The organism is Butyrivibrio sp. NC3005 (assembly GCF_000424545.1).
GTDB lineage: Bacteria > Bacillota > Clostridia > Lachnospirales > Lachnospiraceae > Butyrivibrio.
Window position 1 is genome coordinate 57,672 of sequence record NZ_AUKC01000012.1, and the last position, 51,560, is coordinate 109,231.

Consider the following 51,560-nt stretch of genomic DNA (forward strand, 5'->3'; position numbering starts at 1 on the left):
AGAAGTCATGGCATACATAGAAAAGGTTTTGAAAGCTGATATTGATATTCTTAAAAGCATCTCTTTAGGACAAGATAAAGAGAATGTAGAAGGCGTATCACTTCTTGCAAAGTGGCTTCCTTCTATAAATGCAAGTAGTAAGGAAACTGTTTCAAATGCAAAAAAGATTGCAAGAGCCATGAATATGACTGATGAAAAGTATCGAAAAACGCTCGTGGGGTTAAGAAAGCAGATAAGAATCATAGAGAATAATCTTAGAGAAAGAGATTACTCTTTTGACTATGAGAAGCAGCCTTCAAAGGCACTTTATAAATATAGAAAGGCTTTCATAAGAAATGATCAGAAAAGGTATGAAGCTTTTGTGCAGAAAGCGCAGGAGAATCCTTCTATTATGCACACAAAAGCACTAACTCCTTATGATGTAATCGCTCCTGTTATAAGAAGAAAGGAAATTTCTGAGAGCGAGAGACGTGCTATGAATGCTACATGGAATGCACTTGAAAACTATGCGGGTTCAGAGAATTCACTTGTAGTAGTTGACGGTTCAGGTTCTATGTACTGGAATAGTGATCCATGCCCTGCGGCAGTTGCCCAGTCACTTGGCATTTATTTTGCTCAGAAAAATACTGGTGCTTTTAGAAATCACTTCATAACATTCTCGTCAAATCCAAGACTTATTGAGATCAAGGGCAGAGATATAGTGGATAAGGTTCGATACTGCATGGGATTTAACGAGTGTAGCAATACAAATATTGAAAAGACTTTCAATCTGATATTGCATACTGCTGTAGCAAATAGACTGTCACAATCTGATATGCCTGAGAAACTCTACATAATTTCTGATATGGAGTTTGACTGCTGCGCACGTGATTCTGATGCTACAAACTTTGAAAATGCTAAAGCAAGATTTGCAGAATACGGCTTTAAACTTCCGCAGATTGTTTTCTGGAATGTTAATAGCTGTAATACACAACACCCTGTTAAGGTGAATGATAGGGGAGTAGCGCTTGTATCAGGCTGCAACCCTCAAGTTTTTTCAATGTTAAAAGAGGATAACTTAGAGCCATATAGGTTCATGATGAGTGTTCTTATGAACGAGCGCTATGAAAAAATAGCTGCATAAATTAATAAGAGTTCCGGGATATGAAGGTTGTTTATTAAAATGTAAGAGCCTTTTATGAGACTATATCTGGCAGAGTATGGGCTTGCAATAGACATTTTATAAAGCTGTGATACGTCAACGAAATAAAAACTAATAAGAGGGATAATTATGAATACTATAGAAATAAAAGGAAAAGTGAATACAGCTCTTTGCTACGCCAAGGTAGTAGAGGACGAGGCAATAGAGCAGATAAGAAGAATGTGTGACTACCCTATGACACAAGGTTCAAAGATAAGAATCATGCCTGATGTTCATGCTGGAAAGGGATGCACAATAGGAACTACAATGACGATTATAGACAAGGCAGTCCCAAATGTGGTAGGTGTTGATATTGGATGCGGAATGTATACTGTTAATCTTGGCAAGCAGAAGATAGATCTTGAAAAGCTTGATATGGCAGCTTTCACAATTCCATGCGGCCGCGAAGTATGGGAGGGAAGAATAGAAAAGTTTGATCTTACAGAACTTAAATGCTATCGTCAGCTTAATGACACTAAAAGACTGGAAAGATCTCTTGGCACTCTTGGAGGAGGCAATCACTTCATCGAAGTAGATAGAGCAGGTGATGGCACGCAGTACCTCATCATCCATTCAGGTTCTAGAAATCTTGGCAAGCAGGTGGCTGAAATCTACCAGTCCCTTGCTGTAGACCTAAATAAGGGAATCGGAGAGTATCTTGAAGCTAGAGATGAGCTTATAAAGACTTATAAGGAGCAGGGAAGACGTAAGGAAATTCAGGCCGCACTTAAGGAACTTTATAACAAGAAGTACCATGAGGAATCAACGACTATGCCTGAAGATCTTTGCTATTTGTCAGGAAAATATCTTGAGGACTATCTTCACGATGTTGAGATATGTCAGAGATTTGCCAAGCGAAACCGCGAGAAGATGTCAGAGATTCTTTTGACCAAAACAGGTCTTGCAGCTGGAGAGTCTTTTCACACGATTCATAACTACATTGATACTGAGGAAATGATTCTCAGAAAGGGTTCTATTGCTGCACATAAAGGTGAGAAAGTACTTATCCCTATCAATATGAGAGATGGATCTGTTCTTGCTATTGGCAAGGGCAATCCTGAGTGGAACTACTCAGCGCCCCACGGTGCAGGAAGACTAATGTCCAGAACTGCTGCCAAGACCAATCTTTCTATGGAAGAGTATAAGGAGGCTATGAAAGGAATCTACACATCATCTGTCTGTGAGGCTACAATTGACGAAGCGCCAATGGCATATAAGTCACTTGATGACATAATTGATGTAATCAAGGAGTCTGTGGACATCATAGATGTGATGAAGCCAATATATAATTTTAAAGCTTCTAACTGACTTTTTTGCATTTTATGTTAAAAAAATAGTAAAATTGTTAAAAAAGTAAATGGGAGGGAAGCACAATGTTCGAAGACTTGTTGAGTGCTTCAAATGATGAAGCTGGCTTTTGAATATGATAAATACAAAAACAGTTCGAAACAATGATTTCGGGCTGTTTTTTTAAGTATTGCACTTATAACAATAAATACAATTAGTGCTTTATAAGTTCGTCTCCATTGTACATAAGGACGAATTTGTCACTGTCCTCATCATAATCTTCACTTTTTTCAACAAGATTATCAGATACACTTCCACATGCGGTGAGATTTAATGCCAATGTGCTCTAAAGCATTAGTGTTAAAAACTTTTTTTCATAGTACTTTTTATAGTCCTTTCTAGTGTACAAATTATTTATTTTCACTAGCCCCTAGAATTGCATCATACTAGATTGAATAAGCACATACAAGATAGAGATTTAGAACGTCAGCCATGATAATTATTGATAAAAATGTAGAAATATTCAGTTTTTTTCACAAGCGTAAAAGTATATAATAGTGGTATGCCGATTCTTTGTGAGACATACAATGAACAGGGAAAAGTCTTTGCTTATGCAGTATTAAATGATAATAGTGAAGAAGACACCATTTTTGGAAATAGAAAACTGTATGACAATAATCACCTTGAGGGGGAAAAATAGTGCATGAATATTAATGAATTAAGAAACGACATTGCAAAAGAACAAAAGAAAGGACTACCTTTCATTATTGCATCAGTAATTATATGGACACTAATATTGATAGTGACGTGTCTTGAGCTGCCGATACAGACTAAAAATTTACTTGTGTTTTGCTGTTCATGTCCATTGATGCCGTTATCCATATTGATTAGTAAAATCATAAAGGTGGACTTGTTTTCTAAAAAGAATCCTCTGGGTAATTTGGGATTCCTATTTACCTTGAATCAGTTTCTCTATATTCTGATTGTCATGTGGGTATTCAATGCGGTACCTGAAAAAATGGTTATGGTATATGGCATGGTTTTTGGAGCACATCTATTACCGTATTCGTGGCTATACAGATCAATAGCATATAGAGTAGTTGCTATATTTCTTCCAATTATGGCTCTTGTAGTTGGACATATCCTTACATCAACAGTTTTGGCAGGAGCTTTCGTGCTGACTGAGGTGGTATTTTCAATAATACTTTTCTTTGAAGTAAAATCTATGAACACTGTTGAACAGAAATGTTCTATATGACTAAAATATTTCAACTATTGAGGAATGTATATGGCCAAACATAGATAAAGAGAAATGACAGTGCCTGACAATGCGGCAGTTGCAGCACTTGTCAGAAATAATTTAAAACAGTTTAATAAAGAATTGGAGCATTAGGAGTTGGGGGTAAAATGGAAAAAGAAGAAATCCGAGAATTCTATCAAAAGAATATGTATGGCATATGCGAGGAGGTAAATTTATGACGAATCAGAACGATGTTTACAAACTGGCTAATGGAGTGGAGATACCCTGTATCGGTTTTGGAATGTGGCAAACACCGGATGATGAAACTGGGGTAAATGCAGTAAAGAGTGCAATTCGGGCTGGATATACGCATATCGATACCGCACAGGCCTATGGGAATGAGGACTGCGTAAGAATTGCCATAGAAGAAACTGGGGTAGACAGAAAAGACTTGTTTATCACCACGAAACTTTGGAACAGCAATCACAGTTATGATCTGACAATGAGCTCTTTTGAAGAATCGCTTAAGAAACTTGGAACGGATTATGTTGATCTTTTTCTTATTCACTGGCCTAATCCTGCTGCTTTCAGGGATCACTGGCAGAAAGCAAATGCAGAAAGCTGGAAGGCTATGGAGGAACTTTACGAGGAAGGAAGAATTCGAGCAATAGGCATCAGCAATTTCAGGCCTCATCATATCGATGCACTTCTTGAGACTGCCAAGATAAAGCCAATGGTTAATCAGATAAGACTATGTCCTGGTGAGACTCAGGATGAAATTGTTGATTATAGTAGAGCACAGGGGATGATTCTTGAAGCATACTCTCCTCTTGGAACAGGCAAGATTTTTGATGTACCGCAAATGAAGGAACTTTCCCAAAAGTATGACAGAAGTATAGCTCAGATTTGCATACGCTGGAGTCTGCAGAGAGGCTATCTGCCATTGCCCAAGTCTGTTACACCGTCAAGAATAGAAGAGAACCTTAAAGTATTTGATTTTGAACTAGAAGAGTCTGATGTTCGGTTGATTGAAGGACTTACCGGTTGTGTGGGCTTATCAAGCAATCCAGATTCCGTGCCATTTTGATGAATTCTTTTGTTGCAGTAGTTAATGAGAATATCACAAGGAGGGTCCATTATGCTGGAAGTAGGAATAAAGGCACCTGATTTTAAACTGCCGGATCAGAACGGAACGATGCATTCATTATCAGAGTATGAGGGTCAGAAGGTTGTTTTATATTTTTATCCCAAAGACAATACTTCTGGTTGTACCAAACAGGCATGCAGCTTTGCTGATCTCTATCCTCAGTTCCGCGAAAAAAGTGCCGTTGTACTTGGTGTTAGCAAGGATTCCGTAGCATCTCACAAGAAGTTTGAGGAAAAGTACGGACTTCCATTTACTCTTTTGTCAGATACAGAGCTTGAAGTTATCAAAGCCTACGATGTCTGGAAAGAGAAGAAGAACTATGGCAAAGTGGCTATGGGCGTAGTGAGAACGACATATCTGATTGATGAAAAGGGCATTATCGTTAAGGCTATGGATAAAGTCAAAGCCGCAGAGAATCCGCAGGATATGTTGGAAATCCTTGGAGGTGACTGATGCTTTTTAAGAAAAAAGCTGAAAAGAAAACTTACGATAAAGAAAACAAGAAGCCTGTAATCAGGGCAAGCATATGTAACGGAGAACAGGTTGCGGGATTTATGAATGTTCATACAGGATCTTTTGAAGAAGTTATGCTTATCAGGGATTCTGAAGATCTGTTTCAGTTCATGAATGAGTACGGAATAAGTGGTGATATAGAGAAAATTTATTGATCAGGAGGTGCTTATGGCGGTATACAGATGTATGGCTTGTGGGTACATTTTTGATGAAGAGAAAGAGGGCAGAAGTATTAGAGACATAGATCAATGCCCAAGATGTAAACAACCGGATGACAGATTTGTATTGGTTGAAGGGAATGAAGATAAGGAAGAGAATAAGGCAAGAGATTAGATATGAAAGCGTGACAATAGAAGAAAATTGAAGAAGCTTTTAGAATGAGAGGCGTTATGAGTGTTAATTACTTATGACGCCTTTTTGCATAGGAAGATTTGAAAACATTTTTCAGGAAATGGCAGATGATTAGCTTGAAGCAGTTCTTTGTGTCAAAAGAAAAAGCACGAGAAAAGATTTTTGCAAGAAAAGTTAGCACCAACTAACAAAAGGTGGTATCATGAAGTATAGCAAATAGCAGACTTGCTGTATTTTAGTGGTAAGACATGATGGGAAATTTCTTCCATGAATGGTTATTACAATATCATGTGAACTAAAAGTAGTTAAAGGAGGTATTCCATGGCAACATTAAATGAAAGAAAAGTAGCAGTGGTAGGATGCGGATTTGTTGGCTCAGCATCAGCGTTTGCTCTTATGGAGAGCGGTCTTTTTTCTGAGATGGTGCTGATAGATGTGAATAAAGAAAAGGCAGAAGGAGAAGCTTTGGATATAAGTCACGGGCTTCCATTTGCAAAGCCAATGCAGATTTACGCAGGCGATTACAAAGACGCGGGAGATGCCGCAGTTGTAGTCGTTACAGCAGGAGCAGGGCAAAAGCCTGGCGAAACAAGACTTGATCTTGTAAAAAAGAATGTAAGCATCTTTAAATCCATAATTCCTGAGATTGCAAAGTATAATACAGAAGGAATACTTCTTATAGTAGCCAATCCTGTTGATATCCTTACTTATACTGCAGCAAAACTCAGTGGATTTCCTGAGAACAGGGTGTTTGGTTCAGGAACAGTACTTGATACTGCTAGATTCAAATATCTTCTTGGTGAGCACCTGAGTGTGGATAGTCGTTCAGTACATGCTTTCATTATAGGAGAACATGGCGATAGCGAGATTGCAGCTTGGAGCAGTGCAAATGTATCAGGTATTCCGATTCACGATTTTTGTGAGATGAGAGGGCATTTTGAGCACGAAAAGTCCATGAAAAAAATAGCAGAGAACGTGAAAAACAGCGCCTATAAGATAATTGAGAAAAAAGGTGCTACTTACTATGGCATTGCAATGAGTGTAAGGCGTATCTGCGAAGCTATAATCCGTGATGAGAAATCGATTCTTCCTATATCAAGTATTCAGCATGGAGAAAATGGAGTTGATGACATTGCCCTTAGTATGCCGGCTATTGTCGGAAGAAACGGTGTAGAAGGTTTGGTGCCAATCAGATTAAGTGATAATGAAAAAGAGCAGCTTAAAGCATCTGCAGATACATTAAAGAAAGTGTTAGAGGATGCACTGTAATGTTTTGAGAATCGTAAATGCAAATAGGTAGGATTATGCCCTGAAAGCATATTATAAAAATTGACTGCCAAAAGGAATAGGAATTTCAGGTTCTGCGATAGCATGGTAAAAATGCAGATCATAAAGATTACGTTCAGGTGAGGGAACGACCATGATGAAATACAAGGGAACATATCTAAGATTATTTTCATTTATGCTTAAGAAATACCTTAAAGAACAGTACGGCTTAGAAGTGACCAGAAAAGCTCTTAACGGTTCAAAGGCAGTTTATAGAACAATGCTTGAAAAGGTGGATGATATCGGATCTGATAATCCTATGGCTAAAAATATCTATATGTGCTTTGTATTTCTTGCAATATGGGATGCTGCCGATGGGGCTATCGATGTTGAAAGCTTTGGGACTGTAATAAAGAGATTCATGAAGAGTCCTATGGTCAGTAAAATCATGAGTGGATCAGACTTGAACAGACCAGAAGACATGCAGAAAGCAAAAGACAAATTCCATGCAATGCAGGCATGGGCAGATGCACATCCGCAGTATAAGGATAAGACTTGGGATTTTAATTTTGATGAGACTAAGCATAAAGATGGTAGTTATTATCATTTTACACGTTGCCCATTAGAGAAGTTTGCAAGAGAAAATGGTTATCTAGAAGTTCTACCTGTGTGTTGTGAAATAGATTATCTACTAACCGAAGCTTCACATGGCGTACTTCATAGAGATTATACATTAGCCACTGGTGGTGATATCTGCGACTACTGGATCGTGCCTGATAAGATCAAGGATCCTCAATAAAGCTTGCTAAAATGCATACAGCACCTGAAAAATGTGAAAAGATATGCTTGATTTTTAAAGTTGAGCAGAAAGGAACTGATGTCAAATATTATTATTATTGCAATACTTGTTATTGTTTTTATTGTTATGCTGAAAAGTTCAATAAGGCACTTTAAAGGAGAAGGCGGATGCTGCGGAGGAGGCGGCGGATCTGTTAAAGAGCCTGATAAAAAGCTTTCAGGAACAGTAATAAAAACAAAAGTGTTCAAGATCGATGGAATGCACTGTGAAAATTGCACAAACCGCATAAAACGTGGCATCAATAGAATTGACGGAGTATCTGCAAAACTAAATCTCAAAAAGAAGCAGGCTATTGTGCAGTATGAAAAAGAAGTTGAGGATGAAACTTTGATAAGAGTGATAGAAGAATTAGGCTATAAAGTTATTTCAGTACAGTGAAAAACAGAATTGAGAAAATTGGAGTGCTAAAAAACGTCATAGGCTAGAATGTAGAAATATGGCTATGATTGAAGTCCTGGAGGACTAGTGGAAATATGTTTTTTCGAGTAAAACCTCTAGATATTAATTTAGCCCTCAGTACAAACTTTATTGTCATTCTTAAAGAATATCGGGAGAAATACGGATTTGCCTAGGAAATATGGAATGTTTATTACGAAAGGAACAAAGATGTGAATATAAGAATAGCTTTTTTACAAATCTTTCCAGGAGATAATCTTGATGAAAACATAGAGTTAGGCAAGAACGCTTGCATAGAGGCAAAAGAAAAAGGTGCTGATATAGCTCTTTTCCCAGAGATGTGGAGTGAAGGGTATTATCTTCCACAGGATGCTGATAGGATAAATTACCTTGCCATTGATAAGGATAGCGCATTTATAGAGGATTTTAGGAAGCTTGCAGCTAAGCTTCAGATGGCAATAGGCATAACTTTTCTTGAAAAGCACGAACCAAAGCCTCTGAATTCGGTTATCTTTTTTGACAGAGAAGGGGAAGAGATACTTCATTATTCGAAGGTGCATACCTGTGCATTTGATCTTGAAAAGGTGCTTTCTAGTGGAGAAGATTTTTATACGGCAGATCTTGATTTTGGAAGAGGGACAGTTAAGATTGGTTCCATGATTTGTTTTGACAGAGAGTTCCCGGAGAGTGCGAGAATACTGATGCTCAAGGGAGCTGAATTGATTCTGGCTCCGAATGCCTGTCCTATGGAGATTAACAGGTTATCAGCTATAAGAACAAGAGCATATGAAAATATGGTGGCTGTTGCAACATGCAATTATCCTGAGGGTCATCCTGATTGCAACGGACACTCGACTCTTTTTGACGGAGTACCGTGGGGACGTGATATGTGCGTGTTTGAAGCTCCCGGAGAAGCAGGTGTTTATGTTGCAGATCTTGACCTTGAAAGTCTCAGGAAGCACAGAAGTGGTGATATCATGGGCGATAAGTACAGACATCCTGAGAAATATGACATTTTGGCAGATGAAAATGTTCGAGGCATTATTAAAGGAAAATTTGTACATTGGTAAAACAAACTTCAGGAACCAAGGAACTGCCATTTATACGAAAAATGCGAATTTGTAAGATTCGGCGGCGAAGAGAGCAAACTAAGCTTTCTCCGCCTTTTTTATAATTATCTTTTGATTACATGCTCCCCCCGCTAGAAGTATCATAGCTACTCCAACAACCGTGAAGCACTTTTTTGTGTTGACCGCTCTTAGTCCCAGTGCTACAATCATTCAGTAAACTAAAATGCTTAACGGCTCGCTATCGAGCAGAAAAGGAGGACAATTATGACATCAAACATGAATACTAATTACGAAGCTGTATATACTAGAGGCATGGTTGTCCGTAGTCTAATAGGCTGACAGTTCTGCCGGCTTTTCCACGTACAGGATATAGAACTATCTGACTCAGACTAATCTTAAGTTGACCAAATATGACGGTCAGAATACTAAGACAACTAATATGACCTCTAATGCTAATCAGAGGTGTTTTTGGCGTGTCCGAAACACTCATGGAGGTTTTATTTTGATACAAATAAATGGAAAATACGCAAATGCTAGGATTATGTGCATAGGAGAGACACCTGGCGAAAACATTGAACAGTACGCACTTTCGCAGATTCAGATGATTGCTGATCAAGAAGCATCCAAAGGCAGCACCATCTGCGTCATGCCAGATGTACACCCTGGCAAAGTAGGCCCCATAGGACTTACAATGACCATCAAAGATGCAGTGAACCCATCCCTTGTCGGCATAGACATCGGCTGCGGCATGACTATGACCAAGCTCGGCAGGATCAAGAAGGAATACCAGAAACTGGACACAGTCATCAAAAACAAAGTCCCCGCAGGCTTCAAGATAAGGGACAACGCCCATGACATGGCTACCAAGTTCGATTTTGAAAAGCTCATCTGTGCAAAGCATGTGAGAAAAGAAAAAGCGCTCCTTAGTCTTGGAACGCTTGGTGGAGGCAATCACTTCATTGAAATCGATGAAGATGAAAACGGCGACAGCTACCTCATCGTCCACTCTGGAAGCAGGCATTTGGGCAAGGAAGTAGCTGAACATTATTCAAAGATTGCCCATCAGCATCTAAAAGACATTGGCAAAGATATGTCCATAGAACTTGCCTTCCTTACAGGCGACAGTTTAGAAGCATACCTTCACGACGTACAGCTTGCTTCGGAATATGCAGATTTAAATCGTCGTATCATGATAAAAGAAATATGCAAAGCCATGAAATGGAAGCCAATAGAAGAAAAGAGCTGCATCCATAATTATATTGATCTTAGCGATGGTACTGCGATTCTTAGAAAGGGCGCCATATCAGCCAAAGAAAACGAAGACGTCATCATCCCCATCAACATGAAAGATGGCGTCATTCTTGGCAAGGGAAAAGGCAATAAAGACTGGAACTACTCAGCCCCTCACGGAGCCGGTAGGATTTCTTCAAGAAAAGAAGTGCTTGAATCCCATACGGTGTCAGAGTTTAAAAGCGCGATGAAAGGAATTTACTCCACTTGCATTAGTAAAGATACCCTTGACGAAGCTCCTTTTGCCTACAGAAAACTTGACTATATTAAAGAGGCTGTAAAAGATTCTGTTGATATCACGCAGGTCCTTGCTCCTGTCTATAACTACAAAGGAGGTTTTATTAAGTAATTTGAAATATTGACATTGGTGATTAAAAGTGTTTAAATATACTCATGGAGGACATTATCATGAACACTTCTAATATCACTAACTACAAACCAAAAGATTTTGCTGAATTGTTAGGTGTCTCTGTCAAAACTTTACAACGTTGGGATAGAGAGGGGACTCTAAAAGCAAGTCGAACTCCAACTGATAGACGTTATTACACTTATGACCAATATCTTCAATTCAAAGGTATAAACACAGAAAATGATAATCGTCAGATTGTTATTTATGCCAGAGTGTCTACAAGAAATCAAAAAGATGACTTACATAATCAGGTATCTTTTCTACGGCAGTTTTGTAATGCTAGAGGTATTATTGTAGACCAATGTATTGAAGATTATGGAAGTGGTCTAAATTACAACCGTAAAAAGTGGAATGAACTATTAGATGAAGTCATGGAACAAAAAATCAAAACTATCATAGTAACACATAAAGACAGATTTATCCGTTTTGGCTATGATTGGTTTGAAAAATTCTGTATGAAGTTCAATACGACCATAGTGGTAGTAAACAATGAAGATCTATCACCACAAGATGAACTTGTGCAGGATATTGTTTCGATTCTTCATGTATTCTCCTGTAGGTTATATGGGCTTCGTAAGTATAAGAAACAAATAAAGGAGGATGAGGAAATTGCTAAAGAGCTTCAAGACGGAAATAAATCCGACAGACGAGCAGAAAATCAAGATTAACAAAACTATTGGTACTTGTAGATATGTCTACAACTTCTATCTTTGTCATAACAAAAGCTTACATGACAAGGGTGAGAAGTTTATAACAGGCAAGAGTTTTAGTGTATGGCTTAATAATGAATATATTCCTAATAACCCTGACAAAGTATGGATTAAGGAAGCATATTCAAAAGCCGTAAAGAAATCTATTGAAGATGGATACACTGCATTTACAAGATTTTTCAAACATCAAAGTGCTTTTCCAAGTTTCAAAAAGAAAGGCAAGTCAGATGTAAAAATGTATTTTGTAAAGAACAATCCAAAGGATTGTCGCTGCGAAAGACATAGACTAAACATACCGACTTTAGGTTGGGTGCGTCTTAAAGAAAAAGGTTATATACCTACAACTAAAGACGGATGGAAAATCAAAAGCGGTACAGTATCTATCAAAGCAGACAGATACTACGTATCAGTCCTTGTTGAAATTCCTAATGTTAAGATTGCCAATAATAGCAAAAGCGGTATAGGAATTGACTTAGGCTTGAAAGACTTGGCAATTGTTTCAAATGGGAAAACATATAAGAATATCAATAAGTCAGCAAGATTAAGAAAAATTGAAAAACAACTGCGTAGAGAACAAAGGAGTCTATCACGCAAGTATGAAAATTTTAAGAAGGGAGAGTCCACTCAGAAAAATATACAAAAACAAAAGCTTAAAGTACAGAAGCTTCATCATAAGATAGACAATATCCGTACTAATTACATCAATAAGACAATAGCTGAGATAGTGAAAACCAAACCGTCTTATATAACTATTGAGGACTTGAATGTGTCGGGAATGATGAAGAACAGGCATCTTTCAAAAGCTGTTGCATCGCAGAAGTTTTATGAATTTAGAACTAAGTTAAAGACTAAATGTGATGATAATGGTATTGAACTTAGGATTGTAGACAGATGGTATCCATCATCAAAAATATGCCATTGCTGCGGTAATATAAAGAAAGATTTAAAACTTTCAGATAGAATTTATCGATGTGACTGCGGTTATGTTGAAGATAGAGATTTTAATGCAAGCCTAAATCTTAGAGATGCCAAAACTTACGAAATTGCATAACTAAAGCAAACGTAAGTATGTACTGTGGGCTATCGCAGGAATTTACGACTGTGGAGTGTACAAGAACTTGTGAGTAGCGTATTGCTTGCAATCGCCAAAGCATACACGTTGAAGCAGTAAGAAGTATCCGTGAGGACTTCAATTTCTCGATGTGTTTGAGTATATTTAAACACATTTTGAGTGGCAGGGAATGAGAGATGATAATGCAGATAAGTTCAGGTATAGGACCCGTCGAATGCAGAGTGGCTGTAGGCGGCATATATAGAGCCTTGAAAAAAGAATATCCTGATATAGAGCAGATTACATGTAATAAAGGAGAAGTACCAGACTCATACTCGTCGATTATTTTTTCATCTGACAATAATCTGTCTCATTTACAGGGAACAATGGAGTGGATCTGCAAGAGCAAATACAGACCCGGTCACAAGAGAAAAAACTGGTATGTAGACGTTAGCATCATTCCGGAAACAGATGAAGTTGACGAAACAGTCAGCCCCGATAATATTACTATCGAAAGCTATCGTAGCGGCGGCCCTGGTGGCCAGTATGTCAACAAAACTGAATCAGGCGTAAGAATAACTCACTTTCCTACTGGTATAACCGTTACATCCACCAGGGAACGAAGCCAGTTCATGAACAAGCAGGATGCAATCAAAAAACTCTCTGCAATCTTGAAAAGTGTTAATATAGCTAGTAAAGATAAGCAGAAGAATGCAGCCTGGAGTAAGCATGCACAGATTCAGAGAGGTAATCCTGTAAGGGTTTATGAGGGGGAGAAGTTTGCTGTAAAAAAGAGAATAGTGGTGGATAAGTAACAGAAGTAGGTTATAAAGATATTGCTTTTTGATATTTTTTATACAAATAATAGAGTGATAAGGAATGATACAGAATAGATGCATAGAATAATTAATGACATCCAGATAATAATTGAAAACGTCATAAAAGAAAAACTTCCGGAAGTTTCATCTGATGCTCTAGAAGAAAATGGCAAAGTCTACTATATGAATGGTAAGAACGGTACGGAATTCGACTGGTTTGTAAATAATCATCTGCCGACTTTCATGGTGTTCTATAACGATGAGAAGAACTTCATGATGATGAAGACAGCGGCTGGCAGTTCTTTGCAGGGGATGAGGACGATGAATATATCAATAATGTAGAGAATGTCGAGCTATGCAAGGTCTATTCAATCGCGGGGATAGATCCTACTGTCATAAATCATATTGACAGTCCTGTTGGCACTAGGCTTATTCGCAAGTCATCCGAAGAGTTTGAAGATGATAAAAATCAGCCGGCATTTATGGAAAGATGGAAAAGTGTTTGAGATTTAAAAAGGGGACGGACAAAAAGTATGGACTATAATTTTATATTTCCGAAGGATCTGTATTCTGAAGTTCGCATTGAAGAGCGTTACAGGATATGGCTTACAATCCGGAACGGGAAGATTGAAAATGACGGTGAGTACACCGAAGTCGGGGCCATGGTGCGTGTGTTTGACGGGAACATGTGGTATACGGCAACAACTAACACACTTGAGGATATCCAAAGTCAGCTGGATTCACTTACTAAGATCGCTACGCCTGATCCGGACATTTACGAAAATGAAGTAGTGAAAGCGTTTGAAGTTAACCAAGATGTAATCATGAACTTCGATAAGGAATCGGATATTCGCAATGTACCCAGAAGCAGGTGGAAGGAAATCCTTGACGATTACGTGGAAAAATGCTCAGATCCCGAGGATAAGGATATCACTTTCAGGGAATGCTATATCGGCGGTGAACATGAAAAAAAGCATCTGATAACCAGCAAGGGGACGGATGTCGCGTGGGATATGCAGAGCTGCTACTTCGGCTTTAATTACGGTTTTACTGTGGATGGTGTAACTTCCTACGGAAATTATTATGCCGTGAAGATGACGCTGCCGGAACTTATTGGTCTTGAGGAAAAAGTGCTGGAGAAAAAGGAGCTGTATCTGGACTATGCTAAGAATGCAAAGGACATTGACCCTGGTGAGTATGAGTGCGTGCTTGCTCCCATGGTAACGGCGATGTTTACTCACGAGAGCTTCGGACATAAGAGCGAGGCGGATTTTATGCTGACAGATAAGGCTCTGGCTAAAGAGTGGGTAATCGGAAAGAAGGTGGGCTCCGAAAAGATTTCCATCTGTGATGATGGTCAGCTCTTAAATCATGGTTATGCGCCTTATGACGACGAGGGCACGAAGGCATGCAAGACTTATCTCATGAAGGACGGTGTGCTCATAGGAAGACTGCATGATTCTAAGTCTGCCGTTACAATGGGTGAGCAGAAGACCGGAAATTCCAGGGCACAGGATTACCACAAACAGCCCATTGTTCGTATGACAAATACATATATGGAACCGGGAACGGATAAGTTTGAGGATATGATTGCAGGCATAAAAGACGGAATCTATGTGAGGGATGTATCCAACGGTACGGGTAACTCTACTTTTGTCATTAACCCTACACTTTGTTTCCGTATCAGGGACGGAAAAGTATGTGAGCCTGTCCGCGTGCACATGCTGACGGGCAACGTGTTCCGTACTCTTTTTGATGTGGATGCCGTTGGTGATGATTATGAACTGTTTGACACCTACAGTTGCGGTAAGAACGGTCAGGGCATACGCGTGTCTGCAGGCGGGCCCAGCATTCGCGTTAAAAAACTATCCATAAGCTGAAGATTGAGGTTAACATATGCACAGAGCAAAAGACACATGGTCGCAAAATAAGAGCACGTTTGAATTTGATGAAGGAAAACTCGTTTCATTCGGAAGAGAGAGTAATTTCGAATCCTCTCATAAAATCTACAGAGACGGAATCACAGGTATTTACTATCACATAGGCAAGGTAAGTGACGAAGAAGGTTATGCTAAGGCCAGGAAGAATCTCGAGCGTGAACGTCCTTATCCATTCGAATTGGAGACCGGAACAAGAGCACGGGACAAGAGAGAACGTGTATTAACGGACAGGGAGCTTCAGAGCAAAGCGGAGAACTGCATTAAGTACTTAAATGAGACCTATCCGAAATTCCGCTGCAAGATCAGGTTCACGGGGACCGAGTATGACAGGAGGACCGTTAATGATCTCGGAATGGATTATCGTTCACAGGATTATGCGGTTGGTATAAGCGGCTCTTTTAAGCATTGCGACAGCAAGAACATAGATGACGGATATTTTGAATTTAATATGCGTGATTTTGATGAGAATGTATTCCGCCAGGTAGCGGATGATTACTTTGGTCAGTACGAGGTTATGAATAAGATTCCTGAGGAAGTTATCCTGGATGTGACCTATTACGGGCTTGTCAGTTTCTTCTCGCAACACTTAAACGGCGAGGAACTGGCCAGGGGAACTTCCCTTCTTACCGGAAAAATCGGAGAGAAGCTTTTTTCCGATGACTTTACACTGATCCATGATGCTACGGATGAGGAAGCCTGGTTCAATACTTTCTGGGATGGTGACGGATGCGTATTTGAAAATGACAAACTGGTACTTGTTGAGAACGGCGTTCTGAAGACCGGGTATGCCGACAAAAAGACTGCGAGGGAATATAACATCCCCCACACCGGACCTGCTTATGATAGTTTTTCTGATATTCCGGGAGCGGGAGGACTGAACTTAAGGATCGCGAGGAGCGGGAAGACCGTTAAAGAACTCCTTGATGGGCGCCTGTGCGTGGTGCCGGTGGACTTTACTTCCAGCGGTTTTAATGAAAAGGGGGAGTACACCATGCTGATTCAGAACTCTCTTCTTTTCAACGGCGAGAAAGTCTTGGGCCGTTTACCTGAATTCAAGATTGCCTCAACAGTCTTTGACATGTTCGGCAAGGACTTTATCGGTGTAAGCTCCGACCGCCCGATATACTATGACAAGCAGTTGCTGGTGAGAGTGAACATAGTGTGATGCGGGTCCTAGAATGGATCAATGGGTGATGATGGACAAGAGATAAATAGAATGATAAATCGAGATTTGTAGAGGTAAATTATATTTCAGTAAAATGCACTATGAGGCGTTTGATAATTAAGGAAGCTAGAAATAATATGAGTTTTTGTATAAAAAAGAATTACCGGAAAAACGAGGCTCTCAGAGCATCATTCAATAGATTAGCTGAAAAGACCTTTGGACTTAACTTTGAGAACTGGTATCAGAATGGGTTTTGGCAGGATAACTACAATCCTTATTCGATCGTGATAGATGGAGAGGTTGTGTCTAATGTTTCGGTCAACTCCTGCAACATGAATTATAAAGGCGAAATTGTAAAGTTGATCCAGCTCGGAACAATTATGACAGACATTGACCACAGAGGAAAAGGATATTCCAGAACTTTGATGGAAGAGATTATGAAAGATTACGAGGGTAAGGTTGATGGTATTTATCTCTTCGCAAATGACTCTGTGCTTGAGTTTTATCCGAAATTTGGATTTAAAGAAGCAAAGGAATATCAGTATACAAAAGAGTTGTCAACATCTAACGAATGCAAAGCTGAGATGGTTCCTCTGAAGGATAAAAGTGATTTTGACAGGATTGTCGAGGTATTGGATAAAACTAGTCAGAATGCTCAGTTGTATATGGTTGATAATACTGGATTATATATGTTTTATTTGTCGCAGTTTATGACGGAGAATTTATTCTATATTGCTGATTGTAACTGCTACGCTATTGCGGAAATAGAGGATGATACATTAATTCTTCATGCCATTATAGGAGATGGTGCTGTGGATGATGTTATCGCAGCTTTTGGCTCCAAAGTGAAGAAAGTGGTTCTTTGTTTTACACCAAAAGATACACATGGATTTGAGAAAAGCGAACTTCATGAGGAAGATACTACTTTCTTTGTAAAAGGTAAATTTTTCGAAGATAGTAGCAACGAAGAATACATGATGCAGACAATTACACATGCATAATGTTATATTCCAGTTTTATTTACTATAGGAGTTTGGAGAGAATAATTACATGATTCGATTTCTTGTTTTTAGTGATTTACACTATGATGAAGTAACCGATGGAGACAATCGAATAGAGGAAATATTAGCAGATGCTCAAAAGCGAGACTTGGATTTTATTGTTTCATTGGGAGACTTATGCACTCCAATAAAAGAAAATCAGAGAGTATTGGAGCGATTTAAGTCTTTGGGAATACCTTTTTATAATGTCATAGGAAATCATGAAACCGACAAGTGTATACTTAGTGAAATATTAGACTTTTATGCGATTAATAATCCGTACTATTCTGTAATATGTAACGGATATAAACTGATATTTTTGAATACATGCTATTTAGGCAAAGATGGGAAAGAAGAAATATTTTATAACAAAAATTTTAAATGTGAAGGCACCGTATACCCTATTATTCCGTCGGAAGAAATACGATGGTTACAAGAGGAACTAAAAGATGGTATGAAGAGTATCATCTTTTCGCATCATAGCTTTATAAATGATTTTACTAAAAGAGGAATTTATAATCGCGAAGAGATTCGTAAGAAATTTGTTAAAAAGCAGGTGCTACTTTGTTTGAACGGTCATGACCACGGAGATGATTATTCTATTGTAGATGGAATACCATACATGACGATTAATTCAGCAAATTATGCATGGTTAGGAACTCAGATTGCAAGTTCAAGAGAATTGCAGGAAAGGTATTCTTATTTGAACGGCATACTTCAATATAAACAGGCAATGAGTGCATACATAGAAATTAGTGACAACGAGATAACTGTATGTGGCATGGATGGTGATTATTTATCAGTAACACCAGATGATATTGGATTACCAAACTATAGATGGAATGGAGTATCAATCAGACCACAAATAAGTTCGCTTTTTGTTAAATTGTAAAATCGGAAAATAATCATACAAATTCAAGTTGTAAAGGAGGCTCCCATGCCACACGTAGAGATAAACTGCTTTCCTGGTAGGAGTGATGAACAGAAGAAAGCCTGTGCCGAGAAAATAGCTGATGTAATAGCTGAAACTCTTGGCTGCAAGACATCAAGCGTTTCGGTAGCCATTAAAGAAATAGCTGAAGAGGACTGGAAAGAATTAGTCTGGGATAAAAAGATTGCACCTGAGAAAGAAAAACTGTATAAAGAACCCGGATACTCTTACAAATAATTCAAGTGAAGGTTGGAAAGTCGGGTTCATGATAAGAGAAGAACTTCATGATGATGATTCCTTGGCTCATGGCCTATATGCACAAGGGGAACTTCTATATGATGTGACACAGATTGATAATGATTTTTGGAAGAATCATCAAGATTGGCATGAATATTTCATAACAAGAATAAAAGAAGCTTTTAATATGCTTGAAAATGATTCGCATGCAATAGAAATCAGACAAGAGTATATAGATGCGTATCAAAGATTTTTGAAATAACTCTTCTGCAAATAAACAAATTTGGGGTTGAAAGTGCAAAATATAAATAAATTTGAGATTATAAAGAAATATATCGATGAATACGATTATTGGGAGCTGCTTGCCTGTCATGCACCAAATGACGAATTTGATAGTTACTCGAAACAACTGTCTGAAATGATTACAGAGAAGGATTCGGTTGAAGATATTGCCAAAATGATAGCAACTATCATGGACAAATCGTTTGGAGAAGAAATAAACCCAAAGAAGTTTATTACTACTGCGGGTAAAATAAAAAAAGCATCATATGCGCAGGAGTAAAAACGTTTTAATTCCGGTTTGTTTAAAAAATCAGGTTTTGGAACAGGCGAAAATATTAGTTTTAAATCTATACTAAAAGTATTATTTAAGAGTGACTATAAAATAACCAGCATAAAAAGATACGATTCCGGCTTGATCAAGGCTCTGACATCTTCCTTAAGATGGGGAGACGATTTTTCTTTGTTATGCAAAAAAGAAGAGCAGATCCCAGCATGAATTATGCAGATAAAGAATAGATATATCAATAGGAAGGATACTATGGGAAAAGTAATATTGCTTTGTGGAAAAATATGCAGTGGTAAGAGCTATTATTCAAGAAAATTAAGAGATGAATTAAATGCTGTAATTATATCTCCTGATGAAGCAACCTATGATTTGCTAGATAATGAGCAAGGGGAATTCTATGATATTTTTTCAAAAAGGTTAATTAAGTATTTAACCAAAAAAGTTGGAGAAATTGCACAAGCACGAGCTAACGTAGTTTTTGAAAGAGGCTTATGGTCAAAAACAGAAAGACAAGAAGTCAGAGATTATTATAAAAAATTAGGGATTGATTGTGAGATTCATTATGTATGTGTTGATGATGCAACCTGGAAGCTAAATATTTCTGAAAGAAATAAAAGAGTTCAAGAAGGAAATGGAGGATCGGATTTTTACTTAGATGAAGGTCTTATGGGAAAGCTAGAATCTCTTTGGGAAGAACCAGGCGAAGAAGAATATGATGTCTTATATAAGGTAGATAGAAACTAAACATTAAGATAAAATCAAGTTGAACAAAATCGCTGCGCCACAGCCCTGGCAGGCCATCGCGCAGCGATTTTGTTCAATCGGAGTTTATGGAGAAAATATGGAACAGAAAATGATAATAGTGGATTCGCTGGATAATCTGCCGGAAAATTCTTATAAAACAATCACCATGGATTTTGAAAAAAGCTATGCTGTAAAATGGTATGCAATTCTTGTATACGCAGATGAAGAGCTTATTGGATTTATGCATGTCTTCAGACATCCCGAAAATGCCGGATCGTGGTATTTTAGCGATGTACATACTAAGGCAGAATACAGAAAAAGACAAATTGCAACAAGAATGTATGGAACAGCCTTTGAGCTCGTGAAACAGTATGACAAAGCATATTGTGTAATGGCATCTATACATCCTGAGAATATAGCCTCACTTAAATTGCATGAAAAATTTGGTTTTGTCGATTCACACCAGAAATCAGAATTCGGAGACTTTATTTTTGACCCGAAAGAAACAATGTATTTCTGTTACTTTGTATCGATTTTACCATCAAAAAATAATGAGATGTGTAAAACCCAGCTCTACCCATTATGGAAAATGTATTCACAGGAATACCAGAAGAACGTGAGTTATGAATCAGCAGAACAAGCTGTAAATGAAATGCTGGCACAGACAGAGAAAGAAGAAAGCCTTCAGTTTGACCGCATATGGGCAGGAGATAAACTGATTGGTTTTATCTGCCATTCCTGTGATAAAGATAATGCGGGAAAAGGAATCTTTCAAAAAGATAAAGTTAGGGACTGTTATATTTTGCCGGCCTGGAGAAAAAACTGGAGCAATTTGACAATTGTGTAAAAACACCATAGAAAATAATTCTGTTTTTCAAAATATCACCAACTTCAAGTTTGTCGGCCATGGAGACTATATGAATTATATAAATTTGTTTAATAATATACATCCTGAATTTTTTGATTCCCCAGGGATTAAAGGGATGCCAAAAGATTGGGTGTTTTCGGAATTGATAATGAATCTGCGCAATGATTCGCCGTGCGAAGTAGTGCCGCATTGCCCCGAGAGTATTACTTTTGGAGAATATAAAGGTGATATCAGCAAACTTAAGCAGGCTGTACATGAAGTTGACGCGGACTGGGTGCAGTATTTTGGGGAATGGAGCAGAGTTTTTTGTGCCTTTTATCAGGATGAGATAGCTGCATTCTGTATATTAAGTGATTTTGGAACACATGAAAATCTTAAAGTTGGTGGACCAGGGTGCGTAGGAACCATTCCAAAGTATCGCAAGAAGGGTATTGGACTCGAGATGGTCAGAAGAGCTACTAATATACTAAAAAAAGAAAAATATGACATTTCGTGGATACATTATACCCATATTGAAAACTGGTATAAAAAACTGGGATACGAAACAGTTCTAAAATGGAATGCTGACGGAATAGTAAATTAAAATTATGAGTAATGGTAAAAACGGGAAGTTTAGTCCTTCTAAGAAAACGCTTGATGCTGTGACTGATTCTATGGGCGGAAAATTTGCATAATGAAATATATTATTTGGAGAGTTTAAATGAAATTACTGGAGTTTTATACATTAGAATCAATAGATTTTCCAAAATTGATGGATGTTTATCGTGAAAGCAATGAGGATAATGTATCATTTTTTTATCCTGAAGAGACTGATCTGGATAAGGGACGTCGTCTTGTGGAGCAGAAGTTTTATGATTATTTGAAGACTGATTTTTACAATAAGCAAGGTAACCGATATTATGCTCTTGAAGATAACGGAGAATGGCTTTCTGCTATTCGACTTTTCCCGGTAGAAGGTAAAGACAATACTTTTTTCGCAGAGGCTCTTGAAACTGCACCGGCTCATAGAAGAAAAGGTTATGCAAGAAAACTAATGGAGCTATTATTTGAAAAACTCAGAAAAGAAGGCTCTTTTGAGATAACAGATACGGTAAATAAAAGCAACGAAGTCTCTTTGCAGTTCCATTTAAACTGTGGATTTGAGAAATATAAAGATCCTGCATGTTGTATTTTAAATGGTAAAGTAGATGAAAAAGCTTATACTATGCGTTATGTGGAGAGCATAATTAAAGATAAAAACAGTCAGGAGCTTTATGGGGAGGTAATATAAAATGTGCCCTTTATCTTGAAGATGGAGTAATACATTACGACAAGATTGCAGCTGAAGAATATCAGCCCAAAGGCGAAGACAGCGATGAACTTGTTTTTTCTTATACCGATAACACTGGCGCTACTATTATTAAAGAGCAATTTGAAAATGCTGAAGATGAATTATATAAAAGCTATGACCAACAAGAGGTTTCTTTTGGAGTTATTTATAACGAAAGTGATAATGTATTTCAGGACTTATCAGATGATATTATGGCGCAGATGCTAATGAAATCTTATGAAACTTTTTCTGGGCAAATTAGCTATGATGAATTTAATGAAATTGAGGAAAAAATCAGAACATCATAATCTGTAGTAGTGATTCATGTCGCAGATTAGATTCCAGGATAACTTAGAAAGAAAAATCGCAATTTGTTTAAGAAATTATATTCTAGGTGAATCGATGATATGCTTAGGGAACAAAGAACGGATGGGTAATGATAAAATGACAAGATGCAAAATAAAAGCAGTTATAGGCGCTAGTATTCACAATAATTGAAATGGAATTTTATAATCAATTTGGTCCATTTGCTTTCATGTTAAAGGATCTTGATGGTAATGAAATTCCGGAGCTATTTATTTGTAGAGCCACAGAAGAATTCGATAGTGGAGTGATATACCAGATTTTTACATGGCATGATGGAAAAACCATCGAACTTTTAGGCAGTTTAGGTTATAGAAACGGGATATGCACTATTTGTCAGGATAATTTATTGAAGGTAGAGAGTTCTGGGACAGCTACTGATTATGGCAATACCATTTACTACCTGCCTGCGAATAGCACAGAGCTTAAGGTAGTTGAGCAGTTTTTTGCTATACAAAATAAAGAAGATTCAACAAAATCAGATTTCTTTTGGCTTTCATCGGATGGGGAAAAGACTCCCATTACCGAAGATAAATATTTAGAATATGAACAAAACTATGTAGAACAGGCTGATCTTAGATATATTGAGGGAACGCAAGACAATATAGCTCATATGGAATAGTCGATAATACGAAGTTAATCGCACAAATTCAAGTTTAATCATTCCAAGAAAACGCTTGATACTGTTATTGATTCTATGGACGGAAAATTTGCATAGTACGTGTAAGCGAACAAAAATTTAATAATTCTTAATCGAGGAGCATCCTTATGAAAAAGATAATCGGCAGGATCATAATCGTCATACCGGCACTGGCGCTTCAGGTATTCTGGTTCTATCTGACACTGGGTTTGTTGAACAAAGTTACAAAGGGCCACTTTGGAGAGATTATCAATGGTATCTTCACCGTGCTTGCGGTTTTCTTTGTGGCGAGGCTGATTGCACGGAGAGATGAGAGTTCATATAAACTGTTGTGGGTGCTCGTAATAGTTGCGCTTCCGGTTCTTGGAGCAATGCTGTACTTCACACTGGGGAATAAAACCACAGGCAGGGCCCTTAGGAGAAATCTTCAAAAAACTGCTTCGGAGCTTAAAGGATTATATGATGGTGAACAGCTGCGAAACACTGGGAATTTAGATGAAATCGAAAAGGAAGACGTAAGGCTTTCGCAGACGCTGTCGTTTATCACTGAATCTACAGGCTTTCCTGTTCTGCAGAATGATTCATCGAAGTTCTATCCCTTTGGTGAATATATGTTTGCTGACATGTGCGAGGATCTGAAGAAAGCTGAGAACTTCATCTTCATAGAATACTTCATCATTCAGAACGGTAAGTTTTGGGGTACGATCACTGAGATTCTTGCTGAAAGAGTACAGGAAGGTGTTGATGTAAGGGTTATGTATGATGACCTGGGAAGTATCGCTACCTACTCGGTAAAAGACATAAAGGAGTTATCTAAATTAGGCATTAAATGTGTTCCTTTTAACCCGTTCTTCCTGATCAAATCCCAGCTTAATAACAGGGATCACAGGAAAATAATGGTAATTGATGGAAAGGTTGCCTACAGTGGTGGAGTGAATCTTGCGGATGAGTACATCAATGAGAAGCAGGTGTTGGGAAGGTGGAAGGACATAGGATTCCGTGTGACTGGAAAAGTGGTGGCTTGTTACACCTATATGTTTACTGAGTTCTGGAATGCATTTGCTCGCGATAAGATTTCTGACGAGGAGCTTAAGAAGGTGGCAGCTCTTGATGTTCCATTATGCCGGGACAATGGGTACATTCTTCCGTACTATGATTCACCGATGCGAGATGAGCATACCAGCAACATTCTTTTTACAGAAGTACTTTCGACGGCAAAGGACTATGTCTGGTTCTATACTCCTTACCTCATGCTTGGCGATGCGCTCTTTGATGCCTTTATCAGAGCGGCTCGTAGAGGTCTTGATGTGCGGATCATCATGCCGGGTATTCCTGATAAGAAGCTGGTCTACAGGTTATCTAGGAGTTACTATGAGGATCTGCTTAAAGCTGGCGTAAAGATTTATGAGTACACTCCCGGATTCGTTCATGCCAAAGCCTTTGTTTCAGATGATAAGCTTGCTGGAATTGGAACGGTGAACCTTGATTACAGAAGTCTTTTCCTCCACTTCGAATGCAGCTCTGTCTTCTACAAGGCCGATATAGTAAAAGAGCTGAAGACTGACTATCTCAATACGTTAGAAGAATGCAGGGAAAGGAGTCTTGAGGATATCAACAGAAAACTGGTACACAATCTCATTGATAACTTCCTGCGAGTTTTAGCACCATTGATGTGAAGAGTTATATCAGCATATTAGAAGTTAATCACACAAATTCAAATTTCAAAAATATACGCTTTTGAAAGAAGGAGGAATTTATAGTCAATGAGAACACTTTTTTTGACATCAAACGGTTTGAACGAAAATACCAGCGATGTATTTTGGAAATGCATAAATAAAGATCACAGGAAGGATATTTAGAGTTGTATGTTGGAATTTATGAAGATTACGGATTTCCCAAAAGACAACATTGGAGGTCAAAAATGATAGACGGACACATTCATATAGAGTACGGTGATTACACACTTGAATGGATACAGAAGTTTGTTGATAAAGCTGTAGAAATGGAGCTTGATGAGATAAGGCTTCTCGAACATAACTACATGTTTAAGGAGTTTGCACCCATGTATGATACTGTGTGCGCTAGTAGTGATTTTGTTAATGACTGGTTTCAAAGAAAAGCTGGCAAAAAGAATTACAGTGAGTATCTGGAACTTATTGAGAAAGTAAGAGAAAGAGAGTATCCTGTAAAAATCAAATTTGGACTTGAAGTATGCTTTTTCAAGGATTCTGTGGATCTGGTTACAGAACTTACCAAGGATAAAGGCTTTGACTTTTTACTAGGCAGCATCCATTTTGTCGATAACTTCGCCTTTGACCACACAGCACAGTTATGGGAAGGAATCGATGTAGATAAGACCTATAAAACCTTCTTTGAAGACTCAATAGAACTTGCGAGGAGCAAAGTTTTCGATGGCCTTGGCCATCCCGATTCAATAAAACTATTCGGTCATAGACCATCCTATGACCTGACAGATTATTATGAAAGGCTCGCATTAGCCCTTTCAGACAGCAACATGTACGCTGACCAGAATAGCGGAACTCAGAGAAGATGCCCGGATACATCACCCCTTGGCATGGATAAAGAACTTATAAAAGCGCTTAAAAGACATAATGTAAAAATTATTACATCTTCAGATGCACATCACCCTGAGGACGTAGGTTACAAGATCAGAGAATTAGAGGAAAAGTATATCGTGTACCAAGGAGGATTTTTGAGGAACTATGGCATCAAGTATAATGCATCTTGCGGTAACTAATGAACTTATAAAGAAGTACACTTTTAAGGATATAAATCGCCTTAAGTTTGGAGCAGTCCTTCCCGATGCCGGTCAGAAGCAGGCCGGACACATCAAGACAGGACTTTGGGGTTATAACAAAAAAGGTTATTACTTTGAGTTTTTCAGATTTAAATTTGGAGATCTTAGGAAGGAAGATGACCTGTATCTTGGTTATTATCTTCATCTTGTGCAGGATGCCTGTTACAGACATTTTGTCTATGATATTCATCACTGGAATTCACATACACCTGGAAATGTTGAAAAGCTTCACAATGACTATTCGATCATCAATAGTTACGTTGCTGATAAATACAAACTTCATAATGACCTTGAGGTTCCATCTGAATTCGAGAAAGAGCCAATTAATGAAATCTGCTTTTACGACGTAAACTGGTTCATGGAATCCCTTGATAAATATTTCATAGTCTAAGCTAAATGGTGTAGAGATAACCCAGGATATGATAAATTGCGTAGGCTGCAGGCTTACAGGAGTGAAGACGCCTTTTTGCCAGTTTTTGTGTAAGATCAGGCAATGTGCATTGGGCAGGAAGGTTGTTACTTGCGGAGACTGCACTGAAATGACATCATGTTCCAAGCTTTCTGAAATAATCAGTAATAATCCTGATGCCAAGCGCAGACTTGAGGGTAAATAAAGCTCAGGACTTTGATATAATGTGTTGTAGTAAAAGATATTCACGCTATGACAGGGGGATTTATGGAAAACAAGGACATTATTGAGGATTCTGAATTGTGTACCTTGCCGAATGGTGAATTTTGATTTGTGGGAGAGAATATTAGTGGATAAGTAACACGATGTAAGGATGGGGACATGGGGGTACACTTTAAAATGCTTTATTGAAAAAATAGGAATGTAAAAATATTTAATAAAACAAAAAGCTATCGCGTTGATTGATATGACATTAATTCAAGCGATAGCTTTTTTGTTCGACAAAATGGTAAAAACAAGAAAACTAATGATTTGTCAAATTTGTACGATAAAATATTAAGATAAGATTAATTAACAAAATTTTTACCTTGCCTAAAAACATTGTTTTGTTATATAGTATCAAGTGCTACATTTTAGAAGGCGAGCTTATTAAAATGTAGCATGAAATTAAATAAAGCGGAGGGTGTCTGCAGGCGAAGAAAGTCGCTGTGCAGGTGAAAAGGGAAGCGGGTGTGAATCCCGCACGATCTCGTCACCGTATTTCGAGAGTTTTTATCGATAACCACTGGAGAAGTCCGGGAAGGGGATAGAAGCGCTGCAAGTATTTGCAAAATCGATAAGTCGGGAAACCTGCCAGTCGCTGTACATGGGAGACCAGGCCACGAGGAATTGGCTGTACGAATGACTTATGTAAGAGATTTAATAATCTTTTACTTTATTTTCGTATGTTTAATTCTTTTTATTCTTTATAATCCCAGTACAGGACGACTAAACTTGCATATCTAACCTTACGCTAATCTAGGAGGTTTTATGAAAAGAAAATTCTTGGCACTAACTATTACAACAGCATTGTCATTTGGAATGCTTTTTGGATGCAGCTCTAAGGCAGATGATGCTGACAATCAAAGTAGTAAGGAAAATTCTGTATCAAACTTGTCTGATTCATCAGAGTCATCAAATGCTGAGGCGCAAAGCAGTAAGGAAGAGGAGACAAATGTTTCCAGAGACGTTTTAGCAGATGGACAGTATCAGGCTACATTTACAACAGATGGAAAAATGTTCCATATAAATGAAGCTTATGACAATAAGGGAACACTTACTGTTAAAGATGGAGAGATGACAATTCATATTACACTTCCATCCAAAAATATCGTGAATCTTTTCCCAGGAACAGCTGCCGATGCTCAAAAAGAAGGCGCTAAACTTCTTGAACCTACAATAGATAAAGTAGAATATGAAGATGGAACAAGTGATGAAGTTTATGGATTTGATGTTCCTGTTCCGGCAATAGATGAGGAATTCGACCTGGCTCTTATAGGTACCAAGAAAAAATGGTATGACCACAAGGTAAAAGTATCTGATGTACAAGCTTTATCATCAGAGGATGATCAAGCTGCAGCAGATAAAGTGGCCGCGCTTATTGATTCTATTTATGTTCAGAAATGGACAAAAGAAACAGATGATCTTTGCAAGCAGGCAAAAGAAGCTTGGGATAATCTGACAGATGCTCAGAAAGAGCTTGTTAGCGGCGAAAATGCTGATCCTGATTATTTTGGCAGAGATACAGGAGATGCGTCTAAAGATGATGCACTTAACGAAGACAATATTGGAGAAAAAGAGCTCCTTGTTGTAAGTTTTGGAACATCATTTAATGATAGTAGAGCAGAGGATATCGGAGGAATCGAGAAAGCGCTTGCAAAAGCATATCCAGACTGGTCTGTAAGAAGAGCATTTACAGCCCAGATTATTATCAATCACATTTTGGCAAGAGATGGCGAGAAGATTGACAATGTAGATCAGGCTCTTGAGAGAGCAGTTTCAAATGGTGTTAAAGAACTTGTTATCCAGCCTACACTTCTTATGCATGGTGCAGAGTATGACGAATTAAAGGAAAGTGTTGATAAATATAAAGATAAGTTCAAAAGTGTAGTTATTGCAGAACCTTTAATGGGTGAAGTTGGAGCAGATGCAAAAGTTATAAATGATGATAAAAAAGCTGTAACTACTGCTATAACAAGCGAGGCAGTAAAGGCAGCTGGTTTTAAGGATATTCAGGCTGCAAAAGAAGATGGAACAGCATTTGTATTCATGGGACATGGAACATCACACACTGCGAAAGTTACATATTCTCAGGTTCAGACTCAGGTAAATAAACTTGGATATGAGAATGTATTCATCGGAACAGTTGAAGGTGAGCCAGAAGAAACGTCACTTGAATCAATTATTGAAAAGGTTAAAAAAGCAGGATATAAAAAAGTTATTTTAAGACCTCTTATGGTTGTAGCAGGAGACCATGCCAATAACGATATGGCAGGAGACGATGAAGATTCCTGGAAGAGCGGATTTGAAGCAGATGGCTCTTTTGAAAGTGTTGAATGTCAGATTTCAGGTCTTGGAAGAATAGAAGATGTTCAGAAGATTTATGTGGAGCATACAGGAAGTGTTATCAAATAAAAAGATCACAATAGGATTTTTTATATTAATAGCAGCATTATCAATTTTTATTAATGGATGCGGGGATAGTTCTGAAAGGGAATATCCCGCATCTGTAACTCTTTTTGGAGGAAGCGGCAGGGCATATATTGAAAGTCCTTGCAAGATTATTGAAAAAGATGGCCTTGTATGGGCAGACATAGTATGGAGCAGCAAATACTATGACTACATGGTTGTAGATGGAGAAAGATACGAAGTCATCAAAGGTGAGGGAAATTCTGAGTTTATTATACCTGTAGAGCTTGGAAAAGAAATCTCTTTTCAGGCAGATACAACAGCAATGGGAACTCCGCATTTAATCGATTATACAGCTGTTTTTACCAAAATAGATAAAGACAGTATCGGTAGTGAAGAAAAAAATACTGAACGTGCCAGCAAAACGATTACTTATTCAAAAAGTGTCAGCTTAGATAAAGTCGATATTGAGGGACTAAAATATATAAGCACAGACCAAAATGAATATGCTACTTGTTTTCGTATCTATAGATATTCTGACGATTGTGTGCTGATTGCAGTTAGAGATGGAAGAAAGTATTTATTATTACCCAAAGATTGTAAAGAGTCTTTTTCTGTTCCCGAAAAAGTAAGCGTTCTAAAAGTTCCTATTACTAATATATATTTGGGGGCCTCAGCTGTGATGAGTCAGTTTGATTCGATAGGAGCTATAGATAGTATAAAATTTGTAGCTACCAAGAAAGATGACTGGTACATAGATTCAGTGCTGCATGCAATGGATAACGATTTGATAAAATATGGTGGGAAATATAGTGCTCCAGATTATGAAACATTAGTAGCATCAAAGGTTGATGCAGCTATTGAGAATACCATGATTCTTCATAGTCCCAAAGTTACCGAAAAACTGGAAAAACTTGGAATACCGGTATTTATTGATTGGTCAAGTTATGAAGATTCAGTTTTAGGAAGGCTTGAATGGATTAAAGTGTATGGAATCCTTACAGGTCGTGAAGATAGTGCTGATAAAGCTTTTGCAGAACAGATAACTCAAATAAAAGATCTGGATATACAGGATATAGAATCCAAAAGTGTAGTCGTTTTTTCACTAAATTCGAATCATCAGATTGTTACGAAAAAGAAAAATGATTATCTTGTAAAAATGATAGAGTGTGCTGGAGGTAAATATCTTTTACCAAAAGAAACTAAAGAAGATTCAAGATCCCAGATGACTATAAGTATTGAAGCTTTTTATTCTTATGCAAAAGATGCAGATATAATAATCTACAACGGCGTTATTGAAGATGCACCGGATACGCTTGAAGAGCTAAAAAATATGGATATTACATTTAAAAATCTTAAAGCAGTCAAAAATGGTAATGTCTGGTGTGTTGACAAAGCATTGTACCAATATACAAGTAAGACTGGTACCATCACCAGCAATATTTATGATGTATTAAAGAACGGAAAAGAAAAAACACAGTTTTTGTACAAATTAAGCAATTGATAGGAGCAATAAAGTGGAAGTAAAGCATATCCTGCCTTCTGACATAGAGAAGGAGAGTTTCAATATAATAAGGCGTGAACTTTCTGAGAATGGAAAAGTTATAGCTGATGAAATAGAACCAACAGTAGTACGTGTTATTCATACAACAGCTGATTTTGAATATGCGGATACGCTTGTTTTTTCTGAAAACGTTATCGAAAAAGCAATTAGGGCTATACAAAGCGGAGCACATATTGTAACTGATACCAACATGGCGTTATCAGGAATAAATAAGAAGATACTTGAAAGATTTGGCGGAGAAGCTCATTGTTTTATGGCAGACGAAGATGTAGCTAAAACTGCGGTACAGAAAAAAGTAACTAGGGCAATTGTGAGCATGGACAAGGCAATAAAACTGGATGTACCACTTATTTTTGCAATAGGGAATGCTCCAACGGCGCTTATAAGATTAAGGGAGCTGATTGATGAAGGTCTTGTTAGACCTGAACTTATAATAGGTGTTCCGGTTGGATTTGTTAATGTGGTTGAAGCTAAGAAAAAAATAATGGAATGTGATGTTCCTTACATTGTTAATAGAGGAAGAAAAGGCGGAAGTACAGTGGCAGCGGCTATTTGTAATTCACTTTTATACAGGATTTAAGATTCTCATTTAAAAGTTAAATAAGGTTAATAAGATATGAATGAGATTTATATAGAAAAGGGCGGAAAGAAACTAAGGTGCGGATATACAACAGGAAGCTGTGCCCAGGCAGCGGCAAAGGCTTCTCTTTTGATGCTTCTAGATAACATATTAGTGGATAGTGTAAGCATTCTTACTCCTAAGAATATTCTATATCATGCAGAAATAGCAGATGTAACCATAGAAAAAAGAAATGATACCGGACTAAAGCGTTTCGTTTCATGTGCTGTTATAAAGGATGGAGGAGATGATCCTGATGCCACAAATGGTATGAAAATCTATGCAAAAGTCGGGATTATTGGTGAAAGCGAAAATGGAAATTTGGTAATAATCGATGGCGGAGAAGGAATAGGAAGAGTAGCCAAAAAAGGACTCGATCAGCCTGTTGGAAATGCTGCTATAAATTCAGTACCCAGGAAAATGATAACTGGGGAATTAACCAAAGTTCTTGAAGATCACAATATTTCAAATGCTATTGTTAAAGTAATTATTAGTGCTCCTCTTGGAGAAGAAATTGCAAAGAAAACGTTTAATCCAAGACTTGGAATAGTGGGGGGAATATCAATTATAGGAACTACCGGAATAGTAGAGCCTATGAGTGATGAAGCACTTATTGCCACGATTAAAACTCAGGTCAAAATGCTTAGGGCAAGAGATTTAAAAACTCTAGTTGCAGCTCCTGGTAATTATGGAATTAAGTTTCTCTATGATAAATATGGAATTATTGAAGACGATGTAGTCATGACATCCAACTTTATCTATGATGCAGTAAGAATTTGCGTGGATAAAGGTGTAGAAAATCTAATATTTGCAGGACATCTTGGCAAACTTGTCAAAGTTGCTGGAGGAATAAAAAATACCCATTCATGCTATGGAGATCATAGAATGGAAATTCTTACTGATATTTCGAGTTCATTTTGTGAAGGCGAAAGTTTTAACAACTTAAAGCAAAAGCTTTTAAACTGTGTAATGACTGATGAAGCAGTAAAACATATAAATGAGGCTGGAATTGGTGACAAAGTATGCGAAAAGCTTGTGATGCTTATAAAAAAGAATATTGAAGAGTGGTCGGAATACAAGATTAAGGCAGAGGTTATTGTGTTTCTAAATGATTATACTATTCTTGCATCTACTGCTAATACTGAAAAAATGATTAATGAATTGAAAGGAAAGTTATAATGGTTCATTTTGTGGGAGCTGGTCCTGGAGCAACAGATCTTATTACTATTAGAGGAAAAAAACTTATTGAGAATGCAGATATTATTATATATGCTGGTTCTTTAGTTAATCCAGGGCTTCTTGATTATTCAAAAGAAAACTGTAAAGTATATGACAGCGCAAAACTTACTCTGCAAGAAGTGATAGAAATAGTTAAAAAAAATAAAGACAAGGATATTGTAAGGCTTCATACAGGAGATCCCAGTATTTATGGTGCTATCAGAGAACAGATGGATGAGCTTGACAGACTTGGAATAAGCTATGATAGTACACCTGGAGTAAGCTCGTTTTGTGCAGCAGCAGCTTCTCTTAATTTAGAGTACACTCTTCCCGGAGTAAGTCAGAGTGTCATTATAACAAGGATGGATGGAAGAACATCTGTTCCCCAAAAAGAGTCTATTGAAGAATTATCAAGTCATGGTGCGACGATGGTGTTTTTCTTATCTGCCTGGGATATTGATACGCTGTCAAAAAGGCTTATTGCATCTGGAATGAATAAAGATACACCGTGCGCAGTATGTTATAAAGTAAGTTGGGATGATGAGAAGAAGTTCACAGGAAAGCTTTGTGATATTGCGGATAAAGCCAAGGAAGAAGGGATTAATAAAACAGCTCTCATCATAGTGGGAGATGTTGTAGAACATTCTGAATATAATAAGTCAAAGCTTTATGATCCTTTTTTTACAACAGAATATAGAAAAGGTAAGTGTGATTAAAGATAAGGAAGTTCTTTGATAATCAGAATTAAAAAGGGTTGATAGTGATGACAGATAATAGAAAAATAAGATGTATAGTGATCTTTATATCGCTTTCTATACTTGTAGCAGCAGGATTTGCAGCACAAATTTGTATAGGAAGCGTCAATATAAAACTCTTTGATGTTTTTAAGGCCATTACCATGCAAAAATCTGAAGATAGCTTTAGTTCCATTATTATGGATATTAGATTGCCAAGAGCTATTATGACTTTGGTCTTAGGAGGCGGGCTTGCAGTTTCAGGATTTCTTCTTCAGACATATTTCTCTAATCCGATTGCAGGACCATACATTCTTGGAATATCTTCAGGAGCTAAGATGGTGGTTGCGGTTGTTCTTATACTGTTTTCAGTTAAAAGTGGCAGAATATCATCTTTAGTTCTGGTTTTGGCAGCATTTTCAGGAGCTGTTATAACGACTTTGTTCATAATCCTTATAGCAAGATATGTTAGGAATATAGCTATACTTCTGGCAGCAGGAGTAATGGTTGGATATATATGCAGTGCCGTTACCGATTTTTTGATTGCGTTTGCAGATGATTCAGATATAGTGAATCTTCACGGTTGGTCTCAGGGGAGTTTTTCAGGAAGTGATATGACTGGATGTTTGTACGCGTTATTTATAGTAGGGATATCTTTTTTTCTTGTGATGATGTTATGCAAACCGTTAGATGCACTAAGGCTTGGTGAGGAGTATGCAAGAAGTGTTGGTATAAGCGTTAAGAAATGCAGGATTATGATTATTGTCTTATCAAGCATATTGTCAGCGTGTGTAACTGCATTTGCAGGACCTGTATCGTTTATAGGAATAGCAGTACCATTTCTCATGAGGGAGCTTTTAAAATCGTCTAAGCCGGTAGTGCTTGTTCCTGCATGCTTTCTGTCTGGGGCTGTTTTTTGTATGTTTAGTGATTTACTTGCAAGATGTATTTTTTCTCCAACAGAACTTAATATTTCTGCAGTTACATCGCTTTTTGGAGCACCAATAGTAATATATATGATAGTTAGGAGAAGTTTTCATGATAGAGCTTTCTAAAGTTGATGCTGGTTACGGACGAGATATTGTTGTAAAAAACGTCAGTATTTCAATACAAAAAGGTGAGATTATTTCGCTTATTGGTCCAAATGGTGGTGGTAAATCAACTCTTTTAAAAAGCATTAATAAGCAAATATCACTACTTGGCGGAAATATTTTTATAGATGGCAAAGACAGCGAGAGTTTTTCAGCAAAAGAACTTTCCAAAAAGATGTCAATAGTAACCACAAAGAGAATCGAACCTCAGCTTATGACTTGCATGGATGTTGTGTTATCAGGCAGACTTCCATATGCTGATGGACTTGGACTTGTGAAAGATTCAGACATCAAAGAAGCCAGAAAATCTATGGATATCATGAATATCGAGAATTTATCCAATATTTTGTTTGTAAATTTAAGTGATGGCCAGAAGCAAAGAGCATTAATAGCAAGAGCTATTTGTCAAAATCCGGAGTTTCTCGTAATGGATGAGCCTACTTCGTATATGGATATAAGACATAGGTTACAATTAATGGATGTTGTAAAAAAGCTATCATCTGCGGGCATTACGATTATTATGTCTATTCATGAACTTGAACTTGCTCTTGAAGTATCAGATAAACTGATTCTTGTATTTGATGACGGGCATATTGATTATATGACTCCTAAAACTGTTGTAGAAAGTAAAATACTTAAAACTCTTTTTAATCTTGATGATACTATGTACAGCAAAGTTATAATGACACTTGGAGGTGAGTCTAAGTATATAGATGATAAAGATAAAAATCTTAAGGAAAAAGAATCAAAAATACGATATTCCAGTTTTTTTGTTAATACGAAATGCGAATATTTTCCTTGTCACAAAATGCCTGTAGAGAAATTTAATTGTATGTTTTGCTATTGTCCTTTGTATGATGTGGATGACTGCGGTGGAGATTATTATATAAATGCAAAGGGAATAAAAGACTGCATAAATTGTACTTATATCCATGATAGAGACAATTACCCTCAGATTATTAAGAAAATCAAGAAAAAGATGGGATATTGATATATGTATAAATATATATGCTTTACAAGTCGCGGAAAAGATTTGGCGATTAGTATAAAAAAATCTTTAATGGATGAAGAAAACAATATATGTGAATGTATGCAGGGAGGAAACAATAAAAAAAGTCTTAGTGAGTGGACTTTGGAAAATTTCAAAACCGGCAACGTCCTTGTATTTATCGGAGCAATCGGAATTGCTGTAAGAGCTATAGCACCTTTTGTAAAAGATAAAACAACAGATCCTGCTGTAATTGTAATAGATGAAAGAGGAAGCTTTGTCATCCCGCTTTTGTCAGGTCATATAGGTGGCGCGGTTGACTGTGCGAAAAAAATAGCCAGCAGTATTAATGCTATTCCTGTTATTACAACTGCAACAGATATTAATAATCTTTTTTCTGTAGATGTTTATGCCAAAAAGAATAATCTTGTGATAAACGATATGAAAAAAGCCAAGGAGTATTCAGCTTCCTTGCTTAGACAAAACTATGCTGGAAAAGAAGTTTCTAACGACAAAGATTTTGAAATATCCTATAAGAATTATGATGGAGAAAAGCTGTGGCTTATTCCAAGATGTATTGTTATTGGAATGGGATGCAGGAAAGGAAAGAACGCATCTGATTTGTACAAATTTGCAGTTAAGTCATTGGAAGAAGAGAAAATAAGTCCAAAGGCAGTACTGGCTATAGTTTCAATAGATGTAAAAAAGAATGAACCTGGGTTAATCGAGCTTGCTGGACTTTTTAATTCTTCATTTAAAACTTTTTCCTGCGGCGAGCTTTCTGCTGTAGAGGGCGATTTTTCAGGATCTTCATTTGTACAAGGAGTAGTTGGAATTGATAACGTATGTGAAAGGTCTGTCATGGCGTATGGCTGCAGCAAACTTTTGATACGAAAGAAATCGTTTGATGGAATGACGTTTGCAGCTGGAATAATAGAAGATTATAAGGAAAAAGCGCATGGATAATAATACATTAATAAAAAAACTTTTTGTTGTAGGAATCGGACCTGGAAATATAGAAGATATGACTATTCGCGCACATAGGATATTATCAGAGTGCGATGTAATAGCTGGTTATACAGTATATTGTGATTTAGTAAGACCATTTTTTGCAGATAAGGAGTATCTAAGTACTCCGATGATGGGCGAAGAAAAAAGAGTAAGACTTGCCTTTGAAGCAGCAGAAAAAGGAAAGAAAGTAGCTCTTATATGCAGCGGAGATGCAGGAGTTTACGGACTTGCGGGACTTGCTGTACTTGCAAGAGAAGAATTTAAAGATGTGGAGATTGAAGTTATCCCAGGAGTTACAGCGGCTCTTTCTGGAGGAGCACTTCTTGGAGCGCCTCTTATTCATGATTTTTGTCTTATAAGTTTAAGTGATAGGTTAACACCTTGGGAAGTGATAGAAAAAAGGCTGCACAATGCAGCTTTAGCTGACATGGTTATAGTTTTATACAATCCCGAGAGTAAGAGTCGTGTAGGTTATCTGAAAAGAGCTTGCAATATTCTTATGGAAATTTACCCGCCAGATAGAGTATGCGCAGAAGTAAATAACATAGGAAGAGAAAAACAAGAAAGACATATCATGACATTGGAACAGTTAAAAGAATTTAAGGCTGATATGTTTTCAACAGTATTTATTGGCAATTCCTGTTCGCATCAGTGTATGGAGTTCATGGTAACACCCAGAGGATATAAGAGTGAAAAGTAAAATACTAATTTTTGGAGGAACTACGGAAGGCAGAGTTTTGGCAAGTAAGCTCACAAATCTTGGAATAGAGCACGTAGTAAGCGTAGCAACTGAATATGGAAGTCGTATAGAGGAAAACAGTGGAGAGAATAATCTTTTCGTTGGAAGAAAAAAATCTGAAGAAATAGAGGAAATTCTAAAAAATGAAGAATTTCTTACGGTAGTGGATGCAACTCACCCTTTTGCTACAGATGTAACAAGAACGATAAAAAAAGCGTGTAGTAAAACTGGAATAAGATATATTCGTTTATCTAGAAATACAAAGACTTTTCTAGATAAAGCAAGGAAATTATCCGGTCTTGAAGATAATCTTATATTTGTCACATCTATTGAAGAAGCTGTAAATAGCCTTGAAAAAGAAGTTGGAAATATCCTTCTTATGACAGGCAGCAAAGACATTTTGACAATATCGAATGGAATATCTGATAAGCAAAGAATATATGCGCGTGTTCTTCCGAATTCTGAAAGTCTTTCTAAATGTGAAGAAGCCGGAGTTTTCGGAAAACATATAATTGCTATGCAGGGGCCTTTTTCAAAGCAGATGAATGAAGCCCTTATAAGAGAAATAAATGCAAAGGTAATACTTACTAAAGAAAGCGGCAAAGCAGGCGGATTTAGTGAGAAGATAGAGGCGGCAAGAGAACTTGGTATTAAAGTAGTAGTTATAAGAAATCCGGAGGTCTTGTCAGGAGAAGAAGGTTATGATCTTGATGAAACAGTAGAAATTTTGAAAAATCTTTATGGTAGAAATCAAAAGAGTATTGTTCTTGCAGGAATTGGACCTGGAAATAGAAAGTATTATACAAATGAATTAATAGAAGAGCTACAAAAAGCTGATATTATCTTTGGTGCAAAGTCTGTTATAGAAAGATTGGAATATCCAAAGTTTAGTAATAGTAAAGAAGGTGCGGCAAAGATTGTAAAAACGTATGATGCTTATGAGATACTTTCTTATTTGGAAAATCATACAAAATATGTTAACCCTGTAATTGTATATTCAGGTGATATATCTTTGTGTAGCGGAGCAAAAAAAGCATTGGAAGCCTTTACGAATGCTGAATATGAAGTGAAAAAAGTATCGGGAATATCATCTCTTTGTTTATTTGCAGGAAAACTTGGAATTGCACTTGAAGATTCAACTGTTGTTAGCTCTCATGGAAGAAAATGTAATGTGGAAGGTTATGTTAGAAAAGAACGTAAGTTGTTTGTTCTGCCTTCTGATATTGGAGAAGCCAGAGAAATATATAAAACATTAGAAAAAATATATGGCAAAGGATATGATAATAAAGGAATAAATAAAATATCTTTCATTGCAGGAATAAATCTTGGAAGTGAAAGTGAAGTAATTAGACAAATAGGCTGCATTGAAGATTTTGAAAATCTTACAGGAAAGATAATTCTTTTTATTAATAATGACGAGGCATTTAAGAAAAGCATTATACCAAGTATTGCTGATGATAATATTATCAGGGGACAAGTTCCTATGACTAAAGAAGAAATAAGAGCCTTGTCTATAGCGAAGCTTCATTTGACTAAAAATGCAACATTATATGATATAGGAGCAGGTACAGGATCAATTTCAATAGAAGCCTCTCTTCTTAGTCCTTCTATTGAGGTTTATGCAATTGAGAAAAAAAGAGAAGCAGTCAAACTTCTTGAAGAAAACAGACAAAAGTTTGCTGTTTCCAATATGCACATCGTGGAGAAAGCGGCACCTAAAGCCTTTGAAAATCTTCCTGTTCCAACTCATGCATTTATAGGTGGAAGCAGTGGATGCCTTGAAGAAATCATAGAAACACTTATTGCTTTAAATAAAGAAATAAGAATCGTAGTAAACTGCGTTACACTTGAGACATTGACAAAAGTTCTGAATATGGCAGATAATAACACAATTCAAATTTTGGAAATTGTACAAGTGAACGTTTGCAGATATAAAAAGGTTGGAAAGTATCACATGGCTGATGCAGTAAATCCTGTATATATTATCGTGATAAAAGGATAGGTAAAAATCTATAGGTTATTGTTTTTAAAGAAAAAATTATTGGTGATGAATTTGAATATAGAGAATAGATTCCCGCGCCTTCTTATCGGAGCGCCTGGAAGTGGAAGTGGGAAAACGTTGATAACCTGCGCTCTTTTGCGAATACTGTCTAAAAAAGGATATAATCCTTCCGGATTTAAGTGTGGCCCTGATTTTATAGATCCAATGTTCCATAGAAAAGTTTTAGGAATTCCATCTAGAAACCTCGATGTTTTTTTGCAGGGAATTGATGGGATAAACAAAATTTTTTATGAGTCCCAAAATAATGGTGCAGATATTGGAATTATAGAAGGAGTGATGGGCTTTTTCGATGGAATGGGCGTATTATCAATGGACGGATCATCTTATGATATATGCGTTAAGACTGGTACTAGTGCAATTCTTGTAGTTAATTGTAAAGGCATGAGCAGGTCGATAATTCCTATGATTAAGGGTTATCTTGATTATGGCAAAGAGAAAGTTATTAAAGGAATTATTCTTAATAACTGCTCATCATCCATTGCTTCCATCATTAGCAAAGAGGTCGAGGAGGAATTGAGTATTCCGGTTATTGCGTATCTTTCTAATATGAAAAAACAACTTTTTTCGTCCAGACATCTTGGACTTGTAATGCCAGATGAAGTTCCTGAGATAATGGAGATAATTGATGAAGTAGCAGCAGAACTTGAGAAATCTTTGAATATTTCTAAGCTTATTGATATAGCTAATGAGTCCGGAATTTTGACGTCAAGTTGTACCGGTATAAGCCATTTATTAGTAACAAATACTTCTACTTATAAGGAAGAAAAGGTCGTTGTCTCTGAGTTAGAAACAAGAGATAAGAAATCTTTAGTTAAAATCGGAGTGGCGTTAGATGAGGCTTTTTGCTTTTATTACGAAGACAATCTTGAATTATTGAAAAAAATGGGAGCAGAGCTTGCGTTTTTTTCACCGCTTCATGATAGAAAACTTCCTGATGTAGATGGAATTATAATAGGAGGTGGTTATCCGGAATTGTATGCTGAAAAATTATCCCAAAATGAAAGTATGAAAGCTTCTATAAAAAAAGCAGCCGATAATAAAATGCCTATACTTGCGGAGTGTGGCGGTTTTTTGTATCTTAATAAATCGCTTCATGGAATAGATAAAAAAATCTATCCAATGGTTGGTTTTTTTGATGCAGATGGTTTTTATACAGGTAAGCTTAATCATTTTGGATATATAAATGTATGCTGTGAGAATGAAAATCCATATTTAAAAAAAGGTGAGGTAATAAAAGGTCACGAGTTTCACTATTATGACACAACGGATAATGGAAACATATGTCGTATGAAGAAGCCGACAGGAAAAAGATCATGGACTGGTATTTGTTGTAAGAATAATGTATTTGCCGGTTTTGCACATCTGTATTATCCTTCATGTACCAATTTTATAATTAATTTTTTTAAACTTTTGACTTCTTCCTGATGAAAAATAAAAATAGAATAGATAAATCTTATTAAATTGAATATACAAAATGCTTGCAAATGTAGAAAAATGGCGATATAATCATATTTGTTTGTGACAATTGCAGGCGTGCTGGAATGGCGCAGTTGGTAGCGCAACTGATTCGTAATCAGTAGGTCGAGGGTTCGAGTCCCTTTTCCAGCTTTATATTCTTTGTTTTACCGTTTCGTTTTGAAACGGTTTTTTTTATAGCTAATATTGGAATGCAAATTTATATTCGCATATAAATTCATGACGGTTCGAGTTTTTGCATAATTTAATTTTATAAATATACATTTTATGTTGAAAATAGTGTATAAATATGCTAATCTATGTTCAATAATCAAGCACTCACATTTTAATTATTTACAAGCTTTTTGTTAGAATTACTTATAGCTGAAAAAAGCTGGAAAGGAACGCATATGGCACAACTTTGGGGCGGAAGATTTGAAGGAGAGATTAATCAGCTTGCATGGGATTTTAATGCATCGATTACATTTGATAAGCGTTTGTTAGATGTAGATATTAAGGGTAGCAAGGCTCACGCTACAATGCTTGCCCATCAGAATATTATTTCAGAAGAAGAGAAAGATAAAATTATTGCAGGTCTTGATACTATTTTGGGACAGGTAAAAAGTGGTAAGCTTGCAATTACTACAAGTTATGAAGATGTTCACAGTTTTGTGGAAGCAAATCTTATTAAGCTAATTGGAGACGCCGGCAAGAAGCTTCATACAGGAAGATCCAGAAATGATCAGGTTGCACTTGATGTTCGGCTTTTTACACGTGAAGCTGTAAAGAATACTCAGGAAGGTTTGTGTCATCTTATAAATGTACTTATAACTATGCAAAAAGAAAACCTTGATACATACATGCCTGGTTTTACTCATCTTCAGAAAGCTCAGCCTATCACACTTGCCCACCATCTTGGTGCTTATGTTGAGATGTTCAAAAGAGATGCTCTTAGAATGAGTGATATATATAAGAGAATGAACTATTGTCCGCTAGGTGCAGGAGCTCTTGCTGGTACTACCTATCCTCTTAACAGAGATGAAGTTGCAGATATTCTTGGATTTACAGCACCTACTCTTAACAGCATGGATTCTGTTTCTGATAGAGATTATGTAATTGAATATCTTTCTGCGCTTAGTATTATGCAGATGCATTTGTCTCGTTTTTCAGAAGAAATTATTATCTGGAATTCTAATGAATATCAGTTTGTGATAATAGATGATGCATATTCAACAGGTAGCAGCATCATGCCTCAGAAGAAGAATCCTGATATTGCAGAACTTGTAAGAGGTAAGACTGGAAGAATTTATGGTGATTTATTTGGACTATTGACGACAATGAAAGGTATTCCTCTTGCTTATAATAAAGATATGCAGGAAGATAAAGAGGGTTTATTTGATGCAGTAGATACATCACTTAACTGTCTTACACTTTTTACCGATATGATAAGAACAATGAAGTTCAATAAGGATATTATGAAAAAAAGTGCCATGAAAGGATTTACAAATGCGACAGATGCAGCAGATTATCTTGTTGGAAAAGGTGTGCCGTTTAGAGATGCACATGGAATAATTGGAAGAATAGTGCTTTATTGTATTGAAAAAGGTGTTTCAATTGACGAACTTACTCTTTCTGAATTGAAGGAATTTGACTTGCACTTTGAAGAAGACATTTTTGATGCAGTAAGTCTTGAAACCTGTGTGGGAAAAAGGCTTACAAAAGGTGCTCCTGGCAAGGCTGTAATGACTAAAGTTATCGAGGAAAATGAACAATTTCTGGCAAAATATGTCGAATTGGAGAACTTAGACAAAAATATTTTAAATTTAGGCTAAAAATAGTCAAAAGTTCTATTTTCAATATCGTGATAAGCTAATACAATATAACTATTCAAGGCTTTAATTTGGTAAAGCGAATAAAAGCAATTGTCTTTGTGGGAAAGACATAATAAAAATATTTTTTGTAGAGGAGCAGCGAAATGAGCGAAAAGTTAAGAGTGGCAATTCTTGGTGCAACAGGTATGGTAGGTCAGAGATTTATTATGATTTTGAACAACCATCCATGGTTTGAAGTAGCTACAGTTGCAGCAAGTCCTAGAAGTGCAGGAAAAACTTATGAAGAGGCAGTTGGTGATCATTGGAAGATGGATGATCCGATTCCAGAAGCCGTTAAAAATCTGGTTGTAAAAGATGTAACAGATGTTAAGGGCGTATCTGCTGATGTTGATTTCGTTCTCTCTGCAGTTAACATGAGTAAAGATGAGATTAAGAAGATTGAAGAAGAGTACGCTAAGACTGAAACACCTGTTGTATCCAATAATAGTGCACATAGATGGACACCTGATGTTCCTATGATTATTCCTGAAATCAATCCTGGACATACAGATGTTATCGAGTTCCAGAAAAAGCGCCTTGGAACACAGAAAGGTTTCATCGCTGTTAAGCCTAACTGTTCAATTCAAAGCTATACACCAGCTCTTGCTGCATGGAAAGAGTATGAGCCATATGAAGTTGTAGCTACAACTTATCAGGCTATTTCTGGAGCAGGAAAGAATTTCAATGAGTGGCCTGAAATGGTTGGAAATATTATTCCATTTATTTCCGGTGAAGAAGAAAAGTCAGAGCAGGAGCCACTTAGAATCTTTGGACATATTGAAAACGGTGTGATTGTTCCATCAACTAGCCCTGTTATTACAACACAGTGTATCAGAGTCCCTGTATTATATGGTCACACAGCAGCAACATTTGTACGTTTTAAGAAAGATCCTACAAAGGAAGAACTTATTGAGAAACTTGTGAATTTTGCTGGAAAGCCACAAGAGTTGGGGCTTCCAAGCGCACCAAAGCAGTTCATTCAGTATCTTGAGGAAGATGATCGCCCTCAGATTGCCAAGGATGTTTATTATGAAGGCGGAATGGGTGTTTCTATAGGAAGACTTCGTAAGGATACATTATACGATTGGAAGTTTGTTGGTCTGTCACACAATACTCTTAGAGGAGCAGCAGGCGGAGCAGTTGAATGTGCAGAACTTCTTAAGGCTCTTGGATATATTCAGGCTAAATAAAAAGATTGGCAAAAAACATAGTATGTAATGTGATTTTGCGGTATAATAAGCTAGTTCGTGTAAGTTAAATTATGCGGACTAGCTTTTAATTATATTAATTGGGAGGATCTTCATATGATCACATTACAACTCGTTATTGTATCATTAATTGCAGAAATGCCATTTATAGGCAAAACTTTTAGTGTTTTTGATGTTGCTCTTATCGGGTTTATTACAATTGTATTAAGGCTACTTTGTAAGAAGCTTTTAAAGGTGAGAGGACTTGCGAACGCAATATCTTTTTCTTTATCACTTGTTACAGCAGCAGTTCCAATGATGCTATATATGTACAGTCATGCTAAAAGCGGTTTAGATTATACAACAGGTTCTAACATAGCTATCATTATTGTTTGTGCTATAACTGGTCTTGTATTCTGGAAAATAGTTAATCCATGGTATTATAAGACTGTTGACAAAAATGCAGTAACAGGTAATTTGTTCCCATATTTTGAGAAAAATGTTGTATCACTTCTTATTTATGGTTTCATTGAACTTCTTCCTGCAACAGCATTTGTTTTGTATTCCTGGTATAGTTACGCTGGACATTTTTCGGTGAAATCTCTTGGAGGAGTTGTTGCAGCTAATATTTTATGGATGATTCTATTCGTAGTATTTATAAAGGTTTCCAAGACTAATCATCCAGGCGCAGTAATAGAAAAGTCCAAGGATATGTACAGCGACAAGATTGAAAAAGAAACAGAAACACGTTTCGAAGTAAGTCTTAAAGGGAAAAATTTAGTTGTTCTTGAAACTTTGAAAATTGTGGTTCTTTATAGCGCGTTTGTAGTTATAGGTCTTTATTATGATAAGATTCATAATGATGGAAGCAGAGTATTTGTAAATACCTTGGGTCTTATGATTGTAGCAGTATTTGTATTAATTGCTATTGCTGCATATCTTCATGACAGAATAACTCTTCGTATCATTGTGAACAAGAATCGTTTTGGTATTCACCGTTTTCTTGATGAAAGAGCTGTTGTGGATGAGAAAAATATGGGTTCTTATGAAGAGTTAAAGAATAAAGATTTAAGTCTTTATTATAATGGGAAGAAACTTATTGTTAACCGCTATTATACTAACGCTGATAAGCTCCTTTCTTACATTCAGAACCATACAAAAATAGAAAAGTATTCAGATGCAATGAAGCGTCTTGAAAAGTATAATAACAAAAATAAGTTTTCGTTTTTTAAGAAGAAAGAAAAGTCTTCCGAAAAGAAAAATAAAAAAGCAGCTATCCTCTGAAATTGAGTAGGACAGTAAAAAAAGCTGTGCCAGAAGCGACACAGCTTTTTGTGCGTTTAAAGATAAAAAGGTTATAACTATATGATATATAAAAGTGTTTACATAGCAGAAAAACCAAGTGTTGCCCAAGCTTTTGGAACAGCACTTGAGCACGCAGGTAATGAGAAATACCAAAAGAAGGATGGATATTGGGAATCTGAAAATGCCATTATTACATGGTGTGTTGGTCATTTGGTTACAATGAGTTATCCTGAAGCATATGATGAAAAGTTTGCCCGATGGTCTATGGATACTATTCCATTTATACCTACTGAATTTAAATACGAAGTAATTGGCAATGTAAAAAAACAGTTTAATATAGTATCTGGTCTACTTAATCGTGAAGATGTAAATACAATATATATTTGCACTGACTCAGGACGTGAGGGAGAATATATTTACAGACTTGTTGATAAACAAGCCAAAGTTCACGACAAAGTCAGAAAAAGAGTATGGATAGATTCTCAGACTGAAGAAGAGATAATGCGAGGTATAAAAGAAGCCAAAGATGATTCTTTTTATGATAATCTTGGTGCCGCAGCATATCTTAGAGCTAAAGAAGATTATTTGATGGGAATAAATTTTTCACGAGCATTAACGCTTCGATATGGATATAATATTAAGACTTTTCTAAATGCGCCAAAAGGTGTAATATCAGTGGGACGTGTAATGACCTGCGTTCTTGGAATCGTTGTGGATAGGGAAAGAGAAATTCGTAATTTTGTTGAAACATCTTTTTATAGAGTATTGGCATCTGTCCAGATTGCAGGCAGAACTACTGACGCAGAGTGGAAAGTTGGAGAAAGTAGTAAATATTACCAGTCACCTCTTTTATATTCCGAAAAAGGATTCAAAGAAGAAAAAGATGCACTAAAACTTATAGAGTACTGTAAAAATTCATGCAATCCATTGCAATTAAAGGTAGCCAAAGTAGAAAGAAAAAAAGAGACTAAGAATGCTCCTTTATTGTATAATCTTGCAGAATTACAAAATGATTGTTCCAGATTTTTTAAAATAAATCCTGATGAGACACTTGCGATAGCTCAGGAATTGTATGAGAAAAAGCTTACAACATATCCCAGAACAGACGCTAGAGTATTATCATCTGCTATATGTAAAGTCATAGACAAGAATATTTCAGGACTTACATCATATGAGCCTGCTGGAATATATGCCAAGGCTATTCTTGCGCATAAGTCTTATAAGGGAATAGAGAAGACTAAATACTGTAATGATAAAGCAATAACAGATCACTATGCTATTATTCCTACAGGGCAGGGACTTTCAGCACTTTCAGGATGTTCTGCTACTACCAGAAAAGTGTATGAATGTATTGTCAGGCGTTTTCTTGCTGTATTTTATCCATCTGCAGAATATCAGAAAGTTAGTCTTTCTTTGTCACTTCAGCTAAACGAAAGCTACCAGTTAGACGATGGAAGCTCTAAGTTTTATATAGAGAATTTTTACAGTAATTTTAAAGTGCTTGCTGCCAAAGGATATCTTCATGTAATGGATTATTCTTTTTTCAAGAAAAAGGAAAAAGAAGATGATGAGAACATAAACTCTAATTCAGAAGATCAGATGACCGATGAAGCATTTTTTGAGGAATTAAAAAAAGTTAAAAAAGGTGATTTGCTTCCTGTTAATGAAATGGGAATAAAGGAAGGTAAGACATCACCTCCAAAGCGTTATAATTCTGGAAGTATGATTTTGACTATGGAAAATGCAGGTCAGTTTATAGAGGATGAAGAACTTCGTTCTCAGATAAAAGGATCGGGTATTGGAACGTCAGCTACAAGAGCTGGAATACTTACAAAACTTTTTGCTATTCATTATCTTAGCTTGAATAAAAAGACTCAGATAATAACACCAACACAGCTTGGAGAAATGGTTTATGAAACGGTTGCGGTTTCAATGAAACCAATGCTTAACCCTGCGCTTACAGCGTCCTGGGAAAAAGGTTTAACAGGAGTTGCAATGGGGGAAATATCTGAACAGGAGTATATGCAAAAGTTAGATGATTTTGTTACTAGAAGAACGAACAGTGTAAAAGGTGATAATTATGAGAAAAAAAATTACCTTATGGCTAGATACAGAGAAATAGCAGAGTTTTATCCTGCAAAGAATTCAAATACAAAGTCCTCAGCTTCAAAGTCATCTTCTGCAAAGACATCAAAAAAATGATATAAGGTGACAAAAAAGTTTTAGGTAAAAATGTTTAAATGATAAAAATCTTATGAGAAAGGATATTAAAATGATTGAATCCTATACTATCGAACAAATGTATGATTTAAGTCAGACAATTGCAGCACAGTTGTTTGACGGTGCAACTTACCCATGGGAGGTTTTACCCAAAATTAAAGATTTTATTGCTAATCTTGGTCCAACACTTCCAAAGGATAAGTTTGAGCAAAGAGGAGAGCACGTGTGGGTTGCCAAAAGTGCAACAGTATTTGATAGTGCTTATATTGGAGATTATTGCATTATCGATGAAGAAGCTGAGGTCAGACAGTGTGCGTTTATTCGTGGAAATGCAATTGTAGGAAAGGGTGCCGTTGTAGGTAACTCAACTGAGCTAAAAAATGTTGTACTTTTTAATAAGGTACAGGTTCCTCACTATAATTATGTTGGAGATTCTATTCTTGGAAACTTTGCTCACATGGGAGCTGGTTCTATAACATCTAATGTTAAGAGTGACAAGAAGCTTGTAGTAATTAAAGATGGCGAAGAAAAAATCGAAACAGGACTTAAGAAAATCGGTGCAATGCTTGGCGATAACGTTGAAGTCGGATGTAACAGTGTTCTTAATCCGGGTACAGTTATTGGAAGATGGACTAACATCTATCCTACAAGCTGTGTTAGAGGATGTATTCCTGCAAATCACATTTATAAAGATGCTGACCACATTGTTGAAAAAAAGATTCAAGATAATGATTAATTCTTAACTAAAAACAAGTGTTGTTATTTTTTTAACGTAAAGGTATAGATTTTTTGCTCAAAGTGTGGCAAAATATCTATGACTGAGTGCAGATTTCTAAAACATTAAAATTTTTATGTTTATTTCGAATCTGAACTTGGCTCATTCGGCGAAGAACATCTGTTCATACACAAGTATTTGAAATAGTTGTTCGTAAAAAACGAAAGGAGATTTCAGATGATTTACACAAAGAAAGTCGAAGATATGTGCAAGGTTCATCAGGACGTGCATCACGGCGCTGCACCGATTCCTGAAGAAGCAAAGTGGGTACAGGCCAAAGAGATCAAGGATATTAGTGGTTTCACACATGGTATTGGTTGGTGTGCTCCTCAGCAGGGTTGTTGTAAGCTTTCCCTTAACGTTAAGGAAGGTGTTATTAAGGAAGCACTCGTTGAGACAATCGGTTGCTCTGGTATGACACAGTCTGCTGCTATGGCTGGCGAAATTCTTCCAGGTCTTACAGTTCTGGAAGCTTTGAATACAGATCTTGTATGTGATGCTATTAACACAGCAATGAGAGAATTATTCCTTCAGATTGTTTACGGACGTTCACAGTCAGCATTCTCTGAAGATGGTCTTGCTATCGGTGCTGGTTTGGAAGACCTTGGTAAGGGATTCCGTTCTCAGGTAGGTACAATCTACTCAACACAGGAGAAGGGACCTCGTTACCTTGAGATGACAGATGGTTACATCACAGAGCTTGGCCTTGATAAGGATGACAATATCATTGGTTATAAGTTCGTTAACTTCGGTAAGATGATGGATTTCATCAAGAAGGGTGATGACGTAACAACTGCATTTGATAAGGCTAAGGGACAGTATGGTCGTATTGATGATGCTGTTAAATTTATCGATCCTAGAAAAGATTGATTTTTCCCTGAATAACCGTAATACGATAATTAATGGAGGAAAATAGAATGGCTGACGAGAATATCTTATTTGAGTCAAAAGAAAGACGTTATGATAAAATAATCGAAGTCCTTAATGGCTATGGCATTTCTTCAATGGAAGAAGCTAAGAAGATCACAGAAGATGCTGGTCTTAATGTATATGACCTTGTAAAGGGTGTACAGCCAATTTGCTTCGAGAACGCTTGCTGGGCTTATACAGTAGGTGCTGCTATCGCAATCAAGAAGGGTTGCCGCAAGGCTTCTGAAGCTGCTGCTGCAATCGGAGAAGGACTTCAGAGCTTCTGTATCCCTGGTTCTGTTGCTGATCAGCGTAAGGTTGGTCTTGGACATGGTAACCTTGGAAAGATGCTTCTTGAGGAAGATACAGAGTGTTTCGCATTCCTTGCTGGTCACGAGTCATTCGCAGCAGCTGAGGGTGCTATCGGTATTGCTACAAAGGCTAACAAAGTTCGTCAGAAGCCTCTTCGTGTTATCCTTAATGGTCTTGGAAAGGATGCTGCAAAGATCATTTCCAGAATTAATGGTTTCACATTCGTTGAGACAAAGATGGATTACCACACAGATGAACTTCAGATTGTAAGCGAGACTCCTTATTCAGAAGGACCTCGTGCTGCAGTTAAGTGCTATGGCGCTAACGACGTTCGTGAAGGTGTTAAAATCATGTGGCATGAGAATGTAGATGTATCTATCACTGGTAACTCTACAAATCCTACAAGATTCCAGCACCCAGTTGCAGGAACATATAAGAAGGAAAGAATCGAAGCAGGAAAGAAGTACTTCTCAGTTGCTTCTGGTGGTGGTACAGGTCGTACACTTCACCCAGATAACATGGCAGCTGGTCCAGCTTCCTATGGTATGACAGATACTCTTGGACGTATGCACTCTGATGCTCAGTTTGCTGGTTCTTCATCTGTACCTGCTCACGTTGAAATGATGGGTCTTATCGGAATGGGTAACAACCCGATGGTTGGTGCTACAGTTTCTCTTGCTGTTTCTATCGAAGAAGCTGCAAAAGCTGGTAAGTTCTAATTTTTCATTTTTTCTGAAAATAAAAGAGGTTTCCCGAGGCTATATTGCAGCGGAGGGAAACCTTTTTTATGTTCTTTTGAAGTTTGATTGTACAAATGATAAGACATATGCTCTAAGGTAATCTGTTTAATTAATTATAGGTTATTGTTTTCATCAGGAAAATCAATAACCGTACCAGACCAAAATTTGTCGTTAAGAGAAATTTTGTCCTGCGAATCAGGATTCTTGCTGATGATTATCATAAATCTCAGCAAGAAGTCATACCTTTTAGTAGCCAAGAGATGCTATGAGATCCTTGGTGGATACTATTTCTGTCAGTTTATCTATATTACTTCCTGTAAAGAATAATCCTTCATCAATATTTCCTTTAACAGCTTCTATAAGTGCATGCGTAATGCAGAACGGAACATCTGTGACGTTACATGTTTTGATACAGCGAGAACACTTAGTTGGAGGAATTCTTTTTTCTGTTTCAAGTCTTTTTATTAGGTTGGTTTCAATTGCACGTCCGGGCATGCCAACAGGACTATGTATTATTTTAACGTCTTCTTTTTTTGAATTGATCAGGATTTTTTTGAAAGCAGTAGAGGCATCACATTCTTTTGTTGCAATAAATCTTGTTGCCATCTGAACACCCTCAGCACCTTTACTTAAAGCTTTTTGGATATCTTCTTTACTCCAAATTCCTCCGGCGAGAAATACAGGTATTTCTCTTCCTGCAGCTTGTACAAAAGGTTTTAATTCATCGATTACATTTTTTAATATATCAAAAACGTCAGGGCAACTACCTGATAAAAGATCTTCTTCTTTGAATCCAAGATGACCACCAGCTTTAGGTCCTTCTAAAACGACAAAATCAGGATATCGTTTATAACTCCTTTCCCATTTTCTAGCGATGAGCTTAATGGTTCTGCCACTTGAAACAATAGGGGCAATTAGTGCGGAACCTTCGGGAACATATTCAGGTAATTCAAGCGGAAGACCCGCGCCTGAAATGACAGCATCTATACCAGAGCTTACAGCTGTTTTAACAGCCTCTGCATACTGTCTTGTAGCAACCATGGCATTAACAGCGATAAGTCCATGTCCTTCCGATAATCTGTTGGCTTCTTTTATTTCATTTTTTAGAGCTCTTAGATTAGCTTCTTCTGGTGCTTTATCAAAATCCGGTTCTCTATAACCACAGTCTGCAGTGCTGATAGAACCAACACCTCCGCATTTTGCTACAGCTCCTGCCAGTCTTTCTAATGAGACACCTACGCCCATTCCTCCCTGAATAATAGGAATAGACTGAATTTTGTTTCTTATTTTTAGCAAACTCATGTCATTTCCTTTCATAAAAAAATATAATTAAATTGTTTGTACCATAATCAAGAATATACTTACACGACCTTTGTGTCAATGGCTTTAATTAAAAAAATTAAAAGTATGACTTCTTGTCAACTTCATTCAGAAACTCGCATTTACTGCGAGTTTCGTGAGAACAAAAGTCAAG

General features: G+C 37.0%; 52 protein-coding genes, 1 tRNA gene, 1 pseudogene and 1 riboswitch (1 of these 55 only partly in view). Of the genes and pseudogenes, 52 read left to right on the plus strand and 2 right to left on the minus strand.

From position 1 onward, the window contains the following. Together G634_RS0103925 and G634_RS0103930 are read left to right on the plus strand one after the other, a co-directional pair. On the plus strand, positions 1-1,123 hold the 3' portion of the coding sequence (locus G634_RS0103925; RefSeq protein ID WP_026504191.1) for a DUF2828 family protein. It extends 365 nt beyond the left edge of the window; only the last 1,123 of its 1,488 coding nucleotides appear in the window; its start codon lies beyond the left edge, outside the window; the stop codon is at positions 1,121-1,123. 147 nt (positions 1,124-1,270) lie between these two features. Further along, a complete protein-coding gene (locus tag G634_RS0103930; protein WP_026504192.1) occupies positions 1,271-2,488 on the plus strand; it encodes an RNA-splicing ligase RtcB in 1,218 nt (405 codons plus the stop codon). Between the two features lie 193 nt (positions 2,489-2,681). On the opposite strand, the gene G634_RS21750 is transcribed toward G634_RS0103930, so the two are convergent. Next, positions 2,682-2,807 (minus strand): hypothetical protein, encoded by a 126-nt coding sequence (locus G634_RS21750; RefSeq protein WP_256379357.1) that lies wholly within the window; start codon positions 2,805-2,807, stop codon positions 2,682-2,684. A 363-nt stretch (positions 2,808-3,170) separates the two neighbouring features. Between G634_RS21750 and G634_RS0103940 the strand changes: the two genes are divergently transcribed. The 50 genes and pseudogenes from G634_RS0103940 to G634_RS0104200 all read left to right on the plus strand — a co-directional run bounded on the left by G634_RS0103940 (position 3,171) and on the right by G634_RS0104200 (position 50,065). Further along, positions 3,171-3,725: a DUF7010 family protein gene (locus tag G634_RS0103940; protein WP_035798817.1), complete on the plus strand. Its 555-nt coding sequence runs from the start codon at positions 3,171-3,173 to the stop codon at positions 3,723-3,725. A 217-nt stretch (positions 3,726-3,942) separates the two neighbouring features. Further along, entirely contained in the window at positions 3,943-4,794 is an 852-nt protein-coding gene (locus G634_RS0103950; RefSeq protein WP_026504194.1) for an aldo/keto reductase, read from the plus strand. Between the two features lie 51 nt (positions 4,795-4,845). Then, positions 4,846-5,307: a thioredoxin-dependent thiol peroxidase gene (gene bcp / locus G634_RS0103955; protein WP_026504195.1), complete on the plus strand. Its 462-nt coding sequence runs from the start codon at positions 4,846-4,848 to the stop codon at positions 5,305-5,307. Then, positions 5,304-5,522 carry a hypothetical protein gene (locus tag G634_RS0103960; protein WP_026504196.1) on the plus strand — a complete coding sequence of 73 codons (219 nt, stop codon included), beginning with the start codon at positions 5,304-5,306 and terminating at the stop codon, positions 5,520-5,522. Before bcp ends, G634_RS0103960 begins: the two co-directional genes overlap by 4 nt. A 13-nt stretch (positions 5,523-5,535) precedes the next feature. After that, positions 5,536-5,700, plus strand: a complete 165-nt coding sequence (locus tag G634_RS21105; RefSeq protein WP_155830504.1) for a hypothetical protein — start codon at positions 5,536-5,538, stop codon at positions 5,698-5,700. Between the two features lie 339 nt (positions 5,701-6,039). Continuing rightward, a complete protein-coding gene (locus G634_RS0103970) occupies positions 6,040-6,987 on the plus strand; it encodes an L-lactate dehydrogenase (RefSeq protein ID WP_026504197.1) in 948 nt (315 codons plus the stop codon). 151 nt (positions 6,988-7,138) lie between these two features. After that, positions 7,139-7,783 carry an L-2-amino-thiazoline-4-carboxylic acid hydrolase gene (locus tag G634_RS0103975; protein ID WP_330364753.1) on the plus strand — a complete coding sequence of 215 codons (645 nt, stop codon included), beginning with the start codon at positions 7,139-7,141 and terminating at the stop codon, positions 7,781-7,783. A gap of 78 nt (positions 7,784-7,861) precedes the next feature. Continuing rightward, the gene (locus tag G634_RS0103980) at positions 7,862-8,221 is read left to right on the plus strand and encodes a heavy-metal-associated domain-containing protein (protein WP_026504199.1); all 360 of its coding nucleotides are present in this window, start codon (positions 7,862-7,864) and stop codon (positions 8,219-8,221) included. A gap of 230 nt (positions 8,222-8,451) precedes the next feature. After that, positions 8,452-9,309, plus strand: a complete 858-nt coding sequence (locus G634_RS17920) for a carbon-nitrogen hydrolase family protein (RefSeq protein WP_051233669.1) — start codon at positions 8,452-8,454, stop codon at positions 9,307-9,309. Between the two features lie 541 nt (positions 9,310-9,850). Next, positions 9,851-10,948, plus strand: a complete 1,098-nt coding sequence (locus tag G634_RS0104000) for an RtcB family protein (protein ID WP_196805283.1) — start codon at positions 9,851-9,853, stop codon at positions 10,946-10,948. 74 nt (positions 10,949-11,022) lie between these two features. Then, on the plus strand, positions 11,023-11,676 hold the full coding sequence (locus G634_RS0104005) for an IS607 family transposase (protein WP_196805284.1): 654 nt from the start codon (positions 11,023-11,025) through the stop codon (positions 11,674-11,676). Then, positions 11,609-12,769: an RNA-guided endonuclease InsQ/TnpB family protein gene (locus G634_RS0104010; RefSeq protein ID WP_035798819.1), complete on the plus strand. Its 1,161-nt coding sequence runs from the start codon at positions 11,609-11,611 to the stop codon at positions 12,767-12,769. The genes G634_RS0104005 and G634_RS0104010 overlap by 68 nt, the downstream gene beginning before the upstream one ends. A 197-nt stretch (positions 12,770-12,966) precedes the next feature. Then, entirely contained in the window at positions 12,967-13,584 is a 618-nt protein-coding gene (gene prfH, locus G634_RS0104015) for a peptide chain release factor H (RefSeq protein ID WP_026504203.1), read from the plus strand. Between the two features lie 78 nt (positions 13,585-13,662). After that, entirely contained in the window at positions 13,663-13,929 is a 267-nt protein-coding gene (locus G634_RS0104020; protein WP_026504204.1) for a hypothetical protein, read from the plus strand. Then, on the plus strand, positions 13,917-14,093 hold the full coding sequence (locus G634_RS22075; protein ID WP_442855630.1) for a hypothetical protein: 177 nt from the start codon (positions 13,917-13,919) through the stop codon (positions 14,091-14,093). Before G634_RS0104020 ends, G634_RS22075 begins: the two co-directional genes overlap by 13 nt. A 27-nt stretch (positions 14,094-14,120) precedes the next feature. Then, positions 14,121-15,467 (plus strand): TldD/PmbA family protein, encoded by a 1,347-nt coding sequence (locus G634_RS0104025; protein WP_026504205.1) that lies wholly within the window; start codon positions 14,121-14,123, stop codon positions 15,465-15,467. 16 nt (positions 15,468-15,483) lie between these two features. Further along, on the plus strand, positions 15,484-16,692 hold the full coding sequence (locus G634_RS0104030) for a metallopeptidase TldD-related protein (protein WP_026504206.1): 1,209 nt from the start codon (positions 15,484-15,486) through the stop codon (positions 16,690-16,692). A 137-nt stretch (positions 16,693-16,829) separates the two neighbouring features. After that, positions 16,830-17,693, plus strand: a complete 864-nt coding sequence (locus G634_RS0104035; protein ID WP_035798856.1) for a GNAT family N-acetyltransferase — start codon at positions 16,830-16,832, stop codon at positions 17,691-17,693. A 49-nt stretch (positions 17,694-17,742) separates the two neighbouring features. Then, complete coding sequence (locus G634_RS0104040; protein ID WP_026504208.1) at positions 17,743-18,624, plus strand: metallophosphoesterase family protein; 882 nt, start codon at positions 17,743-17,745, stop codon at positions 18,622-18,624. 45 nt (positions 18,625-18,669) lie between these two features. Beyond that, complete coding sequence (pptA, locus tag G634_RS0104045) at positions 18,670-18,900, plus strand: tautomerase PptA (protein WP_026504209.1); 231 nt, start codon at positions 18,670-18,672, stop codon at positions 18,898-18,900. A gap of 28 nt (positions 18,901-18,928) precedes the next feature. Further along, positions 18,929-19,162 carry a hypothetical protein gene (locus G634_RS0104050; protein WP_026504210.1) on the plus strand — a complete coding sequence of 78 codons (234 nt, stop codon included), beginning with the start codon at positions 18,929-18,931 and terminating at the stop codon, positions 19,160-19,162. Between the two features lie 33 nt (positions 19,163-19,195). Next, positions 19,196-19,462 (plus strand): hypothetical protein, encoded by a 267-nt coding sequence (locus G634_RS0104055; RefSeq protein ID WP_026504211.1) that lies wholly within the window; start codon positions 19,196-19,198, stop codon positions 19,460-19,462. A gap of 258 nt (positions 19,463-19,720) precedes the next feature. After that, positions 19,721-20,212, plus strand: coding sequence for an AAA family ATPase (locus tag G634_RS0104060; RefSeq protein WP_026504212.1), 492 nt, complete (start codon positions 19,721-19,723; stop codon positions 20,210-20,212). A 97-nt stretch (positions 20,213-20,309) separates the two neighbouring features. Next, positions 20,310-21,059: a GNAT family N-acetyltransferase gene (locus G634_RS0104065; protein WP_026504213.1), complete on the plus strand. Its 750-nt coding sequence runs from the start codon at positions 20,310-20,312 to the stop codon at positions 21,057-21,059. 70 nt (positions 21,060-21,129) lie between these two features. Beyond that, positions 21,130-21,663 carry a GNAT family N-acetyltransferase gene (locus tag G634_RS0104070; protein ID WP_026504214.1) on the plus strand — a complete coding sequence of 178 codons (534 nt, stop codon included), beginning with the start codon at positions 21,130-21,132 and terminating at the stop codon, positions 21,661-21,663. Positions 21,664-21,780: 117 nt separating this feature from the next. Continuing rightward, positions 21,781-22,350 (plus strand): GNAT family N-acetyltransferase, encoded by a 570-nt coding sequence (locus G634_RS0104075; RefSeq protein WP_026504215.1) that lies wholly within the window; start codon positions 21,781-21,783, stop codon positions 22,348-22,350. Between the two features lie 538 nt (positions 22,351-22,888). Next, positions 22,889-23,374, plus strand: coding sequence for a hypothetical protein (locus G634_RS0104080; RefSeq protein WP_026504216.1), 486 nt, complete (start codon positions 22,889-22,891; stop codon positions 23,372-23,374). 146 nt (positions 23,375-23,520) lie between these two features. After that, a complete protein-coding gene (gene cls / locus G634_RS0104085; RefSeq protein WP_026504217.1) occupies positions 23,521-25,068 on the plus strand; it encodes a cardiolipin synthase in 1,548 nt (515 codons plus the stop codon). Positions 25,069-25,313: 245 nt separating this feature from the next. After that, positions 25,314-26,150 carry a PHP domain-containing protein gene (locus G634_RS17925; RefSeq protein WP_051233672.1) on the plus strand — a complete coding sequence of 279 codons (837 nt, stop codon included), beginning with the start codon at positions 25,314-25,316 and terminating at the stop codon, positions 26,148-26,150. Further along, entirely contained in the window at positions 26,116-26,601 is a 486-nt protein-coding gene (locus tag G634_RS0104100) for a zinc dependent phospholipase C family protein (RefSeq protein WP_026504218.1), read from the plus strand. Before G634_RS17925 ends, G634_RS0104100 begins: the two co-directional genes overlap by 35 nt. A gap of 16 nt (positions 26,602-26,617) precedes the next feature. Continuing rightward, positions 26,618-26,824, plus strand: a complete 207-nt coding sequence (locus G634_RS17930) for a DUF3795 domain-containing protein (protein WP_256379358.1) — start codon at positions 26,618-26,620, stop codon at positions 26,822-26,824. 458 nt (positions 26,825-27,282) lie between these two features. After that, positions 27,283-27,490, plus strand: a riboswitch (cobalamin riboswitch). 158 nt (positions 27,491-27,648) lie between these two features. Further along, positions 27,649-29,292 carry a sirohydrochlorin cobaltochelatase gene (locus tag G634_RS17935; RefSeq protein ID WP_242826761.1) on the plus strand — a complete coding sequence of 548 codons (1,644 nt, stop codon included), beginning with the start codon at positions 27,649-27,651 and terminating at the stop codon, positions 29,290-29,292. Further along, positions 29,246-30,790, plus strand: a complete 1,545-nt coding sequence (locus tag G634_RS17940) for an ABC transporter substrate-binding protein (RefSeq protein ID WP_051233674.1) — start codon at positions 29,246-29,248, stop codon at positions 30,788-30,790. Before G634_RS17935 ends, G634_RS17940 begins: the two co-directional genes overlap by 47 nt. A 13-nt stretch (positions 30,791-30,803) precedes the next feature. Continuing rightward, positions 30,804-31,430: a precorrin-8X methylmutase gene (locus tag G634_RS0104120; RefSeq protein ID WP_026504219.1), complete on the plus strand. Its 627-nt coding sequence runs from the start codon at positions 30,804-30,806 to the stop codon at positions 31,428-31,430. Between the two features lie 36 nt (positions 31,431-31,466). Next, positions 31,467-32,648 (plus strand): cobalt-precorrin-5B (C(1))-methyltransferase CbiD, encoded by a 1,182-nt coding sequence (cbiD, locus tag G634_RS0104125; RefSeq protein WP_026504220.1) that lies wholly within the window; start codon positions 31,467-31,469, stop codon positions 32,646-32,648. Next, positions 32,648-33,403 carry a precorrin-4 C(11)-methyltransferase gene (gene cobM, locus G634_RS0104130; RefSeq protein WP_026504221.1) on the plus strand — a complete coding sequence of 252 codons (756 nt, stop codon included), beginning with the start codon at positions 32,648-32,650 and terminating at the stop codon, positions 33,401-33,403. Before cbiD ends, cobM begins: the two co-directional genes overlap by 1 nt. A gap of 47 nt (positions 33,404-33,450) precedes the next feature. Next, positions 33,451-34,476: a FecCD family ABC transporter permease gene (locus tag G634_RS0104135; protein ID WP_026504222.1), complete on the plus strand. Its 1,026-nt coding sequence runs from the start codon at positions 33,451-33,453 to the stop codon at positions 34,474-34,476. Beyond that, a complete protein-coding gene (locus tag G634_RS17945; protein WP_051233675.1) occupies positions 34,460-35,503 on the plus strand; it encodes an ATP-binding cassette domain-containing protein in 1,044 nt (347 codons plus the stop codon). The genes G634_RS0104135 and G634_RS17945 overlap by 17 nt, the downstream gene beginning before the upstream one ends. Positions 35,504-35,506: 3 nt before the next feature. Continuing rightward, positions 35,507-36,466 (plus strand): cobalt-precorrin 5A hydrolase, encoded by a 960-nt coding sequence (locus G634_RS17950; RefSeq protein WP_051233676.1) that lies wholly within the window; start codon positions 35,507-35,509, stop codon positions 36,464-36,466. After that, a pseudogene (gene cobJ / locus G634_RS0104150) lies at positions 36,459-37,139 on the plus strand (precorrin-3B C(17)-methyltransferase); the annotation flags it as partial. The gene G634_RS17950 and the pseudogene cobJ, both read left to right, overlap by 8 nt. Positions 37,140-37,200: 61 nt before the next feature. After that, positions 37,201-39,252 carry a precorrin-6A reductase gene (gene cobK, locus G634_RS0104155; RefSeq protein ID WP_026504224.1) on the plus strand — a complete coding sequence of 684 codons (2,052 nt, stop codon included), beginning with the start codon at positions 37,201-37,203 and terminating at the stop codon, positions 39,250-39,252. 51 nt (positions 39,253-39,303) lie between these two features. Next, positions 39,304-40,737 carry a cobyrinate a,c-diamide synthase gene (locus G634_RS0104160; RefSeq protein WP_196805280.1) on the plus strand — a complete coding sequence of 478 codons (1,434 nt, stop codon included), beginning with the start codon at positions 39,304-39,306 and terminating at the stop codon, positions 40,735-40,737. A 110-nt stretch (positions 40,738-40,847) separates the two neighbouring features. Beyond that, positions 40,848-40,920: transfer RNA gene (locus tag G634_RS0104165), tRNA-Thr, on the plus strand. 257 nt (positions 40,921-41,177) lie between these two features. Then, positions 41,178-42,599, plus strand: coding sequence for an argininosuccinate lyase (gene argH / locus G634_RS0104170; RefSeq protein ID WP_026504226.1), 1,422 nt, complete (start codon positions 41,178-41,180; stop codon positions 42,597-42,599). 143 nt (positions 42,600-42,742) lie between these two features. Next, positions 42,743-43,828, plus strand: coding sequence for an aspartate-semialdehyde dehydrogenase (asd, locus tag G634_RS0104175; protein ID WP_026504227.1), 1,086 nt, complete (start codon positions 42,743-42,745; stop codon positions 43,826-43,828). A 114-nt stretch (positions 43,829-43,942) separates the two neighbouring features. Beyond that, entirely contained in the window at positions 43,943-45,109 is a 1,167-nt protein-coding gene (locus tag G634_RS0104180) for a hypothetical protein (RefSeq protein WP_026504228.1), read from the plus strand. An 84-nt stretch (positions 45,110-45,193) separates the two neighbouring features. Then, positions 45,194-47,332 carry a DNA topoisomerase gene (locus G634_RS0104185; RefSeq protein WP_026504229.1) on the plus strand — a complete coding sequence of 713 codons (2,139 nt, stop codon included), beginning with the start codon at positions 45,194-45,196 and terminating at the stop codon, positions 47,330-47,332. Between the two features lie 70 nt (positions 47,333-47,402). Beyond that, positions 47,403-48,086 carry a UDP-N-acetylglucosamine pyrophosphorylase gene (locus G634_RS0104190; protein ID WP_026504230.1) on the plus strand — a complete coding sequence of 228 codons (684 nt, stop codon included), beginning with the start codon at positions 47,403-47,405 and terminating at the stop codon, positions 48,084-48,086. Positions 48,087-48,302: 216 nt separating this feature from the next. Then, entirely contained in the window at positions 48,303-48,995 is a 693-nt protein-coding gene (locus G634_RS0104195) for an iron-sulfur cluster assembly scaffold protein (RefSeq protein ID WP_026504231.1), read from the plus strand. Between the two features lie 47 nt (positions 48,996-49,042). Next, positions 49,043-50,065, plus strand: a complete 1,023-nt coding sequence (locus G634_RS0104200; protein ID WP_035798827.1) for a GGGtGRT protein — start codon at positions 49,043-49,045, stop codon at positions 50,063-50,065. Positions 50,066-50,332: 267 nt separating this feature from the next. Here G634_RS0104200 and G634_RS0104205 read toward each other — a convergent pair whose 3' ends face one another. Next, positions 50,333-51,388 carry an NAD(P)H-dependent flavin oxidoreductase gene (locus G634_RS0104205; protein ID WP_196805281.1) on the minus strand — a complete coding sequence of 352 codons (1,056 nt, stop codon included), beginning with the start codon at positions 51,386-51,388 and terminating at the stop codon, positions 50,333-50,335. Positions 51,389-51,560 lie beyond the last annotated feature (172 nt).

What these genes read in the sequence shown, in the direction of transcription:
- G634_RS0103930 (WP_026504192.1), top strand. Translation starts at nt 1,271, where the DNA reads ATGAATACTATAGAAATAAAAGGAAAAGTGAATACAGCTCTTTGCTAC.
- G634_RS0103940 (WP_035798817.1), top strand. Translation starts at nt 3,171, where the DNA reads ATGAATATTAATGAATTAAGAAACGACATTGCAAAAGAACAAAAGAAA.
- G634_RS0103950 (WP_026504194.1), top strand. Translation starts at nt 3,943, where the DNA reads ATGACGAATCAGAACGATGTTTACAAACTGGCTAATGGAGTGGAGATA.
- bcp (WP_026504195.1), top strand. Translation starts at nt 4,846, where the DNA reads ATGCTGGAAGTAGGAATAAAGGCACCTGATTTTAAACTGCCGGATCAG.
- G634_RS21105 (WP_155830504.1), top strand. Translation starts at nt 5,536, where the DNA reads ATGGCGGTATACAGATGTATGGCTTGTGGGTACATTTTTGATGAAGAG.
- G634_RS0103970 (WP_026504197.1), top strand. Translation starts at nt 6,040, where the DNA reads ATGGCAACATTAAATGAAAGAAAAGTAGCAGTGGTAGGATGCGGATTT.
- G634_RS0103975 (WP_330364753.1), top strand. Translation starts at nt 7,139, where the DNA reads ATGATGAAATACAAGGGAACATATCTAAGATTATTTTCATTTATGCTT.
- G634_RS0103980 (WP_026504199.1), top strand. Translation starts at nt 7,862, where the DNA reads ATGTCAAATATTATTATTATTGCAATACTTGTTATTGTTTTTATTGTT.
- G634_RS0104000 (WP_196805283.1), top strand. Translation starts at nt 9,851, where the DNA reads ATGTGCATAGGAGAGACACCTGGCGAAAACATTGAACAGTACGCACTT.
- G634_RS0104010 (WP_035798819.1), top strand. Translation starts at nt 11,609, where the DNA reads ATGAGGAAATTGCTAAAGAGCTTCAAGACGGAAATAAATCCGACAGAC.
- prfH (WP_026504203.1), top strand. Translation starts at nt 12,967, where the DNA reads ATGATAATGCAGATAAGTTCAGGTATAGGACCCGTCGAATGCAGAGTG.
- G634_RS0104020 (WP_026504204.1), top strand. Translation starts at nt 13,663, where the DNA reads ATGCATAGAATAATTAATGACATCCAGATAATAATTGAAAACGTCATA.
- G634_RS0104025 (WP_026504205.1), top strand. Translation starts at nt 14,121, where the DNA reads ATGGACTATAATTTTATATTTCCGAAGGATCTGTATTCTGAAGTTCGC.
- G634_RS0104030 (WP_026504206.1), top strand. Translation starts at nt 15,484, where the DNA reads ATGCACAGAGCAAAAGACACATGGTCGCAAAATAAGAGCACGTTTGAA.
- G634_RS0104035 (WP_035798856.1), top strand. Translation starts at nt 16,830, where the DNA reads ATGAGTTTTTGTATAAAAAAGAATTACCGGAAAAACGAGGCTCTCAGA.
- G634_RS0104040 (WP_026504208.1), top strand. Translation starts at nt 17,743, where the DNA reads ATGATTCGATTTCTTGTTTTTAGTGATTTACACTATGATGAAGTAACC.
- pptA (WP_026504209.1), top strand. Translation starts at nt 18,670, where the DNA reads ATGCCACACGTAGAGATAAACTGCTTTCCTGGTAGGAGTGATGAACAG.
- G634_RS0104050 (WP_026504210.1), top strand. Translation starts at nt 18,929, where the DNA reads ATGATAAGAGAAGAACTTCATGATGATGATTCCTTGGCTCATGGCCTA.
- G634_RS0104060 (WP_026504212.1), top strand. Translation starts at nt 19,721, where the DNA reads ATGGGAAAAGTAATATTGCTTTGTGGAAAAATATGCAGTGGTAAGAGC.
- G634_RS0104065 (WP_026504213.1), top strand. Translation starts at nt 20,310, where the DNA reads ATGGAACAGAAAATGATAATAGTGGATTCGCTGGATAATCTGCCGGAA.
- G634_RS0104070 (WP_026504214.1), top strand. Translation starts at nt 21,130, where the DNA reads ATGAATTATATAAATTTGTTTAATAATATACATCCTGAATTTTTTGAT.
- G634_RS0104075 (WP_026504215.1), top strand. Translation starts at nt 21,781, where the DNA reads ATGAAATTACTGGAGTTTTATACATTAGAATCAATAGATTTTCCAAAA.
- G634_RS0104080 (WP_026504216.1), top strand. Translation starts at nt 22,889, where the DNA reads ATGGAATTTTATAATCAATTTGGTCCATTTGCTTTCATGTTAAAGGAT.
- cls (WP_026504217.1), top strand. Translation starts at nt 23,521, where the DNA reads ATGAAAAAGATAATCGGCAGGATCATAATCGTCATACCGGCACTGGCG.
- G634_RS17925 (WP_051233672.1), top strand. Translation starts at nt 25,314, where the DNA reads ATGATAGACGGACACATTCATATAGAGTACGGTGATTACACACTTGAA.
- G634_RS0104100 (WP_026504218.1), top strand. Translation starts at nt 26,116, where the DNA reads ATGGCATCAAGTATAATGCATCTTGCGGTAACTAATGAACTTATAAAG.
- G634_RS17935 (WP_242826761.1), top strand. Translation starts at nt 27,649, where the DNA reads ATGAAAAGAAAATTCTTGGCACTAACTATTACAACAGCATTGTCATTT.
- G634_RS17940 (WP_051233674.1), top strand. Translation starts at nt 29,246, where the DNA reads ATGTTCAGAAGATTTATGTGGAGCATACAGGAAGTGTTATCAAATAAA.
- cbiD (WP_026504220.1), top strand. Translation starts at nt 31,467, where the DNA reads ATGAATGAGATTTATATAGAAAAGGGCGGAAAGAAACTAAGGTGCGGA.
- cobM (WP_026504221.1), top strand. Translation starts at nt 32,648, where the DNA reads ATGGTTCATTTTGTGGGAGCTGGTCCTGGAGCAACAGATCTTATTACT.
- G634_RS0104135 (WP_026504222.1), top strand. Translation starts at nt 33,451, where the DNA reads ATGACAGATAATAGAAAAATAAGATGTATAGTGATCTTTATATCGCTT.
- G634_RS17945 (WP_051233675.1), top strand. Translation starts at nt 34,460, where the DNA reads ATGATAGAGCTTTCTAAAGTTGATGCTGGTTACGGACGAGATATTGTT.
- G634_RS17950 (WP_051233676.1), top strand. Translation starts at nt 35,507, where the DNA reads ATGTATAAATATATATGCTTTACAAGTCGCGGAAAAGATTTGGCGATT.
- argH (WP_026504226.1), top strand. Translation starts at nt 41,178, where the DNA reads ATGGCACAACTTTGGGGCGGAAGATTTGAAGGAGAGATTAATCAGCTT.
- asd (WP_026504227.1), top strand. Translation starts at nt 42,743, where the DNA reads ATGAGCGAAAAGTTAAGAGTGGCAATTCTTGGTGCAACAGGTATGGTA.
- G634_RS0104180 (WP_026504228.1), top strand. Translation starts at nt 43,943, where the DNA reads ATGATCACATTACAACTCGTTATTGTATCATTAATTGCAGAAATGCCA.
- G634_RS0104190 (WP_026504230.1), top strand. Translation starts at nt 47,403, where the DNA reads ATGATTGAATCCTATACTATCGAACAAATGTATGATTTAAGTCAGACA.
- G634_RS0104195 (WP_026504231.1), top strand. Translation starts at nt 48,303, where the DNA reads ATGATTTACACAAAGAAAGTCGAAGATATGTGCAAGGTTCATCAGGAC.
- G634_RS0104200 (WP_035798827.1), top strand. Translation starts at nt 49,043, where the DNA reads ATGGCTGACGAGAATATCTTATTTGAGTCAAAAGAAAGACGTTATGAT.
- G634_RS0104205 (WP_196805281.1), bottom strand. Translation starts at nt 51,388, where the DNA reads ATGAGTTTGCTAAAAATAAGAAACAAAATTCAGTCTATTCCTATTATT.